This is a genomic window from Carboxylicivirga sp. M1479, from assembly GCF_007097485.1.
Taxonomy (GTDB): Bacteria; Bacteroidota; Bacteroidia; order Bacteroidales; family Marinilabiliaceae; genus Carboxylicivirga.
Genome location: NZ_VKDE01000018.1, coordinates 57672 through 115342 on the forward strand (window position 1 = coordinate 57672; position 57671 = coordinate 115342).

Genomic DNA, 57671 nt, shown 5'->3' on the forward strand with positions numbered 1-57671 from the left:
GAAAGTCGAGTTGGACTACGAGTTGGCACAAATGCTGCCCGAAACAGATTCAACCTATATTCAATACAACGAATTTAAAGAACTATTTGGAGAAGATGCCCGCCTGATATTACTGGCGGTAAAAGATTCGAGCATTCTGGAGCTGGACAAGTTTCAAGCTTACTATCAACTGAATCAATCCATAAAAGATATAACTGTCCAGTTTAATGGAGCAGATTACAAGGGTGTTAAGTCCGTTATGTCGCTTTGTAATTTACAAGGGCTGGAATATAATAAGGCAGATGCCACCATTGGTAATAAACCTTACTTTGCCACTGCGCCACAAACGCAACACGAATTAGACTCTACCATTCGTGTATTAACTGCCAATCAGTTTTATAACAACCTGGTATTTAGTCAAAGCGACAGTACCTTTGTTACTTTAATGTCGGTTAGCTTACAAAACGAAATTGTTAATTCAAAAAGTCGTATTGAGCTGGTGAAGCATCTGGTAGAAGCCTCTAGTGCTTTTACCGAAGAAACAGGTATTGATATACATTACTCAGGCCTGCCTTATATTCGCACGCACGTAATGTCAAAAGTGAGAGGCGAATTAAGTATGTTTATTGCCTTGGCAGCCTTGGTACTCGCCGTAATTCTATACATTATTTTCCGATCGTTCAAAGTCGTTTTAACATCCATACTTATTGTTGGAATATCTGTTGTGTGGGTTTTTGGCTTTATAGCGCTATTTGGTTTTAAAATTACCATTTTAACAGGTTTAATACCGCCACTTATTATTGTTATTGGCATCCCCAATATTATTTTTCTGTTGAATAAGTACCATCAGGAGTGTGCTTCTCATGGAAAAGCCTCACGCGCTTTAGAAGTTACCATTAGTAAAATAGGAGGGGTTATATTTTTGACTAACCTTACAACAGCTGCTGGTTTTGCAACCTTTCTGGTAACAAGTTCATCACTATTGGTTGAATTTGGAGTTATTGCCTCTATCAATATCATGTGCTTGTTTTTAATCTCGGTCACGGTTTTTCCTATTGCCTTAAGTTTTCAAAAGAAGCCATCGGGAAAATACACCAAGCATTTGGAAAATAAGTTTTTAAACAGGGCGATTAAATGGCTTATTCTTCATACCATCAATTATCGAAACAGAGTATACCTTGGTTCTGCCATATTGGTGCTTTTTAGTTTGGGCGGGATGAGTATGATACAAACGGCAGGAAATGTGGTTGATGATATTCCACATGATGACGATGTATACCAGGATCTGTTATTTTTTGAGAAAGAGTATAAAGGTGTTTTACCCTTTGAAATTATTATCGATACCAAAGAAGAAAATGGTGTGTTTAATAATGGAGCCAAGGCTTTGTATAAAATGCACCGTCTGGATAAATTAATTCAACGAGATGATAATTTTAGTCCCTATTTCACTAAACCAATATCCTTGGTAGATGGGCTAAAATATATTTATCAAACCTTTAAGGGAGGAGATGCAAAGTTTTATGCATTGCCAAGGCCAAGTGAGTTAAACAAGCTAAAGAAACTTAAGGGTGAAGGTGTTGATAACAATGCTTCCTTTGCTGCTTTTATTGATTCTACCAATCAAATAGCACGGATGACAGTGATGATGGCTAATGTTAATACACTGCAAATAAGTGATATTAAAGATAGCTTGCGTGTTGAGGTTGATAAAATATTTCCTCCCGCGGAATACAATGTAAGCTTTACAGGCACTAGTTTGGTCTTTCTTGAGGGAACAAATTTTCTGGTGCGTAACCTGTTTATGAGTTTGGGAATTGCTATCATCTTAATATCTGTGTTCATCGCGCTAATGTTTAAATCTCTACGCACGGCTCTCATATCCATATTGCCCAATGTTATTCCTTTATTATTTACAGCTGGTATCATGGGCTACTTTGGTATTCAAATTAAGCCATCAACCATATTGGTTTTTAGTATAGCATTTGGTATTTCGGTAGATGACAGTATTCATTATCTAGCTAAATACCGTCAGGAGCTGGCTGCCCATCGTGGGCGTATTAAATTCTCCGTTATTGAAGCAATCAAAGGTTCTGGCGTGAGCATGATCTATACATCCATCGTATTGTTTTTTGGATTTTCCATATTCACAGCATCTAGCTTTGGTGGAACTATCGCTCTTGGTTTGTTGGTGTCCTTAACTCTTTTGGTTGCCATGCTAACCAACCTCATATTATTGCCAGCTATGCTCATGTCTTTAGATAAGGCCAAATTGAAGAAAAAGAAATGATTTATTATCTGCTTAAATACACAATGATGTTTGTGCTAAGGTTGTACTTTAAGAAAGTAAGCTTTAGCAATAAATCAAATTATCCCTCATCGGGGCCAGTTATATTGGCTGCCATGCACCCTAATTCGTTCATCGATGACATGACCTTAGGAGCATTTACCAAGCGACAACTTACGTTTTTAGCTCGGGGCGATGTTTTTAACTCGAAGTTCAAGCGCTTTTTATTGGGGCAAATGTTTGTTTCCCCCATTTACCGCGCCATGGATAATGTTAAGGACGTAAAGAAGAATATTGAAGCATTGGATATGTATTCCCAAAAACTGCGTCGTGGTAAGGTCATATTAATCCATTCTGAAGGAATTTGTGTTGTAGAGAAAAGGGTTCGTAAAATGCGTAAAGGTACTGCCCGTATTGCTTTTGGAGCCGAAGAGCAGAGCGATTTTAAGCTTGGAGTTAAAGTGGTGCCAGTTTCGATGAATTATAGCAATGCGCCCAAAATACGTGAGCGCGTAATGATTGACTTTGGGGAGCCCATTGAATTGAAGAAATATGAAGCTCTTTATAAGGAAAATTCGGCCAAAGCAATGCTTGAGTTTAATAATGAGTTGTATGCTGCTTTGGTAAGCAAGTCCATTCATGTTAAACCCAAAGAGGCAGATAAGGTAGCGGATGTTTGTCTGGAAATAACAGTAAATGATAAGCCACCTAAGGCTTTACCTATTTATGATGAGGATGAAGCGCATTTGACCGCTGAGAAAAAAGTGAGCGATCGAATAAATCATCTTTTTGAAAATGAGAATGAGCAATATAAGAACCTAGAACAATTGACCAATCAGTATTCGTCTGCTTTACAGGCCAATAATTTAAATGATGCATCAGTTGTTAAGAGTAAGAATGGTGTGTTGAAATCTATCGCATTGGCGCTGCTACTGCCATTATACTCACTTGCATATATTCTCAATGTTCTACCCGTATTTTTAGGTAGGCGTTTGGCCGATAAGGTTGTAAAGACACCTGAGTTTTACGGATCAGTTTATGTTGGAGCCTCTTGGATGTTAGGTTTATTATATTACTTGCTTATAATAATTTTGGTTAATGTGTTATCGCCTTTTTCTGGATGCTTAGTTGTTTTTTGCATGGCTTTTACTGGCTTTTGGTCAGTTTTATTGCGCGATCAATATTTGAGCTATTTAAGTAAATCGAGGGCAAGTAAAGTGTTTAATCAAGTACCTCAGTTGCAAAACGAATTACTATCGCTTAGAGAGCAGATTAAACAAATACTGGCTTAGATAGTTAAGTTGTCTGTTGAAGAGAGAAATGAGTGTGATTAAACCTCTGATGAATTAACACTTTTTGTACATGAAGAATTTGAAGAACAAAGTGGTTTGGATTACTGGAGCGTCATCTGGTATTGGAGAAGCATTGGCATACGAAATGGCTAGGCAAGGTGCTCGCTTGGTTTTAACGGCTCGTAACAAACAAAAGCTAAATGAGGTAAAGCTCAACTGTGAAAAATTATCAGCTGAATGCTTTGTGTATGAGGCCGATTTATTTGAGGTTTCGGGTTTTAATAATTTAGTTGAAAGTGTACTAAAGCAAGTTGGTGTTATTGATGTTTTGATTAACAATGCAGGCATGAGCCAACGATCATTGGCAAAGGATACACCAATTGATAACGACAGAAAGATTATGGAGCTTAATTACTTTAGTGTTGTGGCTCTTACTAAATTGGTACTACCGCACATGCTACAGCAAGGAAGTGGTCATGTGGTGGCAGTCAGCAGTATTGTTGGTAAATTTGGTTTCCCATTGCGATCAGCTTATGCTGCTTCTAAGCATGCTATTCAAGGTTTTTTCGAATCTTTAGATGCTGAGTTGTCGGCACACAATATTAATGTAACCATTGTTTCTCCAGGTCGTATCCAAACCAATATATCAAAACATGCCTTGTTGGCAGATGGAACAGCCAATGGTGTGATGGATCCAGGTCAGGAAACTGGTTTGTCAAGTGAAAAATGTGCGGCCGTGATTGTTAAGGCCATAAAAAATGACAAGAAAGATATATTGGTAGGTAAGAAAGAATTATTAATGGTGTATATTCACAAATTCTTACCATTCTTATATCGTTCAATGACAAAGAAAATTGATCACACATAAAGCTTGGTAGGGTATTTAATCGTTGATACACAGATAAGATGCACAGTGAATGCAATGAGCCGTTTGATTACTTAACACACAGGAGTATGATTGCTTATGGCGAGTTGCATGTGGCAAAAGAAAGTAAATTATAATCGCATGAGAAAAACAATAGCGGGAATTCAGCAGGTGGGAGTTGGAGTGAAAGATGCTAAAGAAGCATGGGCATGGTACCGAAAGCATTTTGGTATGGATATTAATGTTTTTGAAGATACTGCTGTAGCTGAACTGATGTTGCCACATACCGATGGAAAAACGCGTGAACGATATGCCGCACTTGCCTTAAATATGGAAGGTGGTGGCGGTTTTGAAATATGGCAGCATACTGGCATTGAACCTAAGGTAGCAGCTTTTGAATTAAACCTTGGCGATTATGGTATATTTATTACAAAAATTAAAACGACCAATATTGAACAAGCCTATGCTACTCATCAAAAAAGTGGATTAGATATTCAAGGCGAGTTAGCTGTTGACCCTGTGGGTAATAAGCATTATTACTTAAAAGATCCGTACAATAATTTGTTTGAAATTGTGCAGGAAGATTTTTGCTATAAGAAACAAAAATCGGTGACAGGTGGTGTATTCGGTTGTGTGATTGGAGTCAGTGATATTGAAAGTGCGTTTAAAGTATACCGCGATATATTGCAGTACGATGAGGTGGTTTACGATGTAACCGACACCTTTGATGATTACAAGTGCTTAGCCAGTGGAGGACAAAAATTCAGAAGAGTATTGTTAAAGCATGCACAGCCACGTACGGGTAGTTTCTGCAAAATATACGGACCAACACAGATTGAGTTGGTTCAAGCACTGGATCGTGAGCCGCAAAAGATATTTAAAGATAGAATCTGGGGAGAACTAGGTTTTATTCATCTCTGTTTTGATATTATTGGCATGGATCTACTGCGCAAAGAGTGCAAGGAGAAAGATTTTGCCTTTACCGTTGATAGCGCCGATAGTTTTGATATGGGTGTAGCAGCTGGACATTTCGCCTATATTGAAGATCCTGACGGTACCTTAATTGAATTTGTGGAGACTCATAAACTGCCTATTGTTGAGAAATTGGGTTGGTACATGAATTTAAAAGGTCGTAATCCTAAAAAAGGACTTCCTAAGTGGATGATAAACACTTTGGCATTTAGTCGTATTAAGGATTAATTTGATATAAATAGTTGATAACATATAATAAAACCTGTGACTTAAATTCGCAGGTTTTTGTTTTTAATAGTCTCCTGCAATCAAAAACTAAAACATATCTGCATATTCACAATATTAGCTCAGATGTTTTTGTAACGTGCATAAAACTCTCGAGGGGTTTCTCCTTTGATTGCTTTAAACTGTCGGTTAAAAAGCGATTGACTGTTAAAACCACACTGGTTGCTAATTTGTGACATTGTTAAATCAGAATCAATAAGTAACTCACAGGCATGGCCTATTCTTATGTCTGTTAGGTACTGGTGAAATGTTTTTGTTGTTTTAACTTTAAAAAAACGACAAAAGGCCGTTTTGCTCATATTAGCAATGGTGGCTATCTCATCAAGCTGAATGTTTTTTTTAAAATTATGAAGGGTATATTCAAATACTTTTCCTAGTTTCTCCGAATTCTTATCGCTGAAGTTTTTCTTATACACACCTTTAATAACCGTCGATAAATCCTCAGAGTCAGTAAGCAGATGTAGAATGTTCAAAAGGGAAGATATGCGCATTACGCCGTTTAAATTAACAATACGCCACATTTCCGATACCACTTTATCCTTGGTTCTTCCGCTTATCTTAATTCCTTTTAAACTATTGCTCAATACTTTATTAATATCCTTTAACTCGGGTAGGTTAAAAAAAACATCACCAAAAACATTGTGTTTAAATTGAATGACAATAACTTCAGTTTGCACATCATCATTTCCTTGATAATGTATTTCATCACTCTTGTAAACATGAGGTAGGTTAGGACCCATAAAAACAAGATCGCCAGCTACAAAATCATCAACACTATCGCCAATAAAGCGCTTACCTTTTCCCTTTACCATATAAATGAGCTCATAATCGGGATGGTAATGCCATGCACTATCCATATAGGGAAGAATGGTGTGCTTCACCCTAAAAGAGTGCATGATATTAGCTGATAAGTATTCTTTTTGTGCTTTCATATCTATTTAATGTCAACAGAATGGCGATATTAATAAATATATACTATAAACTAAAGGGGGGTGTTAATTTTGTACTAAAATAAGCTTGTGGTAAATCATAAGTGCAGCTCACTAAAATGAATTTACAGCCCTCTTACATTGCTATGCGCAACAGACGAAATTGATTGAGAGGTCGTGGAAATCCACTGAGAGCTTGTTACAATCCACTGAGAGGTCGTGGAAATGCCTTGCGCAAGCCTTACAATGCCTTGCGCACTGGTTGAAATCGACCGAGAGCTTGGCGAAATTGATTGCGCAGTCGGTCAATTCCATTGCGCCGTTGGTACGTTGGATTGATAGTCCTGTTTATTGAAGTTATCTCAATGGCACCTTATTCTTATTGCTATTGTTGATTTTGCACTAATTAATTGTTCAGAGCTTTATCTACGTGAATTTGTGTGATGTAATTGGCTAACTTTTGATCTTCCATTGTTGTGTGCTTAATAAACCAGTCCACTAGAAAATCAATCAATATATCAAAGTTGATGTGTTTAGCCATCACAATGTTGATTTCATCTTTCAACTTAAGTAAAAGATTAGAATGTATTTGGCGGTGATTATTAAAATCAGGGTAGTCAATTGCTTTCATCAAATTTTCCTCACTGCAAAAATGAAACTCGGTGTATTTAATTAATTCATGTACCAGATCGTCTAGTGTTTGAGTATCGGATTGATTATAATATGCATTCGAGATCTTACGTATAATATTTATGAAAATTCGGTGTTCGGCATCTATGTCATAGTTGCCAACTTCATATTCTGTTTTCCATTCAATAATTTTGTTTGTAATCATAGAGGTGTATTATATTATAAGTGATGGGCCGAAGAAACAGATTGTCATTATAATTTCAATTTGGCCACATTTAAAGTTATTGTTTTTTTAGTAGTTTGATTTCTTTTGTTGATAAAATAAAGAAAATGCAAGGTTTACATTGGTTCATGCGAGAAAACAGGACTGAAGAAATTTAGGCAGGCCTCATTGCATTGAATAGACAACGGCATCTCTTGTATTTTATTGGTTTTGTGCTATCTTCATTCTAATTTTTAACCTAAATCAGATGTCATACAAACCCAATCGAAAACAGGCCCTTGATTTATTCCTTAGTTATAATAAAACAGATAGTCTTTACCGACATGCACTGGCCGTAGAAGCCGTTATGCGCCATTTTGCAAGATTAAACAAGGAAGATGAAGATAAATGGGGTATTATTGGCTTGATGCACGATCTCGACTACGAGATGTATCCCGATGAACATTGCATAAAAACCAAAGCCATACTTCAGGAGGCGAATTGGCCCGATGATTATATCAGAGCAATACTAAGCCATGCATGGGGTATTTGTACCGATATTGAACCAAAGGAAACCATGGAAAAAGTGCTATATGCCTGCGATGAGTTAACTGGTTTAGTAACGACCGCTACATTGGTGCGACCCGATAAAAGCATTCACTCCCTAACAATTAAATCGCTTAAAAAACGCTGGAAAGATAAACGTTTTGCTGCAAAGGTAGATCGTAACATTATTTCTAAAGGTGCAGACTTACTTAACATGCCTATTGAACAACTAATGGAAGAAACCATTAAAGGTATGCAGGGCATTGCTGACGATTTAGGTTTAAGTGGTATCGAAAAGTAGTACTTGTTCTATACATTTAACTTAACGTTTTAAAAACAAAAATTGAATTAGATTGCTAATTAGTATAGGATTGTTGTTATAAACCAAAGAGCTCAATTACGTCTTTTAGGGTACTAAGCATAAAATCTGTGGATTGCAATCGTAACAAAGACATATCGTAAGAATGCACGAAACCTTTAACCTATTTTCCGCCATATCGCTTGCTATTTTTATCGAGGCCATGCCTTTTCTGGTCGTTGGTGCTCTTTTTTCATCTATAATTGAAGTATTTGTTTCAACACAACGCATAATACGTTTGGTGCCCCGGAATATTGCTGGAGGCTTATTGCTTGGTATTGGTTCTGGCTTTGTTTTGCCAACTTGTGAGTGTGGTGTTGTGCCTATTGTTCGTCGATTAATTAATAAAGGAGTGCCACCCTACATTGCTATTGCCTATATGTTGGCTGCCCCAATTGTGAATCCGGTTGTATTGGCATCTACGTATATTGCATTCAGAGGTAGTATACCAATGGTTTTTGCTCGCATTGCGCTGGCTATAATCGTTGCTGCTATTGTTGCTTTAATAGCACGTCAATTGGTATCGGTAGTTAGGCCTGTAAAACACTCAGGTCATCATCATACTGATGAACATGAACATCATTTTCACCATCACGATCATTCAAATGAGTCACTGATTCAAAAAATAATAGCGACGCTTCGTCATGCTGCTGTTGAATTTATGGATATGGGTAAATACCTTATTCTGGGAGCCATAATTGCTGGGGCTTTTAAAACCTTTTTGCCCGTTGATACCATGGCGTACTTTAGTAATAATTTGGCTTTGTCAATTGCTGGTATGATGATTTTAGCCATTCTTTTATCGGTATGCTCCGAGGCAGATGCTTTTGTGGCCGCCTCATTTGTCGGGTTTCCTGCTGCAGCACAATTAGCGTTTATAGGCATTGGGCCTATGATTGATTTAAAACTAATCGGGATGTATGGACTAGCTTTTAAACGTGCCATGGTAATCACATTGTTAATTGTTCCTTTTGTAATAATATATTTTACTACGCTATTAATTGGGAGTTTTGATTTATTAAGTATTTAAAATATGCAAAAGGCTTTACATAAAATATACGGAATAATTGAAACGGGCTTACTGTTATTAGTTGGTGCATTTGCTCTTTACTTGTCGCTATCTACTAAGTACGGTTTGTTAATGAATGAAAACTTCAGGTGGTTAACATTTGCTGGTGCCTTATTAATTTTAATAATAGGATTGGCATCAGCCAGTAAGCTACCCAAAGGTTCCCTAAGTAATGTGCTGTTCTTTTTATTATTACTATTCATCGTATTAATAGGCAAGCCCTATTTGCCCAATGCAAACACCATTGATCCATCTGAGCAATTTATGAGCGCTGGCCTTTGGGATCAAATAGATCAAACACGCTTTCCAAAAGAAGAGCTACGCAATTTATCAACGCTACAAGCCGATGCTTTTTTCGAATCAGGGGCTTCATTTACAACTGTGGGCGTTGTAAAGCGCTTAGATGAGTTGGATGGTCAAAAGAGTTTTGCATTAATGTCAACCTTTATGTACTGTTGCGTGGCCGATATGTTTGGTACTGGATTTAGGGTGCCTAGTGATATGTTTGATGAGCTGGAAGATGGACAAATGCTGATGATTAGTGGTAAGCTGGCGGATGAAACCCAAGCAATTGCTCTGCCCAATTTTCGCTTTGGAAGAGCAATGATTTCCTCCGTCAATAAAGATTATTACCTGAAAGTAGATAGTATAATGGCGTATAGCCGCCTGGATCAATTACCATTGCTGTCCGAAATAATTCTTGAGGGCGAGAAGATACAGGTATTCAAAAATGCGCTAATGAAGTCAGGCTTAATAGATGAATTATCAGGGCAAGATGCATATACTTTATTTGTGCCTGTTGACAAAGCTTTGGAAGATTTAGATGTACCTCTGGACGAACTGTCTCGCAGAAAACTAAAGAAATTTATTAACGCACACATTGTTAAAGGAAAGCTATTTAGTGATGATTTGGCGAACTACAAACAAGTAAAAACACTAGGTGGTGATGAACTAACGATTAACTTTAAGTGTGCAAAACACACCATTAATAATTCACGTGTTTTATTTGAAGACACAGAAGCACAAAATGGTATCATACATTTCATCTACCCGGCCATTACAGATCCTAACGAATAAATAGAATCAAAACCGAACAAACCTGACCATATGAGAAGAGTAAAAAACTTACTAAAGCATCCCTTATTCATTTTTATAATTCTTGGTGCATTCATGTATGTCATCTATGGTGCTATTGGGCGCTTGGTTGATAGTAATGATAAAAAGATAGTTGTTAGTAATGCACAAATTGAATTATTGCGCGAAGATTATAAGCGTACATGGAGCCGCTATCCCACAGTTGATGAAATGCAGAATCAAATATACGGGCACATAATGGATGAAATATTCTATAAAGAGGCTGTGAATATGGGGCTTGATAAATCAGATATTGCCGTAAAAAAAAGGTTGCGCCAGTTGATGGAAATGATGTTGGATGATTATGTCACCGTGTATGCCACAGAGCAACAGTTAAGTGATTACTTACTTGCTAACCCAGAAAAGTTCAGAGCTGAATCAAGTATTTCATTTTCGCACTTATATTTTGATGTGAACGAAAAGGAAAAAGCAACAGCCGTACTAAACGAGCTTAGAAAAGGTGCCGATATCAGTAAATATGAGCATTATAGTTTAAGGATGTTACCAATTAGCTTTACGTCTGAAACACGCTCCAATGTAGCAAGGCATACAGGAAAAGAATTTGCTGAACAGGTATTTGATTTGGAGAAATTAATGTGGCATGGCCCAATAGCTTCGGTATATGGTTGGCATTTGGTATGGGTTGATGAGGTTCAAAAAGGCAAGGTTCCTGAATTGGATAAAGTGTGGGATTTAGTTGAGCGTGAATGGGCGGCTGAACAAAAAGAGATACGAAAAAAGGAAGAGTATGCATTGATGCGAGAGCAATACAAGGTTGTTTTTGAGGACTCAAAACGAGGTGTTAAGGATAATAGTTAATTAAAAAAAGATGAATAATACAACGATACATCCTTTATTATCACGACTAGATATCTTTAAGAGCTCGATTCTAAAATTGCTGCGTTTCTTGTTGACAGTTGCACTGTTGTTATGTGTTGGAGTGTCTGAGCTTTTAGCGGATGATCCAGGAATAGCCAAAGTTCGTTTGATTCAACAAAGTGATAGTTCTTTTCATTTTGAGGTGGATATACCGCAGGCTTTTTTGGGTTCTTTTAAAGAGCCTATTTTGCCCAATGGTTTTACTATCACCAACCCACAACGAGAATTTCAAGCAGAATGGGTAACATTAAAAGCAGATATTACTTGTAGTTCAGATGGGTTTCAAGCGAGTGATGTTATAATACTTCCCTGGGCGCGTAATGCGGTTGATATTACTGCACAATGGAATGATGGAAATACCTATAAAGGATTCTTTACACGCTCACTTAATGGCATTCATGTTCCGCTTAATCAAATTATGGCCGTTGAACATACATGGGCTGATGTGCTTAGTAGCTTTTTTATATCAGGTTTAAAACATTGGAAATTTAAGCTAGTGCATTTGTTGTTTATAGTATGCATCGCTCTGGCAGTACCTGTCAAAGGTGTATTTCGTTTGCTATTGTTATTTGCACTTGGTCAAATGACAACGATGGTGCTTGCTGAGATGCGCATCATCGGTTTCGATCTTCTTTATGCCGATTTGATTTTATTGCTACTGGTTATATATATCGCTTACTATTTATACCTAAGCAAGGTTCCTCCATATCTTTCAATATTGGTATTCTTCGTTGCATTGTTGCACGGTATTTCTTTTGGTAATGAGTTGCAAACCGAAAAGCTAATGCTTACTCAACGAATACAAGCCATATTTGCTTTTAACCTGGCCATTGATGCACTTAATTATGCCTCGGCTGGTTTGCTAGTTGTGCTTAGTTATTTTTCTCGGAAGTTAAATATTAAGTCTTCATTATTAGCTGTTTTTTCTGGTAGTATGGCCGTGTTTTGTGTTCTGTTCATTTTTGAAGATAACCTTTGGGCAGGAAAAAAACACACACTCGACTTTCAGAATTTAGGTAATGAAGTGATGGTTCAGACATCAACAAATAACCCCATAGAAAGCACAGGTGTATCAAGAAGCAAAGGCTTTATGACAACTCCTATTATGGTTTTTCTCTCGGTTGAGCCCTACGAAGTACGTAAGGAGGTATTGATAAAAGGAACTGAAGTTGTGAGAATTCTTGGATTAGAAGTCGATCAAGGCAACATCATGACCACTCAACAACAAGCCGAGATTAAAGCCAAATTAGTGCAGTTGATTGGTGAAAAAGATAGAACAATTGTCAATAACAGTGCTGTATTTGCCGAAAGTGTGACAGCGAACTTCGTAAGGCTCGGAAAAGGAGGTGTTAGTATAAATGAAACAGCTGTAGATGTGGTCCTCGATGAAGCAATTGTTGGCATATCGCTTAACTACCTGACTGATAATTATCCTGATTCAATTCGCTCGTCGTGGGACTTATTTCCTGAAACAAAAGACGTCGATTTATCAATGGTTGATCCTCATGCGACCATTGCAGCTGTTTTAAAACCCGAAAACAATAGTATTAAGTGGAAGAGTCGCATCAAGGGTTTTAAAGTACCAGCTCTTGAGCCCATTGAGGTAGAAAGTGAACCCATAGCCATAGTAAGTTATAGCTTATGGCTGTGTTTAATTGTTGTATTTATTGCATTGTGGTTCTTTAACAGGAGCCATGTTTACAAGGCACGCACAAAGGTTTACTTTTTGTCATTAACGATGCTGGGGTTTGCTCTATTCCCATTTGCTCGTCCTGCATTGGGTTTTTCTATTGTTTCTCATGCAAAGCCTTCCCTAGAAAAAGGCGAAATATTATTGAGCGATTTGCTTACCAATGTGTATCGCGCGTTTGATAAGAAGCAAGAAGATGAGGTGTACGATCGCCTTGCTTTGAGTGTAAGCAATGAACAGCTGGCCGAGATTTATTTGCAAAATCGTGAATCAATGGCTTTGGAGAATAGGGGAGGAGCACGAGCTACAGTTGATGAGCTTAGCATTAGCAAACTGCACAAAATTGACAAGATTGAAACAAATAACTATTTGGCCGATGTGGAATGGGCAGTGCGCGGTTCCGTGAATCATTATGGACATACGCATTATCGGCAAAATAAATACAGAGCTCTCGTGACCTTTATTATTGATGAGGAGGTTTGGAAAATAAGCGATATTGAAATACTCGATGCCAGGCGCTTGTATTAAAATGAATTGGTTTGGTAATGAATACATAAAGATAAAACTAGGATTAGCTTAATATATAAGGAGTCATGATAGAACTTAGTAATTTGGAATTTCATTACCCTGGGTCAGACTTTAAGCTGGCCATCGAGCAATTAAGCATCGCGAGGGGGCAAAAGGTAGCCGTAATAGGTCCAAGTGGATCGGGTAAAACCACTCTACTGAATCTTATTGCGGGCATCTTAGAGCCCAACAGTGGAGATGTTAAGGTAGGCGATCGGCACATTGTAAGCTTGTCAGACAAAGAAAAAAGAGATTATAGAATTAAGGACATAGGTTTTGTATTTCAAGATTTTAGATTGATCTCCTACTTAAATGGACTGGATAATATTCTACTGCCGTTTAAAATAAATAATAGCATCAAAGTAAATGGGGAAACTGAGGATTGGATAAAGCTTATGTGTGATGAAATGGCGATTAAAAGCAAACTAAGTAAGTTTCCCAATCAGCTCTCGCATGGCGAAAAACAACGTTTGGCAATATGTAGAGCTCTAGTTGCAAAGCCATCCATTATTTTGGCCGATGAACCAACGGGAAACCTCGATCCTGCTAACAAAACCAACATCATGCAACTCTTATTCTCGTATGCATCAAAAAACGACTCTACCCTCATAACGGTAACACATGATTATGACATGTTAAAGGGATTTGATACGGTAATTGATTTTAATGATTTAACATCTAAAAAGGCATGATTCAAAGTCTATACCTTGGTTTAAAATATTTACAATATCACATCTACCGAACACTTATTCTTATTGGCTCGATAGGTCTGATTATCTATTTGCCACTTGGTCTTCGTAAGCTAATTAGCGAAAGTGAGCGGCAAATGATGGCGAGAGCCGATTCTACACCACTAATTATCGGCTCTAAAGGTAATGCTACAGACCTAGTTATCAATAGTATTTATCTGGAGCAAAGTGATATTGAATTAATTGCTTACAGCAAAACCAAAAAGCTGGATAAATTGGGTTTTGGATATTCCATACCTTTAATATCAGTCTTCAATGCCCGCGACTATCCGATTGTTGGCACAACACTCGATTATTTTAATTTCAGAGGATTGGAGATAGCGTCAGGCCGTAACCTTCAATTTGTTGGCGAATGTGTAATCGGTAGTCATGTAGCCGATGAACTGTCACTCGCTCCCGGAGATAGTTTGGTTTCTTCGCCTGATAATTTTCTTGATTTAGCAGGTTCCTATCCTCTTCAAATGAAAGTGGTTGGGGTACTAAATACATCCAACACACCCGATGACAGAGCTGTATTTACTGATTTAAAAACCAATTGGGTAATCATGGGTTTGGGGCATGGTCATCAGGACATGAAGAAGGTTACCGACTTCAGCCTGATATTGGAGCAAGACAGCTCAAACATTACAGCAAGTGCCAAACTTTTTATCTATAACAAAATAAATGGGGAGGATTTGGAAAGTTTTCATTTCCATGGAGATGCCAATACTTTTCCTATAAGTGCTGTGATATTTGTGCCGGACCATCATAAAGCAGCCACGCTGCTGAGGGGGCGTTATAAAACAGAAGCTTTTAAAGAGCAAATACTTGTGCCATCCGATGTTGTGAGGCATTTACTTGAAAACATCTTTCGGATAAAACATCTGTTTAATACCGCCTTTATATTAGTGGGACTTGCAACCTTTTTAATATTAAGCCTAATAATCGCTTTAACACTGCGACTACGAAAGAAAGAGTTATACACCATGTTTACCATCGGTTCAAGTAAAACCAAAACAATCGAAATCATTTGCACCGAGCTTTTTGTTATAGTACTTGGAAGTATATCTCTGGCCATATTGCTATATGGAGTAACTGGCTATTTTGTAGAAGCTTTTATTCGTCAATTTATTCTTTAGTAACTAAACTATTCGTAAACTTAAATTTAACCAAATGAAGAACTTACCCTTGCTATTAATTGCATTCTGTTTGTTATCGTGCGGAAGCAAAAAGAATAATAAACAAAAAATAGCTGCTGATAAGCCAGTTGTTTCGGTGGTCAATTATCCACTCTGTTATTTTACTGAGCGTATAGGTGGTGATTTTGTTGAGCTTAATTTTCCAATAGATCAAGGATCAGATCCTGCATATTGGGTGCCCGATTCAGAGAGTCTTAGTTCGTTCCAGAAAAGTGATGTGATTTTTACCAATGGAGCCAACTATGCTCGTTGGCTAAATAACGTAAGTCTACCTGAGCGACTAGTGGTAAATACCTCAGCAACTATAGCTGACAAACTTATTGAAGTACAGGAGGGTGTTTCGCATAGTCATGGGGCTGATGGTGAGCATGTGCACACTGGCTTTGCCTTTACCACTTGGCTAAACTTTGAAATCGCGATTGAACAAGCGCGAACTATCCAAGTAGAGTTGATAAAACTATTACCAGAAAAAGAGAGCACGCTTAAAAAGAATTTTAAACTGTTGGAAAAAGAGTTGTTGGCCATGCATAAGCAACTACTTGATAATGGATCAGAAATGATGATTATTGGTTCTCATCCAGTTTATCAATATCTTTCATCAGCTTATCATTTACATATTCACAGTGTTCATTTTGAGCCAGGTGTAATGCCAACATCCAAACAATGGCACAATTTGGATCATTTGCTTGATCATCATCCTTCATCTGTAATGATTTGGGAGAATGAGCCAGGCGACGATATTAGAAAGGAACTACAGAAGCGAAATATTACAGTAGTTGTGTTTAGTCCTTGTGCCAATAAACCTGCACAAGGTGATTTTATGAGTGTAATGAATAGGAATATAAAGAGTTTGATTGATGTATTATCGTGATTGTATGTCATTAAAATTGTCTTTTTAATAACAAAGGCATATGATTGTTGCAGCTTATTAAGATGTTTATTTTAACCTGTTTAGATAACTTGACTATTGATGAAATAAGTTGTAATTTTTTTAAGTCATAATTTTAAAATAATCAAATCATAATAAAAAGGTATACTATGAAAAAAATGGTAACTCTCATTTGTGCCGTACTTATCCTTTCTGGGATGTCACAGGCACAGGATATTGGCTCACCTGATATGAAAAATATCAAAGGCCTATATCCCGGTGAAACTTATTCGCCCTACGCCAAAAGAAACTTCCCAAGTAATGTGTATTGGGGTGAAACACATTTACATACCAGTGTTTCTCTTGATGCTGGTTTGTTTGGTAATATTTTGGGGCATGAAGACGCTTATAGGTTAGTACGTGGAGAAGAGATTACTTCTTCAACAGGTTTGCCTGTTAAGCTAGGCCGTCCTTTGGATTGGGTAGTAATTACTGATCATTCAGATTTAATGGGCTTAGCAGTAGGGATACAGAAAGGATCTCCAAATGTTCTTGCAGAACCCCTTGGGAAAAAGTGGCACGAAGCCTTTGAAAAAGGTGGTGAACATGCGGGTAAAGCAGCATTTGAATTAATACAAAATTTCGCTCAGGGTACACTGCCTGAAAGTATGTTAAATGACTACAGTCCAGGTTCTAAAGTTTACAATAATCTTTGGCAAGACATTATTAATACAGCCGATAAATATAACGAACCAGGTAAATTCACCGCTCTTATTGGATACGAATGGACGTCTGTTCCGAAAGGTTTTAACTTACACCGTAATGTTATTCTTAGAGATGATAAAACCAGAGCCGGTCAAGTCGTTCCAATGGTAACACTGCCTCCTTTGGGTTCTACAGATCCTCTTGAGTTATACAAATGGTTGGAGATGTATGAAGAAAAAACAGGGGGGCAGGCTTTAGCATTAGCGCATAATGGTAATCTTTCAAATGGCTGGATTTTCCCTGTTGATAAAACCTATGCAGGTGGAGTTGTTGATAAGAATTATGTGGAGCAAAGAGCAAAATGGGAACCATTATATGAGGTGACTCAGATAAAAGGTGATGGTGAAACCCATCCTTATCTTTCGCCTGACGATGAATTCGCGGATTACGAAACATGGGATGTGGGTAATCTGGATATTTCAGAATTAAAGAAGCCTGAAATGTTATCAGGTGAGTATGCTCGCGAAGCCTTGAAGAATGGCTTAATGTTGGAAACCAAGTTTGGTACTAATCCCTATAAGTTCGGAATGGTAGGAGCCACAGATAGTCATACATCACTATCTACTGCTGAAGAAGATAACTTTTTTGGTAAATCGGTGAGTGTAGAACCATCAAAGCATAGGGTTGAGCATCCTTTTGTCAAATCAGAATTAGGCGAGATAAGCGGTGATATGATTGCTGCATCTGGATATCAAGGCGTTTGGGCTGCAGAAAATACGCGCGAGGCTATTTTTGATGCCATGGAACGTAAAGAAACCTATGCTACAACAGGCCCACGAATTCCGGTTCGCTTTTTTGGCGGTTGGGAATTTACTGATGATGATCTTAGAAGTAGAGCCCCTGCATTTGTAGGATATGAAAAAGGTGTGCCAATGGGTGGCGACTTACGTAAAAGCTCTGGAGTTAAAGCTCCAAATTTTATGGTATATGCCTTACGCGACCCTGTAGGAGCTAATCTTGATCGTATTCAAATCATCAAAGGTTGGGAAGACGATAATGGTAAACTACATGAACGAATTTATGATGTGGCTGTCTCTGGCGACCGTAAAATTGATAAAAAAGGAAGGTGCCACACGCCTGTTGGCAATACTGTTGACCTAGAATCTGCTAGTTGGAAAAACACCATTGGTTCTTCGGAATTAATGGCCGTATGGACTGACCCTGATTTTGATGCTAATGAGAAGGCTTTCTATTATGCACGAGTTATTGAAATACCTACACCGAGGTGGTTGGTTTATGATAAAGTACGTTTGGGAGCACATCTTCCAGAAGGTGTTGAATTAATTGGCCAGGAAAGAGCCTATACCTCACCAATATGGTATAATCCTCCAAAATAGCATATCAGCTTTAATAAAATAGTAAAGGTCAATAGAGTGTATTAACACTTTGTTGACCTTTTTTTGTAGTGCACTATCAAATGAGTCGACTTGTAAGTGTTCTTTACACTTGGCACAGAAATTATTGGATTGTCTTTAATATTTCTTGGGTTTTTCATCAACCCACCCTCGTATCACTATCGGTTTAACTACATTTTCAGTGAGGTTGATTGTAGGCAAGCCTTTCGTTGTTATAACTTAGGGGCTTTTAGATACTGATATAAGTATCCAATAATCAGGAGTTTTTCGTAGTGTTTAAACAATAAATCACTCCTTGAAGGAGTGATTTATTGTTTGCTTGTGGAGCTGCGGGGGATCGAACCCCGGTCCAGACAAGGAAGCTATGCGCTTTCTACATGTTTAGCTATGACTTATTTTTCGAGTAATAACTGGATCAAAGCCACCGATTATTACCTTATCCTCTTAAATTTCGGAAAAAACCCAAGGCTTATATTTTCCTAGTTTCGATTTTCCAGCATCTCTAATACGAACCGCCTCAAAACATTAGCATTCGTGAGATGTCTTGTTTCTGTACCTCGTACTGAAATAAAGCTAATCTACTATGATTCGATTAAGCAGCAAGAGCAAAATTATTTTCGCCAATTAAAAAGTTTGAGATCCGGGTTTTACGAGCCGGTACCACAACGCTCGACATGCTTACACACCACTTTGCCAAGCTGTCAAATCCACGTCAGCCCCTTTAAGTAATGCGATGCAAAAATAATAAAATATTGCTTGCTGTAACTATTAATTATACTGTTTTAGCGTAATTGGCTATAAGAAGTTTATTTTATAGAATAAAAAAAGCCGAGCAAAGTAGCTCGGCTTATGAAGGAAATTATATAGTAGTTATTTAGTGTGTGCTAACCAATCTGAACTATCTAGCATCCAATTTTCAATTGCTAAAGGAACTTCTTGAAAATCGATATCATTAAATACCGCTGACCAAGAATTAAGACTTAACATCCAATCTTCCAATAATAGAATTTCTTCAGTAAACTCATTGTTGGCATAGGCACCTGCTGTACTAAATACAGCCCACTCATTTGTGTTTAGCATCCAGCTTTCAAGAACCATGGCTTCCTCTTCAAAGTGTGTAGCTGAAGGGAGTGTATTCCATAGATTCAGGTCTGTCATCCATGTTTCTACTTCAATAGCTGGTTCTGTATATGTGGCACTACTGGCAATTGTTTTGTTAGTAATGTCAAACGGCTGACTCATCCATGGTTCAAGTGTTATTGTGGCTTCTGCTTCAGTAAACATTTCTTTCAAATTCACGGGATAGGTTTCTGTGATAGCCGTGTTTGCAACTGGCTTAGTTATACGTGAATTTACCATATATGACATGTCTTTGTAAAAATCTGCTTTTTCTTCTTGTTGGTATACCGAAAAGAAAATACTCAATGTGAATATACTTGCTGCAATTCCGAAAAATAGGTAATTGATTATTGAGTTTTTGTGGCTGTGGTTAACTGTAGTTTTCATCGTGATTTCCTCCATTATTTGTTACGTCTCTTGTATATCAGAATGTGTGCCAGATTCTGTAATGTCCAGTAGGATAGGGTTTAAGATTGATGGAGGTGGTTGTTGCTTGCTGTTTTATGAACGGATTTGCGACAACGTATTGTTCGCAATCGAACAAAAAAAATCCTGCCAATAATATTGACAGGATTTGATAATATAGTTTGCTATTACTTTATATAAAAGCTAACGATTAAGCATTTTCTAGCACCTTCATTACTTCAAGTACATGCTTACGACTTGTCTGTAACAATTGTTTTTCTTCTTCATTAAGGTCAAGCTCTATTACTTTCTCAACACCATTTTTACCAAGTATTACCGGTACTCCTAGATAACAGTCATCAATACCATATTCTCCATCTAATTTAATACAAACAGGGAATACGCGTTTTTGATCTCTAACAATGGCTTCAACCATTTGAGCTGCAGCTGAACCAGGAGCATACCATGCCGATGTTCCCATTAATTTTACTAATTCACCACCGCCAAACTTAGTTCTTTCAATAATTGCATTTAATTCTTCTTCACCAATTAACTCAGTAACTGGTATTCCGGCAACAGTTGTATAGCGAGGTAGTGGAACCATCGTATCACCATGTCCGCCCATTAATACTGCCTGAATATCTTTTGGAGAAACATTTAGTGCTTCAGCAAGGAAGGCGCGATAACGTGCCGTATCAAGGATTCCTGCCATTCCCATAACTTTTGTACGTGGGAATTTAGAAGTCAAATGAGCTTGATAAGTCATTACATCTAATGGGTTCGAAACAATAATGATAATAGCTTCAGGAGAATACTTAACAACCTGCTCTGTTACAGATTTAACAATGCCCGCATTCGTTGAAATTAGATCATCACGTGTCATACCTGGCTTACGCGGTAATCCTGAAGTGATTACAACAACATCTGAGTCAGCAGTTTTTTTATAATCATTAGTAGAACCAATGGTACGTGTATCGTACAAGTTAATCGGAGCTTTTTGCCAAATGTCAAGTGCTTTACCTTCGGCAACGCCTTCTTTAATATCAACAAGAACAACTTCGTTAGCGATTTCTCTGTATGCAAGAACGTCTGCACAAGTGGCACCTACATTACCAGCTCCAACAACGGTTACTTTCATAATAAAAACGTATTAATTAGTGTTATAATAAATTTCTCAATTTGGATTGCACTGAAAAAAAATGCTTAACACAAACCATGTGATTTGTTTAATTTTCAGCACACGCAAATATAAAACAATATTTACAGGCTACTTGGTTTTTCAAGGGTTTAACGTTTGTTAGTAAATGTAACCTGTGTGTTATTTTTAACTATATCAATCAATTATGAGTAATAATATTTAATGAAAAAATTCTCTATTTAAATATCGCCCCAATAATGTTAATAAGTGTAGTCTGTTTATTGTCCAGTAAAAAATATACTAGGGCAAAGGCTTGTCTGGTAGATTAACTACAAAATTTTTAGCTTTGTCAGAATTATAACAATAAGATGGCTTGCATGTTTAAAATTTCCAGAATATGATGAAAAATAGTTTCTCAATTAATTTAAAAGGATCTATAAAAACCATTGATAAGCCGATGGTAATGGGTATTTTAAATATAACGCCTGATTCATTTTTTGATGGCGGAAAATATCAATACCAAAAGGATGTTTTACATCGATGTGAGCAGATATTAAAGGAGGGTGCTGAAATTATTGATGTTGGTGCCTATTCGTCCAGACCAGGAGCTAAGCATGTGTCGGAGCAAGATGAGACAAAAAGACTGAAACAGGCTTTGAAATGGGTACGCAGCGAATATCCTGATGCTGTTATTTCTGTTGATACCTTTAGAGCTTCAGTGAGTGAAATGGTGGTGAATGATTATGCCGTAGATATAATCAATGATATTTCTGGCGGTATGATGGATGAAAAGATGTTTGGGGTTATCGGGAAGTTAGGCGTTCCATATGTTTTAATGCATATGCAAGGCACTCCTCTAAACATGCAGTTGAACCCTATCTATAAACATTTGATTAATGATATATCATTATTCTTTTCTGAACAATTAAAGAAACTTTATGCTTTTGGAGCCAAGGACATCATTTTAGACCTAGGATTTGGTTTTGGGAAAACTTTAGATCAAAATTATGAGTTGTTACGTGAGTTAAAGCAGTTTCAATTATTTGACTTGCCTTTACTGGTTGGTGTTTCTCGTAAGTCGATGATATATAAGTTGCTTGATGTAAATCCTGATGAGGCATTGAATGGCACAAGCGTGTTAAATACCAGTGCTTTATTAAGTGGTGCTAATATTTTAAGGGTCCATGATGTTAAAGAAGCCGTAGAATGTATTAATTTAGTGCATCAACTCACAAAAGCATAATCGTTAATGACATTTCTAGATATACGTTTCATCGATATAGTGGACATCGTTTTGGTGGCCTATTTAATGTTTCGTATTTATAAATTGATAAAGGGAACAGTTGCCCTTAATATTTTACTCGGCATTTTTGCGTTCGTATTGTTTTGGTTGTTAATCAAGGCATTTGGTATGGAGCTCTCATCAAGCATTATGGATAATGTGGTTAATGTGGGGGTGCTTGCCTTTATTGTGGTTTTTCAGCAAGAAATACGGCGTTTCTTATTGCTTCTTGGTTCGCGCTATAATGTAGGGGTTAAGTTTTCAATGGAAAAGGTGTTTATGTCTGAATCAAAAGGTATGATGACGATATACAACAAACCAGTAGTAAGAGCTTGCGTATCTTTAGCCAAAACTAAAACTGGTGCCTTAATAGTTATTACCAAGGATTCCGAATTGCTTGATTACGTGCAAACAGGTGAGTTAATTAATGGCGTTATATCATCTCAACTATTAGAGAATATTTTCTTTAAAAATAGTCCTTTGCACGATGGAGCGGTTATTATTACTGGAAATAAAATTAAAGCTGCTGGTTGTATTTTACCTGTTTCCCAAAATACCGACTTACCAAAAAGAGTTGGTTTAAGGCATCGTGCTGCGATGGGAATTACTGAATCGACTGATGCAGTGGCAATTGTGGTGTCGGAGGAGACAGGGCGAATTTCATTTTTTAGTAAAGGTCAAATGGAAATGGGTGTGGCTGAAGAAGAATTGCAGGAGTTCTTAAACAAATCCTAGGGAATTAAGTTGAATTATTAAGAAGTACACAAACATGGCTCAAAAGCCTCAACATATTAAAGTTGCCATTAGTGGGGCAACAGGTTTTATTGGTACAGCTTTAACAGATTTTCTTCGAGAGAATGGGTATGAGGTAGTGCCTCTGCTTAGGAAAGACTTTTTGAAATCAGCAGAACAACTGATGTTGAAAATTTCAGGCTGTTCCATTATCATAAATTTGGCAGGCGCGCCTATAGCCGCTAAGAAATGGACCATACCTTATAAAAAAGAGATTAAAAAAAGTAGGGTTGAAACAACTCGTAGACTGGTTGATGCAGTTCATCTTCTCGACAAAAAGCCTGATTTGTTTATTTCATCATCAGCGGTAGGAGTGTACGATAGTTTTGAGGTGCACGATGAGTTTTCGACAAATTATGCCAATGATTTTTTAGGAGAAGTTTGCCATAGTTGGGAGACAGAAGCATATAAAGTTCAGCATATTGATAAAGTACGACTTTGTATTGTTCGGCTTGGAGTTGTGTTAGGTAACGAGGGAGGTGCTTTCCCTCGGATGTTAACACCGTTTAAATATGGTTTAGGTGCTAAGCTTGGCGATGGCCATCAGGTTTTTCCATTTATTCATTTAAATGATTTGCTGAGTGCTTTTTGGTATCTCATACAACGTACTGAGTCGAGTGGTATCTATAACTTGGTGGCACCTCAAATGATCTCTAACCTGGAGATTACAAATGCACTAAAGGACAGAACCAGGAAAACGATATTACCAGTCATCCCAGAAAAAGTATTGAAACTTCTATTAGGTGATGGAGCCGATGTTTTACTGGTTGGGCAAAAAGTGATTCCTAAACGATTGCTGAATGATGAATTTCCTTTTGCTTTCCCTGATTTTAAATCAGTTTTAGATGATTTACTTCTCTAATTACAAGTGCCAATAAATAGCATGGAAATGTGCATAGGCCCCAGCTAGCACAAATACATGGAATAGGGCATGGTTGTATGGGATTTGTTTAATTTGATACAGAATGGCGCCTAAAGTGTAAAATGCTCCTCCTACGGCTAAGCATAGAAGAGTAGAAGATGATAGTGAATTAACTAGGGGTTTAATAGCGATTACCACTACCCAACCTAAAAGAACGTAACTAATGGTTGATAAAAGCTTAAATCGACCTGTATAAAAAAGTTTTAATGCGATACCGCCTAAAGCAAGGATCCAAACGCCTGATAAAAGAATAAGTGCCCATTGATCGCCTATGCCTAATACCAGAAAAGGAATGTAGGAGCCAGCAATCATTAAGTAGATTGCACAATGATCAAATACTTTTAACTTTTGTCGTCGCAAGGATTTGGTCTCCGAATGATAGAGTGTTGAAGCGGTGAAAAGTGCTACCATGCAGATGCCATATGTACTGTAAACAAAGTATTCGACTTCGTTACTAGCTTTTACAAGAAGAAAACCTAGGCCGATGGTGCCCAATATTATTCCAATTAAATGACTATATACATTTAGCTGTTCTTCAAGTGGAGAGTAGGAGTTTGGTTTGGCTTGCATTTTTTATTTCAAAGGTAAAAAGGAAAATGTAAGAGCTTATTGTTGGATTGAATTAAAAATGATAGGTGGAGGTTTTGAATAAAACAAAAGAGAGCAACTGCACTGTAGTTGCTCTCTTGGTTGATTTATGTTCTAGTTGCTAAGTTTATAAATAAACGATTGCAGTGGCTGGTGCGAAATTTTAACATGGCCAATGCAATCTTTAACGATTAAGGTGTTAGTTGTTGAATAAAGCTGATCAGTTAGATTGTATTCTCCATCTTTAAGTTGCCATTTTTTAATAATGTTTGATGGGATTTTAAGTTGATAAGCATGTGTGTCTTCAGCGTTAAAGTTGGTGGTGATTATTAATTGTTCGCTTTGCGACCAGCGAACAAAGCTAAATGCTTTATCTCCATATCCCTCTGTGTTACTTCTGTTAAAAGTATGTATCTCACTGTATTCTCCCATTAGTGCCGTGCTGTTAATGGTGAAATTTAGTAAGCGCTTATAAAAGTTTCTTAGTTCTTTTTCTGAGTTTGTAAGCTGTCCTCCATCAAACAGACCATTGTTAACCCACCTTTGATGATGCGGAACACCGATGTAGTCAAAAATACTGGTTCTGCTATGCGTTCCAAAACCTGCATTTTCATTACCTGGTTCGCCAACTTCCTGGCCAAAATACAACATGGTTGGCGCCGTACTTATACAAGCAGATACGACCATTGCTGGCATGCCTTTTTTAGCATCTCCTACAAATTCAGGACTTGCAATGCGCTGTTCATCATGATTTTCAAGAAAGTGTAACATGTTGTGCTCGATATCTTTCAACCCTTCTTGTATGGCAGGTAAGTTATCAGTTAATCCATGTCCTTGCATAATGTGCTTAAGCGTATCGTATAGTTCTACCTTATCGTACAAATAATCCATTTTACCTTTTAGAATGTAGTCGCGATAAAGGCTTGGATTATACACTTCGGCTAATAAAAAGGCATCTGGATTTTCTGTTTTAATAGATGAGTTTAAGTAGCTCCAAAATTCAACTGGTACCATTTCTGCCATATCAAAGCGAAACCCGTCTACCCCAAGTTTTGTCCAATAAATAACAATATCCCGAAATTTAATCCATGAATCAGGGAGAGTTTTATCTTTCCAAAATTTATAGTGAGCTTTATAATCCATTTGATCATATCCCTCGGGTAATGAGGGGAAATCTTTGGTGCCGTCGGGGCGAACCCCGTAATTAATTTTAACGGTTTCGTACCAGTCGTGAAAATGTGGCTGTGCCAATCGTGAGCCATTACCAGTCCATTTTGCCGGATTCTCATCAAAAGTGCCATTAGCCAAAGGATGTTCTTCGCCACCTAGTGGATGGTAGTTATTTTCTGCATTTGGAACTTTAAACGATTGTTTTGGTATGTAATAGAAGTTATTATTTATAGCATATTCAACTGACGTATCGTCATTGGCACCAAAATCACTGACCCCTTCAGGATTGTTTTTTCCTTCGTAATGTCGTGCGACATGATTTGGTACTATATCAATTAATACTTTCATCCCATGTTTATGAGTTCTTTCAACAAGCGCCAAGAACTCCTCCAAGCGTTTGGCTGGATCAAGAGCTAAATCAGGGTTAACGTTGTAATAATCTTTAACCGCATAGGGCGACCCAGCTCTTCCTTTTACAACATCTGGGTCGTCATTCGAAATGCCAAATGCTGTATAATCATTAATAACTGCATGATGAGGCACACCCGTGTACCACATGTGGGTTACGCCAAGTTCTTTTAGTTCATTTAAGGCCTTATCGTTAAAGTCATTAAATTTTCCAACCCCATTTTGTTCAATGGTGCCCCATGGTTGATTATTGGTATTGGTGTTTCCGAATAAGCGTGTGAATACCTGATAAACGACTGCTTTTTTCTCGGCTTCAACAACTTCTTGTTTGTTTGTGGATTGCTGACAGGCCACCAAAAGAAGCATCATCAGTAGTGTTATAAAAATACCTTTGTACATATGCATATTTTATTCAGTTATTATTTCAACAGTATTATTTCTTAACAGGAATTTGACTTTTAGTTCGCCAGTTTTGGAATTGTAAATTGCACCCTGTTCTTCTTCTTTGTACTTTCTTTTTGATCGTCTTACTTTGAATTTATCTTCTCCAATTTGTATGTTTTTTGTTTTTGAACTAAAGTCATGTATAACAAACTCAATATGTCTGACGGATGGTTTACCTTCATACTCATAACTGATTGGAACTATTTTAAAGGTTAAATTACCTCTGTTGTAGCAATCGAAAGTAATTGTTTCAGATGCAGGCTCTTGATTCAGATCACTCGTAATGCCATCATCTTCATACATGTAACCTCTACCATGCAAAATCCTTGTGTCGTGATAATAATGGAGAGTCAGGTTTTCAGATGTGTATTCATCCATGTTTTGAAATGCTGGTACCATTGGAATAAAAGAGCCAGCCTTAATAAATATTGGTATGGTATTAATATCAACAGGAACATCAATTGTTTGTCCACCAATAACCTTTTCTCCAGAAAAATAATTGATCCAAATGGCATCATTGGGTAGATAAACCTTTTGACTGGTAACTCCCTTTTCAACAACAGGTGATACAAGTATGTAATCGCCCCATAAATAGGTTTTGGTATCATCCAGCAGGGCGGGGTTATTATCAGCATAAAACAAAGGACGCATCATTGGAATACCCATGGCGCTATTTTCATACATTAAAGTGTAATTGTAGGGCATCAATTGGTAACGAAGTTTAATGTAATCGCGTACGATGTTTTTAGTGGAGTCATCCCAAAAAATAGGCTCTGGTGGTATTTCTTCCTGGGCATGGGTTCTAAATATTGGTTGAAATGCGCCATACTGCAACCAACGAGTGTATAGTTCAGCGTCTTTGTAGTCGCCTGCAAAACCACCAAGATCGGAGTGCATATAAGCTAAGCCTTGCATTCCCATTTGCAAGGAAATTTCAACCTGTGATTGCAAACCACCCCATGAACGACTAACATCGCCCGACCAGGGAACTAATCCATAACGTTGCGAACCAATAAAACCTGATCTCATTAAAATGACAGGGCGCTGCTGTGCGAAATCTTGCTGATACCCTTTGAAAATTGTTTTGGCCCATTCGTGTCCATACAAGTTATGCACCTCTTCGGCACTTCCATTAATGTGCATCAGGTCATTGGGGTGAACCTCAGGTTCTCCTAAATCTCCCCACCAGCCATCAACACCGCTTAATGTGTGTTTTTTATAAACGCTCCAAAACCAATTTTGAGTTTCTGGTTTGAAAATGTCCAATAGGGCAGTGGTACCAAAAAAGAAATCAAATATATAAGGATTACCTATTGAATCGGTTCCCAATAAATTTTGTTCGGCGCACTCCTGATATTTACCACTTTCTTTAAGAATAAATGGTTCCGTTATGAGGATGGTTTTAACGCCTTTCTCTTTATTGTTTTGCATCATTTTCTCTGGTTCAGGAAAAGCATCAAAGTCCCATTCTAAGTTTCCCATGTGACCAGTAACATCCGGTCCAAACCAATATAAATCAAGCACAATGCCATCCAAAGGGATGTCATCTTCAATGTATTTATCAATTACACTTTCAACTTGTCCCTGAGAGCGATAGCCCATACGAGAAGATATATTGCCCAGTGCCCAACGAGGTAGCATTGGTTGTCGTCCTGTTAATTCGGTGAAGTTAACAGCTAGTTCCCGCCAATTGTCAGCCGTTACAATAAAGTAACTCATGCGTCCGCCTTTCGTCTCGAACTGTAAAATGTCTTCTTCTGTTTTACCAATGTCTAAAAAACCACTTGCACCATTATCAAAACCTATCATGTATTGTTTCGACGAGATTAGTAAAGGCATGGAATAATACATTAATTCGGCATGAGTTTGATAGCCATAACTGGCTTTGTTGTATAATTCAAGTCGATGACCTCGACGATCCATACCAAGGACGCGTTCTCCGCCACCCATTATTTTTTCATCTTTATCTAAATTAAAGCGAAATCCTTTTGATCCATTTTCATTAAAATAACCTGCTTCTTCAGAGATCAGATACTGCCCTTTGTAATTGTAGGTAATACTATATGGATGCTTGTTGATAATAACACCAATTTTAGTTGTGAGTAGTTGAATTTGCTTATCGTCCTCATCGAATATAACTCTATCAAGATAGGGTTCATCAATTATGGCATTGGATGGAAAAATATGCTTGCTGGTATCGGGTTCAAAAACAATTTCTAAGTTAGAATCTGAATAGGGTGTTATGGTGATTCTACCATCGGATACTTGCATGCTTAATACATTATTCTCGAAATGACTGGAAAGCACCTCTCTCTCTTTGTTTTGCGCTTGAATGCAAAAAAGGCTAAAAAAGGATAATGCGCATATGGCTAAAAGCTTTTGATAAGTCATAATTTAATGTTTTTTGATGAGTGTTCGGGCAATGGTTCGTATGCTTGACAAGTGCCAAGTTACAAATACAGAATGTTATTTGCTTTATAAACTGCTGTAGGGCAATGATTAAATATACGAATGAATTCCTGTGTTTTTAGTGTGTAAGTAATAGATTTAGTGATAGATACAATTGTTGGGGATGGATTTAGGAGTTGGTTCTACATAATGCACTTTTGTCTGTTGTTTAAATTGCAAACGTTTTCGGTGTATGCGCTTTTTGCTGAAGTAAAAACAAGGATATTTCTCATGATATTAAGATTAGTCATTGATAAGATAATTGTGATTAATTGATTTATTTTATCTTAGCGCTTTCAATTATTTAAAGACTAAAAAAATGAGTAAAGTAGTTATTAAGAGTTTTGACGAATTAGAAAAGTTAATAGGTAGTGACCTTGGAATTTCTGATTATCATGAATTTACTCAAGAGCAGATCAACCTTTTTGCTGATGCAACATTGGATCACCAATGGATACATACCGATGCTGGGAAAGCTAAAACTGAATCGCCATTTGGTAATACCATCGCACATGGATATTTAACAATTTCAATTCTTCCGCACCTTTGGAATCAAATTGTAGATGTGCAAAACCTGAAAATGCAGGTTAATTATGGTATTGAAAAATTGAAATTTAATGCACCGGTATTGGTAAATAGCAAAGTTCGCTTGCATGCCAAGGTTAATAATGTGGTTAACCTACGTGGTGTTACAAAGGCAAATATTGGTATTAAACTTGAAATTGAAGGAAATAGAAAACCAGCTTACGAAGGTGAAATTGTTTTCTTGTATCACTTTAATGCCTAGAGTTGTATTTCAAAAATATTCAGAAAGGTGCCCATGGGCACCTTTTTTTTTGTTTAGTAATTTAGGATTGATTTTTTAAGGCGAATTAAGGCTTCTTTCATTTGATTAGTAGCCAGTGAAATGCGGATATACTCCTTGGCGCCAAAAGCAATCCCTGGTATAACAACCACTCCATTTTCTTTTGAGGCTGTATCCATACAAAATGATTTTGTACTAGTACCTACTATCTGATCCAATTTGGGAAAGATGTAAAAACTTCCTCTCGGAAGGTTGTAGGGAATGTTTAATTCTTCGAGTAGTTGAACCACTTCATCTCTGTTGGCTTTAAGTATGCTATTGTATCGACTAATGGTATTTTGTGTTTTGCCTTCAACAACAGGTATTGCAGCATACTGATTAACAGTTGGCGGAGCACTAATTACACTTGCATTGTTAGACGTAAAGGCTTTAGCTAATTGTTTGTTTCGCGTTATTAACCATCCAACACGAAGCCCTGCAACCGCTCCGCTTTTAGAAATTCCATCCGCAACTATTGTGCGATCAAAATATTTCGAGAAGCTTGTGAATGGCGCTCCATCGTACACCAATGCTCCGTATATTTCGTCGGCAATAACATAGCCATTGCTAAGTTTTTTACGAAATAAAGCGCCTAATTCTTCTAAATGATCATTCGAGAATACGATACCTGTGGGGTTAGAGGGCGAGTTAATAATAACGATATCATCAGGCAGTAACATGGCCTCGAGTCCTACTGTATCAATGCTAAAGTCATCACTCAATGGATAGCAATGTACTTCCAGATCAAATTCAGCTGGTATTTTCTTATAAATTCCAAAATGTATTGATGGAATTAGAATTCGTTTAGCACCTAATTTTTTAAGTGTTTTGATGGAGGTGTAAATTGCATTCTGAACACCAACGGTGATAACTACATTTTCTTCGTCGTATATGTGGCCATCTTGCTCCTGTTGTCTTTGTGCCACTGCCATTCGTAATTGTGGTAAGCCTGCATTTTGGGTATACGCTGCACCTCCATTTTTCCAACTATTGCACATGGCTGAATAAATTTGATCGTCAACTTCAAAATTTTTCAGTTCGCCAAGGCCTAGGCTGATGCCTGTGCTGTGTTTAGATTGATTAACTTCTCGTATGGCAGGTAATGGAAAATGTGTGTTTGCTATGCGCTCATCGATATTCATATAGTTGACTTTTTTTGCAAAAATAAGTGCTTTTTGTACAAAAAAAAGAGGGCAACTATAAAAGTGCCCTCCTGAATGCCAATACTTAACTCTGCGGTCTAGTAATTGGGTTCGTTCATTTCGAAATATGCTTGTGAATGTAGGCAGGCAGGACATGTATTTGGGGCTTTTTTACCTTCGTGAATAAAGCCACAGTTACGACACATCCATGTTACTTTTCCATCTTTTTCAAACACTTTACCTTCCTCCAAATTGCTATATAGCTTTCTGTATCTTGCTTCGTGATGAGCTTCTACCTTAGCAATCATTTTAAACGCAACAGCTACTTCTTTGAAACCTTCTTCTTCCGCAATTCTTGCGAATTCAGGATACAATTCTGTCCACTCTTCGTTTTCTCCATCAGCTGCAGCTTGTAGGTTAGCTTTTGTGTCCCCAATAATACCTGCTGGATAACTTGCTGTTATCTCTACCATTCCGCCTTCTAGAAACTTAAAGAAACGCTTCGCATGTTCCTTTTCTTGCTCAGCTGTTTCTAAAAAGATAGCAGAAATTTGTTCTAAGCCTTCTTTTTTTGCTTGTTTTGAAAAATAAGTATAGCGATTGCGAGCTTGTGATTCGCCTGCAAAAGCTTTCAGTAAGTTTTGTTCTGTTTTAGTTCCTTTTAAGCTTTCCATTGTTGTTCATTTTGATGTTTGAAAATATTGCCAGGGTAGCAAAAACAAATATAGTATATCATCATGTTAAATAGTAGGTTTTATGCATTGATCTGCCTTATTTAGGAAGTATCTAAATACTGCTTATTATATTGGATCAAACATATCCTTTGTTGAGCCACATGTAGGACAAAGCCAGTCTTCTGGTAAGCCCTCAAACTCAGTTCCTGGCGGAATGCCATTTTCTTCATCACCCAAATCCGGGTCATAAATGTATCCGCAAGCTAAGCATTTGTATTTTTTTGTTGTTGATTCCGATTTAGATTGGTTTAGTACTTTCTCATCGATATAAGTTGGTGCATTTTTAGGAGCTAAACCTTTTTTAACCTCGTGATAGTGTGCATAAGTTAACGGAGGTTTATTTTCTAACAAATCACTGTCTTCAATTGTGGCAATAAAAACAATGTGAGAGCCAACATCAATCATATTGTTAACCCTACAATCAAACCAGGCTATGGAGTCTTCTTTGACAATAGGTGCTCCGGTAGTGGCTGTTGTGTAACTTATATTTTCGAATTTGTTTATATCCCTCCCGCTTTTGTAGCCAAACAATCCGATAGTTTCCGACTTGGCTTCTTGGTTAAGAACAGATATTGAAAAGATTTTGCTTGATTGGATCATGCCGCATGTGTAATTGTCTTTGCTGCAGCTAATGGCAATTTGTGGTGGTTGAGCCGTCACCTGAAAAGCGGTGTTGGCGATGTAGGCATTGAGTTTGTCTTTGTTTTTTGTAGCAATGATGTAAAGACCATAGCTTAGTTTAAAAAAGGCTTCGATATTCATTTGTTGGGGTTGTTTTGTGAATAATTAAACATCAATTTACTAATTAGCAAGTTAGAATGGAACTGATCGTGTTGTTTGAAGTAGGTGTTAAACTAATTTAGAATCTTTGTAAATAATTAATGGATAACTAATGTCATTATTTCAAGGATTATCTTCATCTATATTTACCTTTGAAAATTCTAATGCATAAATTAGCTTCGTAAGCTAAATATACCGTTTAGTCGCAGGAACTATAACTAAATAATTGTTTGTTATAATGAACAGAATTATTGAAAAGGAGTTTTTTTCAGAAAATGTCGTTCGTCTGGAAATAGATGCTCCACGTATTGCAAAGGCTCGTAGAGCCGGGCATTTTGTAATAGTTAAAATCGGTGATACCGGTGAGCGTATTCCATTAACAATTGCCGCTGCTAACCCAGAAAGAGGAACCATTACCTTAGTTATCCAACGTGTAGGCGTTTCGTCGCGCCGCATTACCGAATTAGAGGTTGGTGATGAATTAACCGATTTGGTTGGTCCCTTAGGTGAAGCAACACATATAGAGAATGTGGGTACTGTGCTAGCTTGTGGCGGTGGAGTAGGGGTTGCACCTTTGCTTCCTATTGTTGAAGCCTTAAAAAAGGCGGGAAATAGAGTGGTAACAATTCTGGCCGCACGCACTAAAGATTTAATTATTCTAGAAGAGCAAATTGCTAAATATTCCGATGAAGTAATCGTTATGACTGATGATGGTTCGTATGGAGAGAAAGGTCTGGTTACTGACGGTATGAAGATGGTGATGGAGCGTGAAAAAGTAGATCAATCAGTTGTGATTGGCCCTGCTATCATGATGAAGTTTGCATCCTTAACAACTAAAGAGTACAATGTGCCTACTGTTGCCAGCTTAAATACAATTATGGTTGATGGAACAGGTATGTGTGGCGCCTGCCGTATTACTGTTGGTGGTAAAACTAAATTTGTTTGTGTTGATGGTCCTGAATTTGATGCTCATCAAGTTGATTTTGATGAGATGCTATTGCGTTTGAATGGTTATAAAGAAATTGAGAAAAACGCTGAACAGGATTATCTAAATAACAAAGACAAATAAATAGTAGTTATGGCTGTTACTAAAGAATTTTTAAAAGAAGAAAGAGAGCAGGCGTGGCGAGTTGATATTCGCAAACTGCTAAAAAATAAAGAGCGTACTGCATTAACTCGCGTACATATGGGCGAGGTAGATGCAAAAAAACGCATTCTATCAAATGTTGAAGTTAATACAGGCTTGACTGAGGAAGAGGCAATGGCCGAAGCTCGCCGTTGCTTGGATTGTCCAGATCCAACTTGTATATCAGGTTGTCCTGTGGAAATCAATATCCCTAAATTCATTAAGCGAATTGAACAAGGCGACGTATTGCAAGCTGCTCAAGTGCTGAAAGAAACCAGTACATTACCAGCGGTTTGTGGTCGTGTTTGTCCGCAGGAAAAGCAATGCGAGGCGCAATGTTTTTACCAGTTGAAAATGAAGAAAGAGCCTGTTGCTATTGGTCACTTAGAGCGTTTTGCAGCGGACTATGAACGAGAGTCTGGGCAAATATCAGTGCCAGAGGTTGCAGCGGCTAATGGTGTGAAGATAGCTGTGATTGGCAGTGGTCCTGCTGGTTTGGCATTTGCTGGAGATATGGCTAAGGCAGGTTATGATGTAACTATTTTTGAAGCCTTACATGAAATTGGCGGTGTATTAAAATACGGTATTCCTGAGTTTCGTTTACCAAACAGTATCGTTGATGTAGAAATCAATAACCTGGAGAAAATGGGAGTGAAGTTTGAAAACAATTTTATTGTTGGACGTACTGCTACCATGGAAGACTTAAAAGAAGAGGGGTTTGAAGGTTTCTTTACGGCAAGTGGAGCTGGTTTACCACGTTTTATGAATATACCTGGTGAAAATTACATAGGAATTCTTAGTTCGAACGAGTATTTAACGCGTGTGAACTTAATGGATGCTGCCAACCCTAAAACAGATACGCCTATTGTTAGTGGTAAAAATGTAGCAGTTATTGGTGGTGGTAACACTGCTATGGATTCTGTTCGAACAGCCAAACGTTTAGGTGCTGAAAGGGCGATGATTGTTTATCGACGCTCGATGGAAGAAATGCCTGCGAGAGTGGAAGAAGTAAAGCATGCCTTGGAAGAGGGCATTGAGTTTTTAAACCTGACAAACCCAACCGAGTATTTTGCTGATGAAACAGGTCGTGTGAGTAAAATGCGTGTTCAGAAGATGGAATTGGGTGAGCCAGATGCATCCGGGCGACGACGTCCGGTTGTTCTTGAGGGTTCAGAATATGATATTGATGTGGATACCGTTGTGGTAAGTGTTGGTGTTTCGCCAAATCCATTAATTCCGAGTTCTTTGCCTCAATTGGAGACTACGAAATGGGGTACTATTGTTGTTGATGAAGAGAAATTGCAAACTTCAATTCCCGAAATGTTTGCTGGTGGAGATATTGTGCGGGGTGGTGCTACTGTGATTTTAGCTATGGGAGATGGGCGTAATGCAGCTGCCGCAATGCACAAGTACTTACAGGATAAACAAAACGTATAAACCCTATATCATGCAAAACTTAGAAACAACATACTTAGGATTACCTATTAAAAACCCAATAGTTGTTGGGAGTTCTGGATTGGCAGCAACTATAGGAGGAATTAAAAAGCTTGCCAGTGCTGGAGCTGCAGCTATTGTTTTAAAATCAGTTTTTGAAGAGGAAATTAAGGCAGAAGCAGAGCAAACAATTGGGCAACAATTAGGAGCCGATGAAAACAACCTGGAGTTCTATGACTACTATGATTATCAGGTGAAGAATGAGGTGCTTGAAAATTACGTTTCTTTAATTAAAGAAGCCAAAGAATCGGTTGATATTCCGATTATAGCAAGCATCAACTGTTCAAGTAGTAGCGAGTGGGTTTCATTCGCCAATAAAATAGAATCGGCTGGGGCAGACGCTATCGAGTTGAATATTTTTAAGTTACCCTTTGGCATAAAAGATGATGCAGCAGAACTTGAGAAAGTGTATTTCGATATCGTTCGTAAAGTTAAGGACTGCTTAAGTATACCTGTTGGAATAAAGTTAGCACCCTATTTTACAAACTTAGGAAGTGTTATTAACCGTTTATCCCATAGTGGTGTTGATGGATTGGTATTGTTCAATAGATTTACTTCTGTAGATTACGATATTGAGAATGATCAAGTGATTACCGGTAAGGTGTATTCCAGTGCCGATGATTACGTTAATTCTTTAAGGTGGATTTCAATTTCATCGGCTGACGCTGGTTGTGACTTAGTTGCCTCAACAGGAGTTCAGGATTATCGTTCTTTGGTAAAAATGTTAATGGCTGGTGCAGCTTCTGTGGAGGTTGTATCAGCAATATATAAAGAAGGTCCAGAAGTGATTGGTGCGATGCTGAGTGAGTTGCAGGCATGGATGGAGCGTAGGAGTTTTACTGGAATTAACGATTTTAAAGGTCGATTAAGTCAAGGTAAATCATCTAACCCCGAAGTGTTTGAAAGAGTTCAGTTTATGCGTTATTTCTCAGGTCATAAACATTAATATAAGCGTTATTGGTTTTTAGTTAATAGGTAAAGGAATACTACAGGCTATTAGCTAAAAGCTAATCACTTATTTCCTCTTTGTTTCTTACTTTTTTATTTCTATCTTTGCGCCCTGATTATTTAAACCTTCTAAAATTAGGAAGATATGTTAAATCGTTATGAAACCGTTTTCATTTTAACTCCCGTTTTGTCTGATGTTCAGATGAAGGAAGCGGTCGAAAAATTCAAAGGCTTGATTGTTGAGGCTGGAGGAAAAATGGTAAATGAAGAAAATTGGGGACTGCGTAAGCTTGCTTACCCAATTCAAAAGAAGTCAACAGGTTTTTACCAGTTGTTCGAATTCGAAGCTAATGGTGACTTTATTACTAAGTTCGAAACGGCATTCCGTCGTGATGAGCGAGTTCTACGTTTCTTGTCATTTAGATTAGACAAGTATGCAATGGCATACGCAGAGAAAAGAAGATCAACTAAAAAAGAAAAAAAGGAGAACTAGACCATGGCACAGAATCAATCAGAAATCAGGTATCTTACTCCTCCATCAGTAGAGATTAAGAAAAAGAAGTACTGTCGTTTCAAAAAGAACAAGATCAAGTATATCGATTACAAAGATCCTGAGTTCTTAAAGAAATTTTTAAATGAGCAAGGTAAAATTTTACCTCGTCGTTTAACTGGTACATCTTTGAAGTATCAAAGAAAAGTTTCGCAAGCAGTTAAGCGTGCACGTCATTTGGCCTTGTTGCCATACGTAACCGATTTGATGAAATAAGAAAAAGGAGGATTTACGATGGAAATTATTTTAAGAGAAGATATTCAGAATCTTGGCCATAAGAATGACATAGTGACGGTAAAGAATGGTTACGGACGTAACTTTTTGATCCCTCAGGGACTTGCTATTTTAGCAACTCCTTCAGCCAAGAAAGTACACGCAGAAAACTTGCGTCAGAGAGCTCATAAAGAAGAGAAAATCAAGAATGAAGCTCTTGAAGTCGCTAAGACACTTGAAGGTAAGTCATTTACTATCGGTGCTAAGGCTTCAACCACAGGTAAGATTTTCGGTTCAGTAAATACTATTCAAATTGCAGAATCTTTAACTAAAGCTGGTTTTAGCGTTGAACGCAAAAACATCTCTATGAAAGAAGATGCAAAAGAATTAGGTACTTACAATGCAACTGTGAAGTTACACCGTGAAGTTAAGGTTGACATCTCAATTGAGGTGGTTGCCGAATAACAATTTTATTAATCTCGGATAGATTATAAAAAACATTTTTCAAACAGACATAAACCACCATGGGGACATGGTGGTTTTTTAGTACCCTAAATTTAGGCGCAAAAAAACTCCCACATGTAAATGTAGGAGTTGGTTTTATGTGTCGTCGCTTACTTAACGGCGATAGTCTCAATCTCTACCATTACACTTAATGGAAGTTCTTTAACTGCAAATGCAGCTCTTGCTGGAGGATTCTCTTTGTAATAAGAGCCATAGACTTCATTCATAGCAGCAAAATTACTCATGTCGCTTAATAAACATGTTGATTTAACAACATTAGCAAAGGTATAACCTGCTTCTTCGAGAATGGCAGCAATGTTTTTCATTACCTGCTCAGTTTGCTCTGTAATACCACCTTCTACAACTTTACCTATTGCTGGGTCAACAGGTACCTGTCCTGATATGTATAATGTGCCATTAACTTCGATAGCCTGACTGTATGGACCAATTGCACCTGGTGCCTTAGTTGTTGAAATTACTTTTTTCATCTTAATTAGCTTGTTTAAAGGATTAATTATATGTGTTAATAAAAACTATCGTTGTCACGAGGGTGGTTGCGTTTTTCGTACTTTAAGTCTTGTAGCATGCTTGAATTAACGCGTATGGTAAAAAAGTAGGATTTGTACCGACCAACAGGAACGAGGTTAAAATTCATACTCCAACAGTGTAAATCTCGGCTAATACCTATGTTTGTATGAGCAATTTCTTGCCTGTCAAAACTATAACCCGAGGCAAAATTTATTCGCCATTTGGGTGTTAAAGATAAATTACCGTTTAGGTTAATGTCCGATGTGACCTTAAAGTCGTAGTCCATCTTCTCTTTATTGAATTCTCCCCTATTAAGTCTGAATGAGTAGTTAAGAGAAATGTTCCAGGGGATTTCAAACTTTGCATAGCCGTCATCTCCCATTTCAAAATGAGCATTGCTGCCTTCGAATGCTGCCTGAGGATCAAACTGTTGCTCACCCATAGGATCGGGTGGTAAAGCGTTAGGATCTTCTTCTATATCATTAGGGTCGGTATTGCTTTTTTTATCTTTTTTCTTAAAGGTGTCAGAACCAAAATTTAAACCAAAGCTTAGGTTTGCACTCTCTAATCTTAGTAACTTGCCTTGTTGAGCAAAAACACTCTCGTTAACTCTTATTGGCTGACCAGTGCTAGTGGTGTCAATTGCATATGGGTCAAAGCGAGCGCCAAAATTCACATTGGTTCCAAATAACTTCGTACGCCCAGTCATGTTAACTGGTTGCCAGTTTAACGAATCAGCTAAGAAGTTGTAGCTCGTGCTGAAGTTTAAACTTTCAATTATTTTGAGTTTTTTAAATCCTGTGGTGTCTTTATCGCTTTTAACTTTCATTTCGAGCGTGTTGCCTAAGCTCATGCTCATTGAACCAGACTTTCCACTCCCGGGAGTACCATATAATGAACCTTCGTAGTATGAATAGTCGTGTCGGATAACTTCATCTCTTTCCTCATCATAATATTCAAACCAATCGTAATAGCCGTATCGGTCATCTCCAAAGTCAGGCCTGTACGACATCGAAACAGAAGGGGTTGCCACGTGGCGGATTGCATCTACTTTATCGCCAAATAGCTTGCGCCAAGGCTTAAAAAAGGTATATATTTTTGTTGATGTTCCTGCACTAAGGCTGTAGTCGTAAACTCGGTTAAAGCCAGTTATAGTATCTGTATTTACAATTGAATTGGTTTCTTCGTCGTACCCTTGTTCAATCTTGTTCAGGTACCAGCGCTCGGTATAGTTGAAAGAGGGTGTTACTGTAAAGTGTTTTAAGAACTTTAGGTTCATTGCTACCGGAATGCTGTGTTTAGCACCATTTTTCCATTGCGAAATTAAGCTTTCGCCATCTATTCCTAAATCAGACTCTTTAGCGTGTACATAGTTTTTAAGATTACCCGTATATGAAAGGCTGATCTTTTCAAACATATTCTCTTTTGTGCCAACTTTATTTTTCTTTTTAAACGGATAGAAGCGGTTAACTGTGAATGTTAAATCAGGAACAGTCAAATCAATCGTCGTATCTCTACTGTTTTGCGAGTGTAATAAACTCGCTGAAAAGTTGTAAGGTTTGCCAGCCCATCGTTTACTGTACGAAATACTAGAGCGTTTTGTATTGGTAGAGATGTCGTTATTAGCTGGGTTATATAAGTTATTAATGTTGTTCTGGTCAAAAGAACTGGTAGAAAAATTAACGCTCGCCGAAAAAGTTTGATAAGGGTTGGCCTTTGGATCTTGGCGATGGGTCCAGTTTATAGCCATGTCTTTTGTTTTACTATAGTCTGGTAAATCTTTTTCACTATAAATATTAACGAGGTATTGAAAGTTAAATCGTCCACTGTATTTATATCGATTCTTATAGTTCGTACCTGTTCTAATTGCCCAAGAGCCGTTGGTGAAAATATCTCCTTTAACGGTGAAATCAAAATAATCATTAGCTGCCCAGTAATACCCACCTTCGGTTAAACCAAAGCCACGTATTTGCTCATCTCTGTATGATGGAAATAAGAAACCAGAACTATAAGAACTGGTAGAGGGTATCATGGCAAATGGTATGGCAATAGGGAGCTTTACATCTTCAACAACTAAATAAGCGGGGCCTGTAATGGTTTTTTTACCAGGAATAACTTTTGCTTTGGTTAGGTTAAGGTAAAAGTGAGGGTGATCGTGGTTATCGCATGTAGTGTATTTGGCGTGTCTCATGCAATATGAGTCATCTTCAATCTTTTTTGCTTTGCTTCCTACCACAAACCCTTCTCCTTGTTCGGTAACAATGTGCTCTATTATTGCTTTTTCAGTTTTGAAATTATATTTCATCCTGCGCATAGTGTATTCTCCGCTAGGATCGGTAAACACTGGGAGTCCAATTTCAGTACCTGTTGAATCCACAGTTCCATAGGCAAGTGCGGTGCTGCTATCCATGTCTAAAATAATGGTATGAGCCTTTAGTAGTACGTCTTGATAACTCACTTCTGCATTGCCATAAAGAAACATTTTCTTTTCAGGGTAAAGGGTAGAGTTAATTGAGTCCGTTGCTTTATAGCTTACTTCAGCATCAATCATGAATGAACCTGTTTGTGCCTGAGTGCTATCAATTGCAATTTCCTGCGATACTTCCTGAGTAGCCTGTATGGTATTTTGGCCCTGTACAATGGAAGAAAATATTGTGAGACTCCAAATAAATATCGTTAAAACAATTATTTTGAGCGCGTTGTATGCTTTAGATTGTGTAAGTGTCAAAGTGGTATTTTTTTCAAGCGTCCACAAAAATAATTAAAAAATACGCACAACTGCTGTCGTGTCTAAAAATATGCCAATGAATTGCTTTTTTTATGTGTGTATAATTTTCCTATTTTTGAACTGTAATACAAAGTAAAAGTATGACAATTTATTCATTAAAGACACGTCTTGGGTTTATCCTATTAATCGGCGTTTTATTACTTTTTAACAACTCGGATGTTTTAGCTCAAGAGGCAATGCGTTTTAAAACCGTTGTTATTGATGCAGGACATGGAGGAAAAGATCCAGGAGCAGTTGGTAAAATATCTAAAGAAAAAGATATCGTTTTAAATGTGGCTTTGCAGTTGGGAAGCTATATTGAAAAGAATATGCCTGATGTGAAAGTTGTTTATACACGAACAAGCGATGTCTTCATACCGTTAAATAAAAGGGCTGAGATTGCCAATGAAAACAAAGCGGATTTATTTATTTCCATCCATGCGAATGCCATATCAACTTCAAAAATTCATGGAGCTGAAACTTTTGTTTTAGGTTTGCACCGAACAAAAGAGAACTTAGAGGTGGCTAAAATGGAAAACTCTGTGATTGTGCTCGAAGAAGATTACACAACAAACTATGAGGGTTTTGATCCTAATTTGGCAGAGTCGTACATTATTTTTGAATTGATGCAAAATATCCATATTGATCAAAGTATATATATGGCTTCTATTCTACAATCTCAATTTAAAAATCGTGTTGGAAGACGCGATAGAGGTGTAAAGCAAGCTGGTTTTCTAGTTCTTAGAAAGGCAACCATGCCAAGTGTCCTGGTAGAACTTGGATTTTTAACGAATCAGGCTGAGGAAAAGTTTCTAGCATCCAAAGATGGTCAAACATATTTGGCCTCTGCTTTATATAGAGCCGTAAGGGATTACAAGGAAGAGTTTGATTCCAAGAGTAAGATGGAAGATATTGCTAAGTTAGCACTGGAAAGAGAGGAAAACTTGGTTCAATACCGTATTCAAATTGCTTCTTCAAAAAAGGCTATAAAGCAAGGAGCAAACGTTTATAAAAAGTTTGATGATATCTGGATGTATAAAGATGGAGGATATTATAAGTATACAACTTCGTGTAGTTCCGACTATCAAACTATCGTTTCGTCATTAAATAGTGTAAAGGATAAAATTGCAGATGCCTTTATTGTGGCTTTTAAAGGCGACTCAAAAATATCTGTATCTGAAGCCCGTAATTTTCAAAGACAGCAGCAATAGCTTTTGCTTTGCTTGCATTTTTACTAATTTGCATACTGTTGCTAGTCAATTTAACCAATTAGCTAATAATGAAGAAAGAAATCAAAGTAGGAATAACTGTATTTGTTGCTTTCCTGATATTAATTTGGGGTTTTAACTTTTTAAAGGGTCGAAACATATTAGAAGTGGGAACTTCTTATTACGGTGTTTATGATCGAATTGACGGCTTAACCAAAGCGAGCCCTGTATTCTTCAGAGGTTTTAAAATTGGATCGGTGCGTGATATAGAGTTTCATCCTAGCGAACCAAATCGTTTTTTGGTAACATTTGCCTTGTTTGATGAAATAAATATACCTGCTAACTCTAAAGCTCAAATTTATAGCCTGGATCTAATGGGTTCAAAAGGAGTGCAGTTTATAAAAGGAAATAGTGATGTTTTGTTAGCAGTTGGTGATACCATGAATACTTCGGTTATGGGTGATTTGGCCGATAAAATGAGTATGGAGGTTTTGCCATTAAAAGATAAGACTGAGCGGTTAATTGTAAAGTTGGATACTGTATTAACTAATATAGGAGTGTTATTTAGTGAAGAAAAAGGACGCTTCAAATCAAGTATGCGTAATTTAGATCGATCACTTCATCATTTTGAATCCATAAGTCGCAATTTGGCAAATAAGCTAGAGAAAGATGGTGAAGTTTCAATGATGCTACAGCGCACAGACTCCATACTTGCTATGATGACGGCGCAAAAACCTCATATTGATACCACATTCTCCAATTTGGCTTCATTTTCTCAGCAACTGGAAGATTCTCAAATCGACGAAACAGTTCAGCAACTAAAATTGGCCCTTGGGAGTGCGAATGCTTTAATGGATAGTATTAATGCAGGTAAAGGTTCGATGGGGCAGTTTATGACCAATGAAGAGCTCTATCATTCATTAAATGATGTGAGCGATAACCTTAATCGCTTACTAATCGATTTTCGTCATAATCCAAAGCGTTATGTCTCATTTTCAGCTGTTAATATGGGTAAGAAAGTGGTTGTTAGTGAAAATGCGTATGGAGTCGGTGGCATTGTTTATGAAGTTGTAATTAAGGAATCAAAACAGGCTGAAGAATTTGGTAAAGAAGTACTTAATGGTAAGTATAAGGTCTATGAAGATTATCGAAAATCCACATATATTTATTCACTAGGTCAAGTATCTGATTTTGACGAAGCGATGGAAATATTAGATGAAGTTAAAGAAATTTATGACGAATCTAAGGTTGTTGCATTGGAAAATGGGGTGCCTATTAGTCTTAAAAAAGCTCTGAAAAAGCAAAAGTAAATATTATGCATACTGTTAATAAATAAGAGGAGATATTTTTTTTGCTTTTTTTATCGCTCTAACTCTATTTTGTCTCAAAACGTTTAATTACAGTGGTTTTGCGCTGTTGACTGAAAGTTGTCCGAAAGTTATAGTGTGTTGATTCATAGGGTTTTAGTGTGATTATTTTTAAATGCTTGATTTCTAGATATCAAATCGTTTTTATTATAATGTCAAGTCTTTTTAAGTTTTTTTTTCATTTTTTTTTTCACAATTTTTGTTTTCGCATTTATAGTAGTTAGCAAACATAATATTAAAGGAAAGCAAAAGAATGGAAGTCGATTACAATAAAATTTGGGGTAATTGTTTAGGTGTTATAAAGGATAACATACCTCAAATTAGCTACCAAACTTGGTTTGAACCAATTGTTCCAGTAAAAATTGAAAAGGACGTTTTGACTATTCAGGTTCCAAGTCTTTTCTTTTATGAGTATTTGGAGGAACAGTACATAGACCTCTTAAGTAAAACACTTCGTAAAGAATTAGGAGGAGAAGCTAAGTTAGAGTACAATGTTGTAATGGATAATGCCCATGTTGCTAACCAACAGCCGTACACGCTTAATTTTCCAACGAGCAATAAAACGGATTTACGTAATCGTCCGGTAAGTGTTTCGCAGCAAGAAAAGCCTGACATTAGAAATCCATTTATTATTCCTGGAATTAAACGTTTGAGTGTCGATCCTCAATTAAATGGCGATTATAATTTTGACAATTTTGTTGAGGGAGAGTGTAACCGTTTAGCAAGAAGTGCTAGTTTAGCGGTTGCGAAAAATCCTGGTAAAACGGCCTTTAACCCGTTGTTTTTATACGGTAACTCTGGTTTAGGTAAAACGCATTTGGCTCAGTCGATTGGTATTGAGGTCAAAAGAAACATGCCTGAAAAAACCGTGTTGTATGTAAATGCCAATAAGTTTCAAACGCAATTTACTGATTCAGTGCGAAATAATTCGCAAAACGATTTTCTGAATTTTTATCAGATGATTGATGTGTTGATTATTGATGATGTTCACGAATTTGCAGGAAAAACAAAAACACAAAATACATTTTTCCATATTTTTAACCATTTGCATCAGTCTGGGAAGCAATTGATTCTAACAAGTGATAAGGCACCTGTTGAATTACAAGGGCTGGAAGATCGCTTATTATCACGTTTTAAGTGGGGGTTAGCAGCTGATCTTCAAATACCAGATTTTGAAACGCGTGTATCAATTCTGAATAAAAAGATATACAAGGATGGTTTAACTGTACCTGAAGAGGTGGTGTATTATATTGCGAGTAATGTCGTGAATAATGTACGAGAATTAGAAGGAGCATTGATTTCTTTATTGGCTCAAGCCACATTAAATAAAAAGGAAATAACCTTTGATACTGCCAAGCAAATAATTGATAAGCTGGTAAAGAAAACGAGTAAGGAAGTATCTATTGATTCTATCTCGCAAACGGTTTGTGATTATTTTGGTCTTGACTTAGATATTCTGCAATCAAAAACTCGTAAACGTGAAATTGTTCAGGCGAGACAAATAGCCATGTTTTTTAGTAAGGGACTAACTAATTCGTCTTTATCAACCATTGGTGCTAAAATTGGTAAAAAAGACCATGCTACAGTGTTGCACGCTTGTAAGGCGATTAATAATTTAATTGAAACGGATAAGGATTTTAAAGGTCAAATAAAAGAGATTGAAGCACAGCTGAAATCTTAAATAACATTTTTATTTTCTATAGCATAAAGACATCCAATTTTTGGGTGTCTTTTTTTTATATTTTTGAGAGCATCTTAAATATGATTTCAAACAAATATATCCAATCAAAACAAAAGTTATGAAACAATTATTTTGTGGCTTGTTAGCGATTATTGTGCTGGCAAGTTCTTGTCAAACTAAAAGTACAGAAAGTATGAATCCTTTCTTCTCTGAGTACAATACGCCTTATCAAACACCTCCTTTCGAGCTTATAAAAGTGGAACATTATATGCCAGCTTTTGAAAAAGGGATGAAAGAGCAGGAGCAAGAAATTGAAAGCATCGTTAAAAATAAAGAAGCAGCTAATTTTAATAACACAATTCTATCCTACGATCGTTCAGGAAAGTTGTTGAATAAGGTTAGTTCAGTGTTCTTTAATATTCAAAGTGCCGATAATAGTGACCAAATTCAAGCTATTGCGCGCGATGTTACGCCTCTTCTTACGAAGCATTCGGATAATATTTCGATGAATATGCAGCTGTTTAGTCGTGTAAAGTCTGTTTATGACCAAATGGAAGCCTTAGGTTTAACGGCTTCTCAAAAACGTGTTACTGAAAAGTATTATAACGATTTTGTTAGAAATGGAGCTGAATTGCAGGGGGCTGATCAAGAACTTCTTAAAAAATACAATGAAGAATTATCGATGCTACAATTGAAATTTAGTGAGAATCAATTAGCTGAAACCAATAAAAATTTTCAGTTGGTGGTGGATAATGAATCTGATTTAGCAGGATTGCCTGATGGGGTAATTGCAGGTGCTGCTGAGGTAGCAAGCGCTAATGGATTAGAAGGTAAATGGGTTTTTACTTTACAAAAACCGAGTTTAATTCCTTTTTTACAATATGCCGATAACAGGGATCTTCGTGAAAAGATCTATAAGGGCTATTTCATGAGAGGGAATAATGGTAATGAATTTGATAATAAGGAAATAGCTCGAAAAATGGCAATGATTCGCAGTGAGCGTGTTAAATTATTGGGTTTTGAAACACATGCTGACTATGCGATAGATGTCAATATGGCTAAAACTGCTGACAATGTTAATGATTTCTTATTGAAGCTTTGGAATCCGGCTTTGAAAGTTGCCAAGCAGGAGTTGAAAGAGATGCAATCGATAATTGATCGTGAGGGCGGAAATTTTGAACTTCAATCATGGGATTGGTGGTATTATGCCGAAAAGCTAAGAAAAGACAAATATGACCTGGATGAGTCGGAAATAACGCCATATTTTCAGTTAGAAAATGTGCGTGATGGTATGTTTTGGGTTGCTAAAGAGTTATATGGAATTTCTTTCACTAAGGTTAATAATGTGCAGCTTTACCATACTGATGTAGAGGTTTTTGAAGTTAATGAGGCTGATGGTAAGTACATTGGTTTGCTTTACCTTGACTATCATCCAAGGTCGAGTAAGAGTCCTGGTGCATGGCAAACGAGTTTTCGTAATGCTTTAACTATTGATGGAGAGAAAGTGGCGCCTTTAGTATCGGTTGTTTGTAATTTTACAAAGCCAGCTGGCGATATGCCAGCATTATTAAACTTCGACGAAGTTAGTACGCTATTTCATGAGTTTGGCCATGCTCTTCATGCACTTTTTACAAATGGAGAATACAAACGTACAGCAGGTGTTGTTCCACAGGATTACGTGGAGTTACCATCTCAAATTATGGAAAACTGGGCGGCTGAACCTGATGTAATGCGTAATTATGCTCGTCATTATAAAACAGGCGAGGTGATTCCTGATGTTCTAATAGAGAAATTGCAGCGAAGTGGTCATTTTAATCAGGGTTTTGTAACAGTTGAATATTTGGCCGCTTCACTATTGGATTTAAAATGGCATGGTTTAACAGCTGGCGAAGTGATTAACGATACAGAGGCTTTTGAGGCAGAAGCTATGACTGATATTGGTTTGATTAAAGAGATCATCCCTAGATATCGCACAACTTATTTTAGCCATATTTTTAGTAGTGACTATTATGCTGCTGGATACTATGTATATATTTGGGCAGCAGTTTTAGATTCTGATGCTTTCGAGGCTTTTAAGCAAAGTGGAGATATCTTTAATAAAGATTTGGCACAGAAGTTTCGTCAGCATTGCTTGTCTGAATGTGGTGATGATGAGGGCATGGTTCAGTATGGTAAATTTAGAGGGCAAGAGCCATCGCTAGAACCATTATTGAATAAGAGAGGATTGAACTAAGTTTTATATTGAAATTGTAAAAGGTCGATGAGTTATCATCGGCCTTTTTTATTTCGTTTGTAAATAGGGTTTTTACGATTTATTAATCCAGTTGATTATTTCCTCGTCATTTGGTTTGGTTTTGGGCGAAATAACCTTTTCTAGTTGGCCATTTTCGTTAATTAGATACTTTTGAAAATTCCATTTTACAGTGTTGTCACTGAGATTGTTAAGTGATTTGGTTGTTAACCATTTGTAAAGTGGGTGGATGTCATCTCCTTTAACCGATATTTTGCTCATTATCGGAAAAGTAACTCCGTAGTTTTTTGTGCAAAAGGTCTTTATTTCTGCATTTGTGCCAGGTTCCTGACTCATGAAGTTATTCGCTGGGAAGCCAATGATAACAAAGTCATCTCCACCGTACATTTCATATATTTCTTGTAATTGTTCGTATTGAGGAGTTAGTCCGCATTTACTGGCCACATTAACAACCATTACTTTTTTGCCTTTAAGTTCGTTAAGGTTGAAGTCTTTACCGTCGATTGTCTCAATGTCAAAGTCGTAGAAAGAATTTTGTGCGCTCGCACTTGTAATAAACAGGCAAAGCATGGTAATAAAAGAAAATCTCAATTTCATACAAATTATTAATTTGGTGTATAAATATACTTTTCTAACAGCATTTAATGTGTTTTGTTTAAACTGTTTTAGTGATGAGTGGTACAAAGCGAACGTGGATTAATTCTTCCCGAGTTATTTCATTTTTTGTCTTCGTGTAAAGCGCCAATATCTGATGATTGTTTTTGTGGATAGGGACGATTAATTGGCCATTGTTGCTAAGTTGTGACAGAAATGTGTTTGGCAGAGTTTTGGGTGAGGCCGTGATTATGATGGCATCGTATGGTCCGTGTTCTTTCCATCCTAAATTCCCATCTCCCGTTTTAAATTTGATGTTTTTGTATTCTAATGAGCGGAGTGTTTTTTTAGCTCTTCGAGAGAGGGCATGAATAATTTCGATGGTATACACAAATTTTGATAATTCAGCTAAAATGGCTGTCTGATAACCTGAACCTGTTCCAATTTCAAGGACCTTTTTTTGCCTATTGAGGTTCAGTTTTTCCGTCATGTAAGCAACTATGTAGGGTTGCGAAATTGTTTGTTCATAACCGATGGGTAAAGGCCTGTCTTCGTATGCAAACTCCTTAACGGTACTGGGCACAAATAAATGGCGAGGCACACGACTCATGGCATCAAGTATCTTCTGGTCTTGAATGCCTCTTTTTGTTAATTGTGTTATTACCATCTCATTTATCATGCCCGAGTGTTGCGATTCATTGTGAAGCTTGTTTTTAAGCCTGCCTAAAATTATTATCAGGTAATGAAACGTGGCTTTGTACAATTTGCCAGCTATTATTGATTTTTTCCAGTACGCCAGTGTGTCTAAATCCCTCTAGCCTTTGTTGTTCGCCTTTGGTTTCAATTGAAGTATCCAGTAGTTGGTAGTACCAAGCGACATCCTTGTTTTTGCTCAAATTAATATGAGTATCTTTTGTTGCAATTGTGTAGTTTGAATTGCTTGAAAGTGCAGGTTTTATAGATGAATAAAAACTTTCCCAATCATGCCATATTTCGTCAATGTCGGTTCCAATATTGGTTATGTTATTCCCTTTGTAAAAACATTTTGAAAATGCATTTATATCTCCCGACTCTTGGGCTATTACTAATGTGTCCAAAACATCTTTGATGGGTTTGATGTCTTTATTTGCTTTGAAATTGCTAAATGTTTTCATGGTGAAATATATTTTGGTTAGTAAAGTATTTCTAAGGTGCTATACTATCAAGTTAGTCTTTCCCTTATCTGCTGTCAACAGCTAAATCAATTTGTTTTTGTTGTGTTGAATTTGTTTACTTTTGTGGTAAATCTTCATTAAATATGTTTAGGTATTTTATAGAAATGGCTTATTGTGGTAGGCAATTTCATGGTTGGCAAATTCAACCAAATGCTATATCAGTTCAAGAGGTGTTGAATGATGCTTTGTGTAAAGCCTTACGGCAAAGTATTAATGTGGTTGGCTGTGGGCGAACCGATACTGGTGTACATGCTTCCTATTTTGTTGCGCATTTTGATAGTGAAGTAGAGTTGCATTACTTAGATAAGATAGCTTTCAAACTTAACAGGATCGTTGGAAACGATATTGCGATCTTTTCGATTAAGGGTGTTGAAATAGAGTCGCATAGCCGTTTTGGTGCGATTTCTCGTACCTATCATTATTATTTAAAAACAGAGAAAAATCCATTTTTACACGAATTTAGTTATCGTCCGTTTTATCGTGTTGATATAGATAAAATGAATGAGGCGGCTAGAGTGTTGTTTGAGTACAAGGATTTTACGAGTTTTAGTAAGTTGCATACCGATAATAAAACTAACGATTGTAAAATAATGTACGCTCAATGGGAAAAGCAGGCTGACGGTGCTGTTTTTATCATTAAAGCTGATCGTTTTCTGCGAAATATGGTCCGTGCCATCGTAGGCACTCTTCTAGAGGTTGGGCGTGGGAAAATAACAATTGATCAATTCGGGGATGTGATTGAGAAAAAGGATAGAGGTGCTGCAGGAACTTCTGTTCCTGCTCAGGCTTTATTTTTAGTTGATATTGAATATCCTGGAAGTATGTTCATTCCAATGGATAAAAAGTCCATTCTCATTCATTAGTGATTCCAAATATCCCAAGCTGCTTCAGCTTGTAAGTGAAGCATTTCAAGGCCATTTTTGGCAACTGCTCCTTGATCGATTCCTTTTTGCATAAAAAGAGTTATATCTGGATTGTAGGTTAGATCGTAAAGCAGGTGTTCTTTATTAAGCAACTGATAAGGGATATCTGGACATGCATTGGTGTTTGGGTACATCCCTAGTGGTGTAGTGTTTACCAGAATGGAGTACTCCTTTAGTATTTCATCATTCAGTTCGTTGTAGCTCAGGTTGTTCTGTGCTTTAGTCCTCGATACATACTTATATTCTATATTCATACATTTAAAAGCATAAGCAACGGCTTTGGCTGCCCCTCCTGTACCTAATATTAATGCTTTGGTATGATGCTTTTTTATGAGTGGACGTATTGAATTGCTAAAGCCAATGTAATCGGTGTTATATCCAATGAGTGTTGGTTGCTTATTATCCCATTTTACTTTAATGCAGTTGCAAGCGCCTATCTCTTTTGCTGAATCATCGAGTTCGTTCAAATATTGAAAAACACTTTCTTTGTGCGGTATTGTAATGCTAATTCCAGCTATGTAAGCATGGTGGCTTAGTAATTCGGGTACTTCGTTAATATTCTGAATTTCAAAATTTAAGTAACGAGCATCAATGTGCTCATTGTTAAATTTTTGAGTGAAATACTTTTGAGAAAAAGATTGTGCTAAGGGATATCCTATTAAACCAAATGTTCTCATGCTGTTATCGGTCTTTTTGTTTTGCTAAAAGTTCTGTTATTGTAATGCTTGCTATGCCTAAAATAATGAAAAGTACTGCAAAATAAAACTCAGAATCAAAATGAGGTTGATAGTAATCAAATCCAACTGTTTTTACTTTCTCTCCAAACTGTTCAGTGATAGGGTTTTTCCATGGCCAAAGAATACCAAGTGATCCTGCAATGAATCCTGTTAATAAAGCAATTGTTTGATTATGGTATTTTTTTAATAACCACGATAAAAAGTGTGAAAAGGCAATTAATCCAACGGCAGCACCAATAATAACTGGTAATAATATTTCGATTGAAAGATTGTTGATGGCATCAATCATAACTAATTGATAATTACCCAACAATATAAGTACAAACGAGCCTGATAAGCCTGGTAGAATCATGCTGCACATGGCAACAACTCCACAAAGAATCAAATACAGGAATGAGTCGTTTTGGCTGGCAGGTGTAAGTATTGACATTGAAATGGCTATGCCTGTTCCAGCAATTAGGCTAATGATGCTCGCTGCTGACCATTGCTTAACTGTTTTGCCAACGAAATATACCGATGCCAATACTAATCCAAAAAAATATGCCCAAATGTAAATAGGATAACTTTCAAATAAATACTTGAATAATCGTGCAAGGCTTATAATAGCAACACCAACACCTGAAAATAATGCTATAAGAAAATACAGGTCGATGTGTTGAGCTAATTCTTTAAAGCGTCCTCTCGAGAGAAGGCTAAGTGCTTTGCCATTAAACGATTTTATTGAATTTATTAATCGCTCAAACACTCCAGTTATTAAGGCAATTGTGCCACCAGATACGCCAGGGATAACATTAGCGGCACCCATTGCAGCTCCTTTTATAGTAATTTTTAAAAATGCTGTAATTGATTTGTTCATGTATTTTGTTTTTGGGAGTCTTTTATTGTTTTGAATTTATGATCTGCAAAATTTCTTCGTTGCTCACTATTTCAGGATAATCATTTGATACATCTTGAACGCAATCAGGATCTAATTCAAAAGCTACTTTAAATGCTTTTATTCCCTCAGTTTTATTTTCCAAGTAATGATAATAAGCAACAGCAGATAGGTAATGTACTGCAGCAACATGTCCATATTGTTCACAAAGTTCATTAATATAAGCTGATATCGGAAACTCCTTATTGAGTATCATTTTAAGTTTTAATAACTCAAACCATCCAGTTAGCTCATGTGGATCAAGGTTTAATCCGTTTTCTAAACTTCGGCTTGCATCTTCGGCTTTATCTAATTCAAAAAGACCACGGGCATGCGCAAACCAATAGTCTGCATTTAATGGATTAATTGTTATGGCTTGATCAATTGCTTGTAAGCCCGATTGGTAATTTTCAGTTTCCATTAATGTTGTGCCCATGCCATACCATGCATCTCCTTGTTTGGGTTTCATTTTTATCACTAGTTGATAAAAACGTATAGCCATATCAAAGTTTTTCAATTGCTCCCAGCAATCTGCAATGTATTGGTAGGTTAAGTAGGCGTCGCGACACATTGTGGTGTGTTCAATGTAGGCTTCAATGGCTTCTTTAAAACAGCCCGATTGTACTAAGCTGTTTCCTTTGTTAAAGTACGCTTCTTCGTGTTGAGGGTTTATCGCAAGGGTAAAGTCATAGGCTTTGTTTGCTTCTAAAAAGTTACCTAGTTTATTGTAAATTATTCCCAAATTGTACCATCCATTCTCAGAAAATGGATTGATGTTTAATAGTTTTTGGTAAGCTTTAATGCTCTTTTCGTATTCTAAAATTTTATCCAGCGAAAAGGCGTATTCGAATAGTGCATTTTCATGATCTGGTACATTTTCTAGAAGTCGCTCTAAAAAAATAATTGACTCCAGATATAATTCATATTGATTGAGGTTATAGGTAATTTCTAACAAGATGTCATTTTTATCTTCAAAGGAGATATCTACTGCCTTGTTGAAATAGCTTATAGCTTGTTTGTAGTTGTTTTTCTGTAGCATTATCCAGCCAAGACTCATAAAAGCATCCACATTGGTTGATTCAATCGGAATGATTGAAAGCAACATTTTATGAGCAACATCTATGTCGCCATGGTCAGCGATTAAAATGGCTTGTTTTACTTGCAAGCTGCTAGCATTGGGGTGTTGCGATAATCCAACAGAAAGGATTTTCTCAGCTTGTTTTATGTTGCTCTTATCTAAATAATAATCGTAAATGCTCTCTATCTGATGCACATCAAAGTATTCAACCTTATCGGTGCTAACCATTTTCTCAAATCTTTCAACCGCCTGTAGTGCCTCGTCGTGGCTTGCGTGCAAGAAATCCTGCATAAATCATCTTCTTTTAGCGTTACAAAAATATTACTTTTATTAGTATCACCAATGCATATAGCTAATTGTTATTAACAAGTTTATCGACAATTAAATGAGTGCTAGTTCTATAAGTGGATGTATGGTGTCAAAAAAAAAGAGGCTGAACTCTTTGGGTCGAGTAACAGCCTCTATGCCTGAAGAGAAATTACACCTTTATCGCCAAAACACTAGAAACCGTGCGGTGAAAGTTCTTCAGACGATCGCCTGATTTTTAAATGAAGTGTTTGATGAAATGAGTGTTGCATCAAAATATTGTACAAAGAAATCGCCATTTCTTTTTTTGTGTGTTGAAGTACTTCAAATAAACCAAAGCCGATCTTAATCTTTTGCTATTATGTATTTAGCATTATATCAATTGTCGTTACAATCTTCGCTTATCTTAGCAATTGGTGTGCCAGTGGGTGTAATGTATTGTATTTTAATGTTATGTAATTGTTTTTGTGCTATATAAGGCCTCGGAAGTGTACGTAATCGGATTGAAAAGTGTGCGATAGCGTGCATTCGTCTATTTTAATGCTGTTTTATTTAATTACGAATAGAATATAGTTGAAAGTGTGTTCGGAATTGTACGTTATGGCGTGTAGGTTGAAGTCCTAAATAGCTGGACTGAGATATGTATCTGTTCTGTATTTGTATGTTTTGCAATTGCTTAGCTCTTTAGCTATCTTTATAGGAAAAGAGGTGTTATGGATTATGTACTAATCAAAAATGGAAAAGTAGCAATGGATGGACGGTTGCTGTCTAAAGATGTTTTGATTGGTAGTGAAAAAATTATTGCAGTTGGTGATTATATTGAGAAGCCAGAGTCTGAGACGCCCGTAATAGATGCCTTGGGTAAGTTTGTAATGCCTGCCGCAATTGATACCAATATTTTCTTTAATGAGTTAATTGGTCAGGATGCTAATGCTAGGAGACGATTTAATCAGGCGCAAGTTTTATGTGGTACTTCATCCGTTGTAGCACCTTTACCACAACCTCATTCTTATTCTTTTGAGGCGGAATTAATGCAACGGAAATGTAACCAAGAGGGCTTAATCACGGATTATGGCTATCATCTTTGTATTAATGATTGGAAGCGCCTTGATATTGAAGATCTAAAATATTGCTATGCTCATGAAGGAATATCTACCTTTTATATGAAATGGCCTGTTGAAAAGGGCGATTTAAATAAAGTGAGGGATTTATTTAAAATGGCTGGTTTAAACCAAACTACGGTTCTGATTGATTTAAAAAGAAGTTTTGATGATTACCAGCAAGTTGATAGTGTATATCATAAAGCAGGTATGCTAATTAGTGAGCACTTAATTGATTTTAAATCCTTATTAGATTTGGCAAATGAAGTTAAGTGTAATGTGTGTTTATTAAATATATACTTCAAAGAGGAGCTGGAGCTTATTAATAAGAGTATGGCGGATAATATTTTTGCAGAACTCATGTTTCCTTATCACATAGCTGATTCTGCTGTATTAGGTCTTGATGCGAATTCAATATATTCTGGTTTTCCATTGGCTAATAAATTAAGGCTCCTATCAGCAACAGATGTGTGGCAAAGTTTGCAACTCGATAATTTTATGATATCAAGACCTTTGCTTAAGTTATCAAGCAAAGGGGTTTGGGACAATAGCCAGGTTGATAATCGGCCAGATGAATATATTCTACGTAAAAACTTGCTATCGGTTTTATATACTTTGGGTGTTACAAATGGAGAATTGTTATTTGCAAAATTGGTTGATGTGTTTGCTGCCCGGACAGCTAAATTGATGGGTGTGTATCCTCAAAAAGGTGCAATGATCGCAGGTAGTGATGCTGATATTGTAGTCTGGGATCCTGATTTTAAACGAAATGTGTATTGCCATATGTCTGGTACTCCTAGTAACAAAGTGGAGGTCTTTCCATTGAAAGGTAGGGTTGAGTTTAGTTTTGTGAAAGGACGTATGGTATATAATGGAGAAAGTTTTAATGAAGAAGGCGTAAATGCACGTTATTTATATCGAAGCCCCTTTTCATAATGGCATACAAGCTTTTAAAAGCTTGAAATTGTATATATTTGGCAAGCCAAATTTGCATGCATGAATAATTTTGAAGAAGAAACTCATTCGCATAATCCACAAATAAGAAAAGAAACAAGTGATAATCTTTTTGATATCAATCGTTTGATCCGTTTGGTTCTTAAGTATTGGTATTTGTATTTGATTTCGTTGCCTTTGTGTTTAGGTGCCGTATTTCTCTATCATCGATACACGGTTCCTGTTTATAAGGCATCTGCCACATTAATGTTAAAAGGGAGCGAGCAAAAATCGTTTTCGCAAGCCGATTTAATGGAGGGCTTTGGTTTGTCCCCTGAGATGAGAAGTGTGGAAAATCAGAGTTTTATAATCCGCTCGCGAAATATCATTAAGAAAGCTATTGATCGACTCGATTTTGGTGTTTCGTATTACCAAAAAGGGCGTTTTAAAGATTCTGAGCTTTATCATAGTTCCCCGTTTGTTATTGAAATAGACTCAATGCATCCGCAATTACTCAATGTGCCGATAGGCATAAGGTTTTTAGCAGATGGAAATGTTGTTATTACTGTTAGTTGTGATGGAGGAACTTTACATGATTACAAAAAAGAGGCATTTGCTGGTAGAGTTGGAGTCTTGGACTATCATACAAGGGTGCGTACAGGCGAAAAAGTGAATGACTCAGCTTTTGCCTTTACTATCAAACGTAAACCAAATGTGAATGTCGATTCTGAAGCCTCTTATTATTTTATTTTCAAATCGCACCAACAGTTAACAAGTGAGTATCGTGGTTCATTGGGGGTTAGTCCTTATCGCGAAGGGTCTAGTATTCTCTTTATTTCATCGGTGGGAACCAGTAGAGGGAAGATTGTGCGATTTTTAGATGAATTGTGTGAGGTGATACTTGAGAATAACCTTGATCGTAAAAACGATATGGCAACACGATCAATAGCGTTTATTGAATCTCAATTGGAAACAGTGTCGGATACTTTAGAGAAGGTTCAAAACCAAATGTCTTCTTATCGGAAAGCTAATCGTTTTATGGGGCCATCTGAGTTTTCTGAAAAGTTGGCTGATAAGTATTATGATACTGAGAGTGAGTTGAAAATGCTCAAGATGAGAATTGAGTATTATGAATATTTGCAAGATAACATATCTGCTTCTGGTGACTTTGAGCAGTTTTTATTGCCAGCAGTCAGTAGTGAGAACACGAATCTAGTTAATGAGTTAGTGACTCAGTTAATTGAATTGCAAAAAGAATTGGAGCTTCTAAAGGGCTCGGCCCAAACTAATAATCAATATGTGGTTACTTTAAGCAGTAAAATTGATGTAACGGTTGATTTATTAAATAAATCCATCAATCAGGTCTTGCATAATTTTGGCCTTGAAAAGAGTAAGATTGAAAAAGAAATGGCGACTATTATTCAGGATATGGAGAGGTTGCCTGAGTTGGAGAGGGATTATTTGATTATTGATAGAACGTATAAGTTGAATGATGCTATTTATACGTTTTTATTACAAAAGCATTCTGAAACTCAAATTTCAAAGGCTAGTAATGTTCCAGACAATGAGATTATTGATAATGCCTCAATTTCGGCCTTGGTGTCGCCAAATAAAAGTAGCGATTATAAAAAAGGATTAATGCTCGGCTTGTTAATTCCATCGGTGTTTATTGCTTTAAAGGAGTTTTTAAATACCAAGGTGAGGGGTAAGGATGATTTGAAGCAATTAGTACCAGGACTGCCAATTTTGGGTATGGTTGTTAATAATAAAAGTGATGCAGAGAATGTAATAGTGCAATTGCCCCATTCGATTATTAGTGAATCATTCAGATCGATAAGAACAAAGCTAAAGTTTATGGCTGGCTCTAAAGATTTAAAGGTGATTACTCTTACGAGTTCAAATACTGGGGAAGGGAAAACTTTCTGCGCACAGAATATAGCATCTGTTTTTGCTGTGTCAGGCAAAAAAACGGTTATTGTTGGGTTTGATTTGCGTAAGCCTCGACTGACAGCCTTGTTTGATCTGCAAAATAAAGCTGGTTTGTCGAACTATTTTATCGGTCAAAACTCGGTTGAGGATATTGTTTATGAAACAGAACAGGATAACGTGTGGGTGGTTCCTGCTGGTCCAATTCCGCCTAACCCAAGTGAGTTAATAGTTGGTGATCGAACTGATGATTTATACCGATATTTGAGGGAGCGATTTGATGTTGTAGTTATTGATTCGCCTCCGATTGGATTGGTTGCTGATGCTCGTTTGTTGATGCACTACTCAGATTGTAATTTATTTGTTGTTCGATCAAACTATACTGTTAAGGATCATATGGTCCATACTGTCGATAACCTCATAAGTGAGAAAGTAGATGGATTAGGCTTGATATTGAATGATATTTCAATGAGTGATAAAGGCTATGGATATTATACC

The 57671-nt window shown here is 37.0% G+C and carries 48 protein-coding genes and 1 other RNA gene (2 of these 49 cut by a window edge); 30 read left to right on the top strand and 19 right to left on the bottom strand.

What is annotated here, in order from left to right:
* The 4 genes from FNN09_RS12170 to FNN09_RS12185 all read left to right on the top strand — a co-directional run.
* Window positions 1-2266, top strand: partial view of an RND family transporter gene (locus tag FNN09_RS12170; RefSeq protein WP_143302638.1) — the 3' portion only. It extends 128 nt beyond the left edge of the window; only the last 2266 of its 2394 coding nucleotides appear in the window; the start codon falls outside the window, past its left edge; the stop codon is at window positions 2264-2266.
* Window positions 2263-3555 (top strand): 1-acyl-sn-glycerol-3-phosphate acyltransferase, encoded by a 1293-nt coding sequence (locus FNN09_RS12175; protein ID WP_143302639.1) that lies wholly within the window; start codon window positions 2263-2265, stop codon window positions 3553-3555. The genes FNN09_RS12170 and FNN09_RS12175 overlap by 4 nt, the downstream gene beginning before the upstream one ends.
* 70 nt (window positions 3556-3625) lie before the next feature.
* Window positions 3626-4423, top strand: a complete 798-nt coding sequence (locus FNN09_RS12180; protein ID WP_143302640.1) for an SDR family oxidoreductase — start codon at window positions 3626-3628, stop codon at window positions 4421-4423.
* A gap of 138 nt (window positions 4424-4561) precedes the next feature.
* The gene (locus tag FNN09_RS12185; protein WP_143302641.1) at window positions 4562-5620 is read left to right on the top strand and encodes a VOC family protein; all 1059 of its coding nucleotides are present in this window, start codon (window positions 4562-4564) and stop codon (window positions 5618-5620) included.
* A gap of 119 nt (window positions 5621-5739) precedes the next feature.
* Here FNN09_RS12185 and FNN09_RS12190 read toward each other — a convergent pair whose 3' ends face one another.
* Both FNN09_RS12190 and FNN09_RS12195 read right to left on the bottom strand, forming a co-directional pair.
* Window positions 5740-6609, bottom strand: a complete 870-nt coding sequence (locus FNN09_RS12190) for an AraC family transcriptional regulator (protein ID WP_143302642.1) — start codon at window positions 6607-6609, stop codon at window positions 5740-5742.
* A 403-nt stretch (window positions 6610-7012) separates the two neighbouring features.
* Window positions 7013-7441 carry a bacteriohemerythrin gene (locus FNN09_RS12195; protein ID WP_143302643.1) on the bottom strand — a complete coding sequence of 143 codons (429 nt, stop codon included), beginning with the start codon at window positions 7439-7441 and terminating at the stop codon, window positions 7013-7015.
* A gap of 265 nt (window positions 7442-7706) precedes the next feature.
* Here FNN09_RS12195 and FNN09_RS12200 point away from each other — a divergent pair, with 265 nt between their 5' ends.
* The 9 genes from FNN09_RS12200 to FNN09_RS12240 all read left to right on the top strand — a co-directional run bounded on the left by FNN09_RS12200 (window position 7707) and on the right by FNN09_RS12240 (window position 18578).
* Window positions 7707-8285, top strand: a complete 579-nt coding sequence (locus FNN09_RS12200) for an HD domain-containing protein (RefSeq protein ID WP_143302644.1) — start codon at window positions 7707-7709, stop codon at window positions 8283-8285.
* A gap of 163 nt (window positions 8286-8448) precedes the next feature.
* Window positions 8449-9372: a permease gene (locus FNN09_RS12205; protein ID WP_143302645.1), complete on the top strand. Its 924-nt coding sequence runs from the start codon at window positions 8449-8451 to the stop codon at window positions 9370-9372.
* A 3-nt stretch (window positions 9373-9375) separates the two neighbouring features.
* A complete protein-coding gene (locus FNN09_RS12210; protein ID WP_143302646.1) occupies window positions 9376-10488 on the top strand; it encodes a fasciclin domain-containing protein in 1113 nt (370 codons plus the stop codon).
* Between the two features lie 30 nt (window positions 10489-10518).
* Window positions 10519-11364: a peptidyl-prolyl cis-trans isomerase gene (locus FNN09_RS12215; protein ID WP_143302647.1), complete on the top strand. Its 846-nt coding sequence runs from the start codon at window positions 10519-10521 to the stop codon at window positions 11362-11364.
* Between the two features lie 10 nt (window positions 11365-11374).
* Complete coding sequence (locus tag FNN09_RS12220; protein WP_143302648.1) at window positions 11375-13642, top strand: HupE/UreJ family protein; 2268 nt, start codon at window positions 11375-11377, stop codon at window positions 13640-13642.
* Between the two features lie 65 nt (window positions 13643-13707).
* Entirely contained in the window at window positions 13708-14373 is a 666-nt protein-coding gene (locus FNN09_RS12225; RefSeq protein WP_143302649.1) for an ABC transporter ATP-binding protein, read from the top strand.
* Window positions 14370-15548 carry an ABC transporter permease gene (locus tag FNN09_RS12230; protein WP_143302650.1) on the top strand — a complete coding sequence of 393 codons (1179 nt, stop codon included), beginning with the start codon at window positions 14370-14372 and terminating at the stop codon, window positions 15546-15548. Before FNN09_RS12225 ends, FNN09_RS12230 begins: the two co-directional genes overlap by 4 nt.
* A gap of 34 nt (window positions 15549-15582) precedes the next feature.
* Window positions 15583-16479 (top strand): metal ABC transporter substrate-binding protein, encoded by an 897-nt coding sequence (locus FNN09_RS12235; protein WP_143302651.1) that lies wholly within the window; start codon window positions 15583-15585, stop codon window positions 16477-16479.
* Between the two features lie 167 nt (window positions 16480-16646).
* Window positions 16647-18578: a DUF3604 domain-containing protein gene (locus FNN09_RS12240; protein WP_143302652.1), complete on the top strand. Its 1932-nt coding sequence runs from the start codon at window positions 16647-16649 to the stop codon at window positions 18576-18578.
* 337 nt (window positions 18579-18915) lie between these two features.
* On the opposite strand, the gene ssrA is transcribed toward FNN09_RS12240, so the two are convergent.
* The 3 genes from ssrA to mdh form a co-directional block, all read right to left on the bottom strand.
* Window positions 18916-19316: a transfer-messenger RNA gene (gene ssrA, locus FNN09_RS12245) on the bottom strand.
* A 150-nt stretch (window positions 19317-19466) separates the two neighbouring features.
* The gene (locus FNN09_RS12250; RefSeq protein ID WP_143302653.1) at window positions 19467-20102 is read right to left on the bottom strand and encodes a hypothetical protein; all 636 of its coding nucleotides are present in this window, start codon (window positions 20100-20102) and stop codon (window positions 19467-19469) included.
* 229 nt (window positions 20103-20331) lie between these two features.
* On the bottom strand, window positions 20332-21258 hold the full coding sequence (gene mdh / locus FNN09_RS12255; protein ID WP_143302654.1) for a malate dehydrogenase: 927 nt from the start codon (window positions 21256-21258) through the stop codon (window positions 20332-20334).
* Window positions 21259-21655: 397 nt separating this feature from the next.
* Between mdh and folP the strand changes: the two genes are divergently transcribed.
* The 3 genes from folP to FNN09_RS12270 are packed head-to-tail and all read left to right on the top strand — an operon-like array spanning window position 21656 to window position 24194.
* Entirely contained in the window at window positions 21656-22501 is an 846-nt protein-coding gene (gene folP, locus FNN09_RS12260; protein WP_255434101.1) for a dihydropteroate synthase, read from the top strand.
* A gap of 6 nt (window positions 22502-22507) precedes the next feature.
* Entirely contained in the window at window positions 22508-23275 is a 768-nt protein-coding gene (gene cdaA / locus FNN09_RS12265) for a diadenylate cyclase CdaA (RefSeq protein WP_143302655.1), read from the top strand.
* A gap of 34 nt (window positions 23276-23309) precedes the next feature.
* Window positions 23310-24194 carry a TIGR01777 family oxidoreductase gene (locus FNN09_RS12270; RefSeq protein WP_255434102.1) on the top strand — a complete coding sequence of 295 codons (885 nt, stop codon included), beginning with the start codon at window positions 23310-23312 and terminating at the stop codon, window positions 24192-24194.
* Here FNN09_RS12270 and FNN09_RS12275 read toward each other — a convergent pair whose 3' ends face one another.
* From FNN09_RS12275 to FNN09_RS12285, 3 genes are all read right to left on the bottom strand, one after another.
* Window positions 24195-24824: a hemolysin III family protein gene (locus tag FNN09_RS12275; RefSeq protein ID WP_143302656.1), complete on the bottom strand. Its 630-nt coding sequence runs from the start codon at window positions 24822-24824 to the stop codon at window positions 24195-24197.
* A 132-nt stretch (window positions 24825-24956) separates the two neighbouring features.
* Window positions 24957-26819, bottom strand: a complete 1863-nt coding sequence (locus tag FNN09_RS12280; protein WP_255434103.1) for an alpha-amylase family protein — start codon at window positions 26817-26819, stop codon at window positions 24957-24959.
* A gap of 9 nt (window positions 26820-26828) precedes the next feature.
* Window positions 26829-29255: a TIM-barrel domain-containing protein gene (locus FNN09_RS12285; protein WP_143302658.1), complete on the bottom strand. Its 2427-nt coding sequence runs from the start codon at window positions 29253-29255 to the stop codon at window positions 26829-26831.
* Window positions 29256-29631: 376 nt separating this feature from the next.
* Between FNN09_RS12285 and FNN09_RS12290 the strand changes: the two genes are divergently transcribed.
* A complete protein-coding gene (locus FNN09_RS12290) occupies window positions 29632-30099 on the top strand; it encodes a MaoC family dehydratase (RefSeq protein ID WP_143302659.1) in 468 nt (155 codons plus the stop codon).
* Window positions 30100-30152: 53 nt separating this feature from the next.
* Here the strand turns inward: FNN09_RS12290 and FNN09_RS12295 are convergent, their stop codons facing one another.
* From FNN09_RS12295 to FNN09_RS21580, 3 genes are all read right to left on the bottom strand, one after another.
* On the bottom strand, window positions 30153-31298 hold the full coding sequence (locus FNN09_RS12295; RefSeq protein WP_185968979.1) for a pyridoxal phosphate-dependent aminotransferase: 1146 nt from the start codon (window positions 31296-31298) through the stop codon (window positions 30153-30155).
* Window positions 31299-31396: 98 nt separating this feature from the next.
* Window positions 31397-31972, bottom strand: coding sequence for a rubrerythrin (gene rbr, locus FNN09_RS12300; RefSeq protein WP_143302661.1), 576 nt, complete (start codon window positions 31970-31972; stop codon window positions 31397-31399).
* A gap of 126 nt (window positions 31973-32098) precedes the next feature.
* Window positions 32099-32794 (bottom strand): flavin reductase, encoded by a 696-nt coding sequence (locus FNN09_RS21580; RefSeq protein WP_143302662.1) that lies wholly within the window; start codon window positions 32792-32794, stop codon window positions 32099-32101.
* Window positions 32795-33050: 256 nt separating this feature from the next.
* Here FNN09_RS21580 and FNN09_RS12310 point away from each other — a divergent pair, with 256 nt between their 5' ends.
* The 6 genes from FNN09_RS12310 to rplI all read left to right on the top strand — a co-directional run bounded on the left by FNN09_RS12310 (window position 33051) and on the right by rplI (window position 37608).
* Window positions 33051-33881, top strand: a complete 831-nt coding sequence (locus FNN09_RS12310; RefSeq protein WP_143302663.1) for a sulfide/dihydroorotate dehydrogenase-like FAD/NAD-binding protein — start codon at window positions 33051-33053, stop codon at window positions 33879-33881.
* Window positions 33882-33890: 9 nt separating this feature from the next.
* Window positions 33891-35375, top strand: coding sequence for an NADPH-dependent glutamate synthase (gltA, locus tag FNN09_RS12315; RefSeq protein ID WP_143302664.1), 1485 nt, complete (start codon window positions 33891-33893; stop codon window positions 35373-35375).
* Window positions 35376-35385: 10 nt separating this feature from the next.
* Complete coding sequence (locus FNN09_RS12320; protein ID WP_143302665.1) at window positions 35386-36378, top strand: dihydroorotate dehydrogenase-like protein; 993 nt, start codon at window positions 35386-35388, stop codon at window positions 36376-36378.
* 147 nt (window positions 36379-36525) lie between these two features.
* Window positions 36526-36873: a 30S ribosomal protein S6 gene (gene rpsF / locus FNN09_RS12325; protein ID WP_143302666.1), complete on the top strand. Its 348-nt coding sequence runs from the start codon at window positions 36526-36528 to the stop codon at window positions 36871-36873.
* Between the two features lie 3 nt (window positions 36874-36876).
* Window positions 36877-37146: a 30S ribosomal protein S18 gene (gene rpsR, locus FNN09_RS12330; protein WP_143302667.1), complete on the top strand. Its 270-nt coding sequence runs from the start codon at window positions 36877-36879 to the stop codon at window positions 37144-37146.
* 18 nt (window positions 37147-37164) lie between these two features.
* On the top strand, window positions 37165-37608 hold the full coding sequence (gene rplI / locus FNN09_RS12335; protein WP_143302668.1) for a 50S ribosomal protein L9: 444 nt from the start codon (window positions 37165-37167) through the stop codon (window positions 37606-37608).
* 149 nt (window positions 37609-37757) lie between these two features.
* Here rplI and FNN09_RS12340 read toward each other — a convergent pair whose 3' ends face one another.
* A complete protein-coding gene (locus tag FNN09_RS12340) occupies window positions 37758-38135 on the bottom strand; it encodes a RidA family protein (protein WP_143302669.1) in 378 nt (125 codons plus the stop codon).
* 35 nt (window positions 38136-38170) lie between these two features.
* Window positions 38171-40903, bottom strand: coding sequence for a putative LPS assembly protein LptD (locus tag FNN09_RS12345; RefSeq protein ID WP_143302670.1), 2733 nt, complete (start codon window positions 40901-40903; stop codon window positions 38171-38173).
* Between the two features lie 140 nt (window positions 40904-41043).
* Here FNN09_RS12345 and FNN09_RS12350 point away from each other — a divergent pair, with 140 nt between their 5' ends.
* The 4 genes from FNN09_RS12350 to FNN09_RS12365 all read left to right on the top strand — a co-directional run bounded on the left by FNN09_RS12350 (window position 41044) and on the right by FNN09_RS12365 (window position 47431).
* Entirely contained in the window at window positions 41044-42153 is a 1110-nt protein-coding gene (locus FNN09_RS12350) for an N-acetylmuramoyl-L-alanine amidase (RefSeq protein ID WP_143302671.1), read from the top strand.
* 68 nt (window positions 42154-42221) lie between these two features.
* Window positions 42222-43460 (top strand): MlaD family protein, encoded by a 1239-nt coding sequence (locus FNN09_RS12355; protein ID WP_143302672.1) that lies wholly within the window; start codon window positions 42222-42224, stop codon window positions 43458-43460.
* Between the two features lie 310 nt (window positions 43461-43770).
* Window positions 43771-45198, top strand: a complete 1428-nt coding sequence (gene dnaA, locus FNN09_RS12360; RefSeq protein WP_143302673.1) for a chromosomal replication initiator protein DnaA — start codon at window positions 43771-43773, stop codon at window positions 45196-45198.
* Window positions 45199-45316: 118 nt separating this feature from the next.
* A complete protein-coding gene (locus FNN09_RS12365) occupies window positions 45317-47431 on the top strand; it encodes a M3 family metallopeptidase (RefSeq protein WP_143302674.1) in 2115 nt (704 codons plus the stop codon).
* A 72-nt stretch (window positions 47432-47503) separates the two neighbouring features.
* On the opposite strand, the gene FNN09_RS12370 is transcribed toward FNN09_RS12365, so the two are convergent.
* Genes FNN09_RS12370 through FNN09_RS12380 form a run of 3 tightly spaced genes read right to left on the bottom strand, consistent with a single transcriptional unit; the run spans window position 47504 to window position 49197 of the window.
* The gene (locus FNN09_RS12370; RefSeq protein WP_143302675.1) at window positions 47504-48046 is read right to left on the bottom strand and encodes a glutathione peroxidase; all 543 of its coding nucleotides are present in this window, start codon (window positions 48044-48046) and stop codon (window positions 47504-47506) included.
* Window positions 48047-48104: 58 nt separating this feature from the next.
* Window positions 48105-48722 (bottom strand): protein-L-isoaspartate(D-aspartate) O-methyltransferase, encoded by a 618-nt coding sequence (locus FNN09_RS12375; protein ID WP_255434104.1) that lies wholly within the window; start codon window positions 48720-48722, stop codon window positions 48105-48107.
* A 34-nt stretch (window positions 48723-48756) separates the two neighbouring features.
* Entirely contained in the window at window positions 48757-49197 is a 441-nt protein-coding gene (locus tag FNN09_RS12380) for a nuclear transport factor 2 family protein (RefSeq protein WP_143302677.1), read from the bottom strand.
* A gap of 143 nt (window positions 49198-49340) precedes the next feature.
* On the opposite strand from FNN09_RS12380, the gene truA reads away from it, so the two are divergent.
* Entirely contained in the window at window positions 49341-50120 is a 780-nt protein-coding gene (gene truA, locus FNN09_RS12385; protein ID WP_143302678.1) for a tRNA pseudouridine(38-40) synthase TruA, read from the top strand.
* On the opposite strand, the gene FNN09_RS12390 is transcribed toward truA, so the two are convergent.
* From FNN09_RS12390 to FNN09_RS12400, 3 genes are read right to left on the bottom strand one after another with little or no spacing between them, the layout of a single operon-like run.
* The gene (locus tag FNN09_RS12390) at window positions 50117-50857 is read right to left on the bottom strand and encodes a shikimate dehydrogenase (RefSeq protein ID WP_143302679.1); all 741 of its coding nucleotides are present in this window, start codon (window positions 50855-50857) and stop codon (window positions 50117-50119) included. The genes truA and FNN09_RS12390 overlap by 4 nt on opposite strands.
* A 4-nt stretch (window positions 50858-50861) precedes the next feature.
* Window positions 50862-51773 (bottom strand): DUF368 domain-containing protein, encoded by a 912-nt coding sequence (locus tag FNN09_RS12395; protein WP_143302680.1) that lies wholly within the window; start codon window positions 51771-51773, stop codon window positions 50862-50864.
* A 22-nt stretch (window positions 51774-51795) separates the two neighbouring features.
* Window positions 51796-53199 (bottom strand): tetratricopeptide repeat protein, encoded by a 1404-nt coding sequence (locus tag FNN09_RS12400; protein ID WP_143302681.1) that lies wholly within the window; start codon window positions 53197-53199, stop codon window positions 51796-51798.
* A gap of 728 nt (window positions 53200-53927) precedes the next feature.
* Here FNN09_RS12400 and FNN09_RS12405 point away from each other — a divergent pair.
* Together FNN09_RS12405 and FNN09_RS12410 are read left to right on the top strand one after the other, a co-directional pair.
* Window positions 53928-55250, top strand: coding sequence for an amidohydrolase family protein (locus FNN09_RS12405; protein WP_143302682.1), 1323 nt, complete (start codon window positions 53928-53930; stop codon window positions 55248-55250).
* Between the two features lie 60 nt (window positions 55251-55310).
* On the top strand, window positions 55311-57671 hold the 5' portion of the coding sequence (locus FNN09_RS12410; RefSeq protein WP_143302683.1) for a tyrosine-protein kinase. It continues 33 nt past the right edge of the window; only the first 2361 of its 2394 coding nucleotides appear in the window; it begins with the start codon at window positions 55311-55313; its stop codon lies off the right edge, out of view.

What these genes read in the sequence shown, in the direction of transcription:
- FNN09_RS12175 (WP_143302639.1), top strand. Translation starts at nt 2,263, where the DNA reads ATGATTTATTATCTGCTTAAATACACAATGATGTTTGTGCTAAGGTTG.
- FNN09_RS12180 (WP_143302640.1), top strand. Translation starts at nt 3,626, where the DNA reads ATGAAGAATTTGAAGAACAAAGTGGTTTGGATTACTGGAGCGTCATCT.
- FNN09_RS12185 (WP_143302641.1), top strand. Translation starts at nt 4,562, where the DNA reads ATGAGAAAAACAATAGCGGGAATTCAGCAGGTGGGAGTTGGAGTGAAA.
- FNN09_RS12190 (WP_143302642.1), bottom strand. Translation starts at nt 6,609, where the DNA reads ATGAAAGCACAAAAAGAATACTTATCAGCTAATATCATGCACTCTTTT.
- FNN09_RS12195 (WP_143302643.1), bottom strand. Translation starts at nt 7,441, where the DNA reads ATGATTACAAACAAAATTATTGAATGGAAAACAGAATATGAAGTTGGC.
- FNN09_RS12200 (WP_143302644.1), top strand. Translation starts at nt 7,707, where the DNA reads ATGTCATACAAACCCAATCGAAAACAGGCCCTTGATTTATTCCTTAGT.
- FNN09_RS12205 (WP_143302645.1), top strand. Translation starts at nt 8,449, where the DNA reads ATGCACGAAACCTTTAACCTATTTTCCGCCATATCGCTTGCTATTTTT.
- FNN09_RS12210 (WP_143302646.1), top strand. Translation starts at nt 9,376, where the DNA reads ATGCAAAAGGCTTTACATAAAATATACGGAATAATTGAAACGGGCTTA.
- FNN09_RS12215 (WP_143302647.1), top strand. Translation starts at nt 10,519, where the DNA reads ATGAGAAGAGTAAAAAACTTACTAAAGCATCCCTTATTCATTTTTATA.
- FNN09_RS12220 (WP_143302648.1), top strand. Translation starts at nt 11,375, where the DNA reads ATGAATAATACAACGATACATCCTTTATTATCACGACTAGATATCTTT.
- FNN09_RS12225 (WP_143302649.1), top strand. Translation starts at nt 13,708, where the DNA reads ATGATAGAACTTAGTAATTTGGAATTTCATTACCCTGGGTCAGACTTT.
- FNN09_RS12230 (WP_143302650.1), top strand. Translation starts at nt 14,370, where the DNA reads ATGATTCAAAGTCTATACCTTGGTTTAAAATATTTACAATATCACATC.
- FNN09_RS12235 (WP_143302651.1), top strand. Translation starts at nt 15,583, where the DNA reads ATGAAGAACTTACCCTTGCTATTAATTGCATTCTGTTTGTTATCGTGC.
- FNN09_RS12240 (WP_143302652.1), top strand. Translation starts at nt 16,647, where the DNA reads ATGAAAAAAATGGTAACTCTCATTTGTGCCGTACTTATCCTTTCTGGG.
- FNN09_RS12250 (WP_143302653.1), bottom strand. Translation starts at nt 20,102, where the DNA reads ATGAAAACTACAGTTAACCACAGCCACAAAAACTCAATAATCAATTAC.
- mdh (WP_143302654.1), bottom strand. Translation starts at nt 21,258, where the DNA reads ATGAAAGTAACCGTTGTTGGAGCTGGTAATGTAGGTGCCACTTGTGCA.
- folP (WP_255434101.1), top strand. Translation starts at nt 21,656, where the DNA reads ATGATGAAAAATAGTTTCTCAATTAATTTAAAAGGATCTATAAAAACC.
- cdaA (WP_143302655.1), top strand. Translation starts at nt 22,508, where the DNA reads ATGACATTTCTAGATATACGTTTCATCGATATAGTGGACATCGTTTTG.
- FNN09_RS12270 (WP_255434102.1), top strand. Translation starts at nt 23,310, where the DNA reads ATGGCTCAAAAGCCTCAACATATTAAAGTTGCCATTAGTGGGGCAACA.
- FNN09_RS12275 (WP_143302656.1), bottom strand. Translation starts at nt 24,824, where the DNA reads ATGCAAGCCAAACCAAACTCCTACTCTCCACTTGAAGAACAGCTAAAT.
- FNN09_RS12280 (WP_255434103.1), bottom strand. Translation starts at nt 26,819, where the DNA reads ATGTACAAAGGTATTTTTATAACACTACTGATGATGCTTCTTTTGGTG.
- FNN09_RS12285 (WP_143302658.1), bottom strand. Translation starts at nt 29,255, where the DNA reads ATGACTTATCAAAAGCTTTTAGCCATATGCGCATTATCCTTTTTTAGC.
- FNN09_RS12290 (WP_143302659.1), top strand. Translation starts at nt 29,632, where the DNA reads ATGAGTAAAGTAGTTATTAAGAGTTTTGACGAATTAGAAAAGTTAATA.
- FNN09_RS12295 (WP_185968979.1), bottom strand. Translation starts at nt 31,298, where the DNA reads ATGAATATCGATGAGCGCATAGCAAACACACATTTTCCATTACCTGCC.
- rbr (WP_143302661.1), bottom strand. Translation starts at nt 31,972, where the DNA reads ATGGAAAGCTTAAAAGGAACTAAAACAGAACAAAACTTACTGAAAGCT.
- FNN09_RS21580 (WP_143302662.1), bottom strand. Translation starts at nt 32,794, where the DNA reads ATGAATATCGAAGCCTTTTTTAAACTAAGCTATGGTCTTTACATCATT.
- FNN09_RS12310 (WP_143302663.1), top strand. Translation starts at nt 33,051, where the DNA reads ATGAACAGAATTATTGAAAAGGAGTTTTTTTCAGAAAATGTCGTTCGT.
- gltA (WP_143302664.1), top strand. Translation starts at nt 33,891, where the DNA reads ATGGCTGTTACTAAAGAATTTTTAAAAGAAGAAAGAGAGCAGGCGTGG.
- FNN09_RS12320 (WP_143302665.1), top strand. Translation starts at nt 35,386, where the DNA reads ATGCAAAACTTAGAAACAACATACTTAGGATTACCTATTAAAAACCCA.
- rpsF (WP_143302666.1), top strand. Translation starts at nt 36,526, where the DNA reads ATGTTAAATCGTTATGAAACCGTTTTCATTTTAACTCCCGTTTTGTCT.
- rpsR (WP_143302667.1), top strand. Translation starts at nt 36,877, where the DNA reads ATGGCACAGAATCAATCAGAAATCAGGTATCTTACTCCTCCATCAGTA.
- rplI (WP_143302668.1), top strand. Translation starts at nt 37,165, where the DNA reads ATGGAAATTATTTTAAGAGAAGATATTCAGAATCTTGGCCATAAGAAT.
- FNN09_RS12340 (WP_143302669.1), bottom strand. Translation starts at nt 38,135, where the DNA reads ATGAAAAAAGTAATTTCAACAACTAAGGCACCAGGTGCAATTGGTCCA.
- FNN09_RS12350 (WP_143302671.1), top strand. Translation starts at nt 41,044, where the DNA reads ATGACAATTTATTCATTAAAGACACGTCTTGGGTTTATCCTATTAATC.
- FNN09_RS12355 (WP_143302672.1), top strand. Translation starts at nt 42,222, where the DNA reads ATGAAGAAAGAAATCAAAGTAGGAATAACTGTATTTGTTGCTTTCCTG.
- dnaA (WP_143302673.1), top strand. Translation starts at nt 43,771, where the DNA reads ATGGAAGTCGATTACAATAAAATTTGGGGTAATTGTTTAGGTGTTATA.
- FNN09_RS12365 (WP_143302674.1), top strand. Translation starts at nt 45,317, where the DNA reads ATGAAACAATTATTTTGTGGCTTGTTAGCGATTATTGTGCTGGCAAGT.
- FNN09_RS12370 (WP_143302675.1), bottom strand. Translation starts at nt 48,046, where the DNA reads ATGAAATTGAGATTTTCTTTTATTACCATGCTTTGCCTGTTTATTACA.
- FNN09_RS12375 (WP_255434104.1), bottom strand. Translation starts at nt 48,722, where the DNA reads ATGATAAATGAGATGGTAATAACACAATTAACAAAAAGAGGCATTCAA.
- FNN09_RS12380 (WP_143302677.1), bottom strand. Translation starts at nt 49,197, where the DNA reads ATGAAAACATTTAGCAATTTCAAAGCAAATAAAGACATCAAACCCATC.
- truA (WP_143302678.1), top strand. Translation starts at nt 49,341, where the DNA reads ATGTTTAGGTATTTTATAGAAATGGCTTATTGTGGTAGGCAATTTCAT.
- FNN09_RS12390 (WP_143302679.1), bottom strand. Translation starts at nt 50,857, where the DNA reads ATGAGAACATTTGGTTTAATAGGATATCCCTTAGCACAATCTTTTTCT.
- FNN09_RS12395 (WP_143302680.1), bottom strand. Translation starts at nt 51,773, where the DNA reads ATGAACAAATCAATTACAGCATTTTTAAAAATTACTATAAAAGGAGCT.
- FNN09_RS12400 (WP_143302681.1), bottom strand. Translation starts at nt 53,199, where the DNA reads ATGCAGGATTTCTTGCACGCAAGCCACGACGAGGCACTACAGGCGGTT.
- FNN09_RS12405 (WP_143302682.1), top strand. Translation starts at nt 53,928, where the DNA reads ATGGATTATGTACTAATCAAAAATGGAAAAGTAGCAATGGATGGACGG.